Genomic DNA, 57,671 nt, shown 5'->3' with positions numbered 1-57,671 from the left:
CGGGCGACGCCGTCCGCAGCCGCCGCGCCTTCATCCACGCCATAAGGGAGCGCGCCGAGCGGGCCGAGCGCACCCGCGAGGAGGAGGCCCGCCGCCGGGTCGCCGAGGAACGCCTGCGCATCGCCCGCGACCTGCACGACGTCGTCGCCCACCACATCGCCCTGGTCAACGTCCAGGCCGGAGTCGCCGCCCATGTCATGGACAAGCGGCCCGACCAGGCCAAGGAGGCCCTGGCGCACGTACGGGAGGCAAGCCGCTCGGCGCTGAACGAACTGCGCGCCACCGTCGGGCTGCTGCGCCAGTCCGGCGACCCGGAGGCACCGACCGAACCCGCCCCCGGCCTGGCCCGGCTCGACGAACTCGTCGGAACCTTCCGCAGCGCGGGGCAGCACGTCGAGGTGGCCCGTGCGGACCACGGGACCACCCTGCCGGCCGCCGTGGATCTGGCCGCCTACCGGGTCATCCAGGAAGCCCTCACCAACGTGCAGAAGCACGCCGGGACCGCGGCAAAGGCCGAGGTCAGCGTCGTACGCGTGGGACCGAACGTCGAGATCACCGTCCTCGACGACGGCGCCGGCGAGGAACAGGACCCCGGGACCGTCGGCGGCCACGGCCTGCTCGGCATGCGCGAGCGCGTCACCGCCCTGCGCGGCACCCTCACCACCGGTCCCCGCTACGGAGGCGGCTTCCGCGTCCATGCGATCCTGCCGATCAAGACCCGCACAGCCGTCACCGGAAAACCGGGGGAATCCGTATGACCATCCGTGTCCTGCTCGCCGACGACCAGGCACTGCTGCGCAGCGCATTCCGCGTGCTCGTCGACTCCGAGTCCGACATGGAGGTCGTGGGCGAGGCGTCCGACGGCGCGGAGGCGGTGCGGCTGACCAAGGAGGAGCGGGCCGACGTCGTCCTGATGGACATCCGGATGCCGGGCACCGACGGCCTCGCGGCCACCCGCATGATCAGCGCCGACCCCTCGCTCGCCCATGTCCGGGTGGTCATCCTGACGACCTTCGAGGTCGACGACTACGTGGTGCAGTCGCTGCGCGCGGGCGCCTCCGGCTTCCTGGGCAAGGGCTCCGAGCCGGAGGAACTCCTCAGCGCGATCCGGGTCGCGGCCGGCGGCGAGGCGCTGCTGTCCCCGGCCGCCACGAAGGGCCTCATCGCCCGCTTCCTCGCCCAGGGCGACGCGGGGGACGAGGAGCGCGACCCCGCCCGCGCGGAGCGCCTCGCCGCGCTGACCGTGCGGGAGCGCGAGGTCCTGGTCCAGGTCGCGGGCGGCCACTCCAACGACGAGATCGCCGGGCGGCTCGAAGTCAGCCCGCTCACGGTGAAGACGCACGTCAACCGGGCCATGGCCAAGCTGGGCGCCCGGGACCGGGCACAGCTCGTGGTGATCGCGTACGAGTCGGGTCTGGTACGTCCAAGGGTGGAGTGACCTCAGCCCTCCCGTACTGCGGCCGGAGTATGAGCCGCATAAGGAAATGGACCTGGGGGCTACGGATCACCCCTCTCGGATGGCTCAGGGTGTAGGGGCGGTCGCTCATCTGTGCGGCCGTTCCTGAACTTCTGCCGCTCACAGAAGAGAGATTCCTGACCCATGTCCTGGCTGTCGAGATTCAGCCTCGCTCAACGGGCCCTGATAGGCCTGATGTCCATCATCGCGCTCGCGTTCGGCGCGATCGCGATCCCGCAGCTGAAGCAGCAACTCCTGCCCACCATCGAACTGCCGGTCGTGTCGGTGATCGCCCCCTACCAGGGCGCCTCCCCCGACGTCGTCGAGAAGCAGGTCGTCGAGCCCATCGAGGACAACCTCGAGGCCGTGGACGCCATCAGCGGCGTCACCTCCACGGCCAGTGAGGGCAACGCCGTGATCATGGCGTCCTTCGAGTACGGCAACGACACCGCGCAGCTCGTCGCCGACGTCCAGCAGGCCGTCAACCGCGCCCGCGTCCAGCTCCCGGACGACGTGGACCCGCAGGTCGTGGCGGGCTCCACGGACGACATCCCGACCGTCGTCCTCGCCGTCACCTCCGACCAGGACCAGCAGGCCCTGGCCGACCGGCTCGACCGGACCGTCGTACCGGACCTCAAAGACATCGACGGCGTCGGCCAGGTCACCGTCGACGGCGTACGGGACCTCCAGGTCACCGTCACCACCCCCGACGACGCGAAGCTCGCCAAGGCGGGCCTGAACACGCAGGCCCTCACCCAGGCGCTCCGGGCGGGCGGCGCGACCGTCCCGGCCGGCTCCTTCGACGAGGACGGCAGCAACCGCACCGTCCAGGTCGGCGGCGGCTTCACCTCGCTGCGGCAGATCCAGGACCTGATGCTCACCGGTGAGGGCGCCAAGAAGCCCGTACGCCTGGGTGACGTGGCCACGGTGGAGGAGCAGCAGGCCACGGCCGACTCCATCACCCGCACCGACGGCAGGCCGAGCCTCGCCGTCTCGGTCACCATGGACCACGACGGCAGCGCGGTCGCCATCTCGAACGCGGTCGACGACAAGCTGTCCGAGATGCGCAGGGACCTCGGCGCGGGCACCTCCGTCACCGTCGTCAGCGACCAGGGCCCCGCGGTCTCCAAGGCCATCGACGGCCTGACCACCGAGGGCGCCCTCGGACTGCTCTTCGCGGTCCTCGTCATCCTGGTCTTCCTGGCATCGATCCGCTCGACGCTGGTCACGGCGGTCAGCATCCCGCTCTCCGTCGTGCTCGCGCTGATCGTGCTGTGGACGCGCGACCTGTCCCTGAACATGCTCACGCTCGGCGCGCTGACCATCGCCATCGGCCGGGTCGTCGACGACTCGATCGTGGTGCTGGAGAACATCAAGCGGCACCTCGGGTACGGCGAGGAGCGCCAGGACGCCATCCTCAAGGCGGTCCGCGAGGTGTCCGGCGCGGTGACGTCCTCGACGCTCACCACGGTGGCCGTGTTCCTGCCGATCGGCCTGGTCGGCGGCATGGTCGGCGAGCTGTTCGGCTCGTTCAGCCTGACCGTGACGGCGGCCCTGCTGGCCTCGCTGCTGGTGTCGCTGACGGTCGTGCCGGTCCTGTCGTACTGGTTCCTGCGCGCCCCGAAGGGCACCCCCGCGGACGCCGAGGAAGCCCGCCGCAAGGCCGAGGAGAAGGAGGCGAAGAGCAAACTCCAGCGCCTCTACGTCCCCGTCCTGAGGTTCGCCACCCGCCGCCGTCTGACGAGCGTGGCGCTCGCGGCCGTGATCCTCGTCGGCACGTTCGGCATGGCCCCGCTGCTGAAGACGAACTTCTTCGACCAGGGCGAGCAGGAAGTCCTCACCGTCAAGCAGGAGTTGAAGCCGGGCACCAGCCTGGCGGCCACCGACGAGCAGGCCCAGAAGGTCGAGAAACTGCTCGCCGACACCAAGGGCGTCAAGGACTACCAGGTCACCATCGGCTCCTCCGGCTTCCTGGCGGCCTTCGGCGGCGGCACGGACTCCAACCAGGCGTCCTACCAGGTGATGCTGGACGACTCGGCGTCGTACGAGGACGTCCAGGACAGCATCGAAAAGGGCCTGCACCAGCTGTCCGGCATCGGCACCACCACCGTCGCCGCCGGTGACGGCTTCGGCAACCAGGACCTCAGCGTGGTCGTCAAAGCCGCCGACGGCGGCGTGCTGCGCGAGGCCGCCGAGGAGGTCCGCAAGGCCGTCGCCGGTCTGGACGACGTCACGGACGCCACCAGTGACCTGTCGCAGAGCGTGCCGCGCATCTCGGTCAAGGCCAACTCGGAGGCGGCGGCCGCCGGCTTCGACGACCAGACCCTCGGGGCGGCCGTCACCCAGGCCGTACGCGGCACCATCGCCGCCAAGGCGATCCTGGACGACACCGAGCGGGACATCGTCATCAAGTCGGCGAAGCCGGCCAGGACGCTGGCCGAGCTCAAGGCCCTTCGGCTGGGCCCGGTGAAGCTCGCCGACATCGCCACCGTGCGGCTGGTCGACGCCCCGGTGTCCATGACCCGCATCGACGGCCGGCGGGCGGCCACCATCACCGCGAAGCCGACCGGCGACAACACGGGTGCGGTGAGCGCCGACCTGACGTCGAAGCTCGACGCCCTGAAGCTCCCGGCGGGCGCCACGGCCGAGATCGGCGGGGTCTCCCAGGACCAGGACGACGCGTTCAAGAACCTGGGCCTGGCGATGCTCGCGGCGATCGCGATCGTGTTCATGCTGCTGGTCGCGACCTTCCGCTCGCTGGCCCAGCCGCTGATCCTGCTGGTCTCCGTCCCGTTCGCCGCGACCGGCGCGATCGGCCTGCTGGTGATCACGGGCACCCCGATGGGCGTCCCCGCGATGATCGGCATGCTGATGCTGATCGGCATCGTGGTGACGAACGCGATCGTGCTGATCGACCTCATCAACCAGTACAGGAACCAGGGATACGGCGTCGTCGAGGCGGTCGTCGAGGGCGGCCGCCACCGTCTCCGCCCGATCCTGATGACGGCCCTGGCGACGATCTTCGCCCTGCTCCCCATGGCCCTGGGCGTCACCGGCGAGGGCGGCTTCATCGCCCAGCCGCTCGCGGTGGTCGTGATCGGCGGCCTGGTCACGTCGACGCTGCTGACCCTGCTGCTCGTTCCCACGCTGTACGCGATGCTGGAGCTCCGCAAGGAGCGCCGGGCGAAGAAGCGCGAGGCGAAGGGGGCGAAGAAGGCCGGGCTGCCGTCCCGGCAGGCGTCCTCGGACGAGCCGGAGCCCGCGTCCGTGTGACCGTCCGGGGAGGCCGGGCAGCGGACCCCACGGTTCGCTGCCCGGCCTCCGCCGTGTCTCGGTACGTATCCTGTGCCCCGAACAGCTTTACGGGGGAAGGGAATTCGGACGGTGCCACTGCACAGGGACGACCCGAAGTCGATCGGCGGGTACAAGCTGGTCGACCGACTCGGAGCCGGCGGCATGGGAGCCGTCTACCGGGGCAGATCGAGGTCGGGCCGTGAGGTCGCCGTCAAGGTGGTGCACGCCCAGTACGCCGAGGACGCCGTCTTCCGCACCCGGTTCCGGCAGGAGATCGAGGCCGTCCGCAAGGTGAGCGGCGTCTTCACCGCACCGGTCGTGGACGCCGATCCGGAGGCGGCCCGGCCCTGGATGGCGACCCAGTACGTGCCCGGGTGGTCGCTCGCCCAGCGGATCCGCGACCGGGGCGCGCTCCGAGGTGGCGAACTCCGGCAGCTGGCGCTGGGGTTGGTGGAGGCCCTGCGGGACATCCACCGCGCCGGCGTGGTGCACCGGGACCTGAAGCCGGCGAACGTCCTGATGGCCGAGGACGGCCCCCGCGTCATCGACTTCGGCATCTCCCGCGCGGTGGAGAACCACAACACGCTGACCGAGACCGGCCAGATGATCGGCACCCCGCCGTTCATGTCCCCGGAGCAGCTCACCGACGCCCGCACGGTCGGCCCGGCCTCCGACGTCTTCTCCCTCGGGGCGCTCCTGGTCTACGCGACGACCGGGCGGGGGCCCTTCGACGCCGACAGCCCCTATCTGACGGCCTACCGGGTGGTCCACGACGACCCCGTGCTGGACGGGGTGGGGCAGCCGCTGCGCGGGATCCTGGAGCGCTGTCTGGCCAAGGAGGCGACGGACCGGCCCGGACTCGACGAGCTGGCCCGGGAGTTCGCCACCGCCCTGCCCGAACCCGACGCGGGCGACCTGGCCACCGTGTCGCTGCGCCCGGAGGGGCTGCCGGCCACGCCGGACACCCGCCCCGGGACCCTCGCCGACCCGGCCGGAACCACCCGCCCCGGCCGCCGAAGCCGCCGTCTCCGCCCGCTGCTTGCCGCGACCGGCACGGTCGGCGCCGTCGTCCTCGGACTGACGGCCTACCTGCTGCTCGACCCGGGCTGGGCGGACAGCGGCGACGGAGCGACCCCCACGCCGTCCGCGACCTCACGGTGGACGGCACTGCCCAGCGGCTGGAGGCCGTGGGTGACGACGGTCTACGAGACCGCCGCACGCGGTGTGAAGAAGGCGCCGGAGGCGGGCGGCGGCGGGATGCGGGGCGGGCCGGACTGCCAGATGTACGAGGGCGCCGCCTACTGCACCGGCGACGGCATCCTTCCCGTACGCCTGAACGGGCTGACCGGCGAGACCGTCTGGCGGGCCGCCGCGGCGCCGTCCGGCGGCGTCGAAGGGACGTACACCTTCACGCTTCTCGGCGTCCGGGACGACGCGGTGCTGGTCCAGCAGCTCTTCCAACCGGACGACGCCGACGACGACACGACCAGTGTCCTCGCCCTCGACGTCGAGACCGGTGACCGGCTGTGGCACCGCACGGTGAACGACGACTGGGTCGAAGTGATCGCCTCTGGCGACCTCGTCCTGACACCGGACGCCGACGGCCGCTCGGTGACCGCCCGCTCGCCGCGCACCGGTGCCGAGCGCTGGACGGCACCCCTGCCCGCCGAGCACGTCTGCGGCTTCACGCAGGCCGCGGAGCGTCTGTACCTGCAGTGCGTCCTCGACTCGATGGAAACGCAGGACCTCGTGGTCACGGAACTGGACCGGGCCGACGGTTCGGGCCGCCGGCTGAAGGGAACGAGCGACGCCGCTCTGCTCGGGGTCTTCGACGGCCGGCTGCTCTTCCTGGAGTCGCCCCGGGACGGGGAGGGAAACATGCAGATCGGCGAGGACGCCCCGTACGCCCGGATCCGGTTGGTGGACCCGGACACCGGCGCGGGCAGCACCACGAAGCTGGCCGAGCAGTACTCGGGGGAAGTGACACTGGCGGGCGGCACCCTCTGGTTCGCCACCTCCACCGGACAGGTGACCGCCGTGTCGGCCCGCACGGGCAAACCGCTGTGGCAGACCGCGACCAGCCTGGAACAACCGGGCCCGGCCTTGTACGACCCGCAGACCCGCACCCTCTACCTGGGCAGTGCCAGCGGCCGGGTGGGGGCGCTCGACGCGCGGAAGGGGACGGTGTTGTGGGAGACCCTGCCGCGGGCCGAACGGTTCGACTCCGGCTGGACCGTCAAGGTGCGTCTCCACGAAGGGGCCCTGGTCGTCGCCACCCCCGACGGCACCGTCTTCAGCCTCGACCCCGCCCACCCCGAGCGGAAACCCGCGTCGGAGTGAACGGGGCCGGGAGCAGGGCTACGGCAGCGCCAGCATCCGCTCCAGCGCCAGCTTCGCGAACGCCTCGGTCTCCTTGTCGACCTCGATGCGGTTGACCAGGTTGCCCTCGGCGAGGGACTCCAGGGTCCACACCAGGTGGGGGAGGTCGATGCGGTTCATCGTCGAGCAGAAGCAGACCGTCTTGTCGAGGAAGACGATCTCCTTGCCCTCGGGAGCGAAACGGTTCGCCAGGCGGCGTACGAGGTTCAGCTCGGTCCCGATGGCCCACTTGGAACCGGCCGGGGCGGCCTCCAGGGCCTTGATGATGTACTCGGTCGAACCGACGTAGTCGGCCGCCGCCACGACCTCGTTCTTGCACTCGGGGTGGACGAGCACGTTCACGCCGGGGATCCGGGCGCGGACGTCCTCGACCGACTCCAGGCTGAAGCGACCGTGCACCGAGCAGTGGCCCCGCCACAGGATCATCTTCGCGTCGCGCAGCTGCTCGGCGGTCAGGCCGCCGTTCGGCTTGTGCGGGTTGTAGAGGACGCAGTCCTCCAGCGTCATGCCCATGTCCCGCACGGCGGTGTTGCGGCCGAGGTGCTGGTCGGGCAGGAAGAGGACCTTCTCGCCCTGTTCGAAGGCCCACTCAAGGGCCCGCTGGGCGTTCGACGACGTGCAGATGGTGCCGCCGTGCTTGCCGGTGAACGCCTTGATGTCCGCGGAGGAGTTCATGTACGAGACGGGCACGACCTGCTCGGCTATGCCGGCCTCGGTCAGCACGTCCCAGCACTCCGCGACCTGCTCGGCCGTCGCCATGTCGGCCATCGAGCAGCCTGCCGCGAGGTCGGGCAGGACCACCTTCTGGTCGTCGGACGTCAGGATGTCGGCCGACTCCGCCATGAAGTGCACACCGCAGAACACGATGTACTCGGCCTCCGGGCGCGCTGCCGCGTCCCGGGCCAGCTTGAAGGAGTCGCCCGTGACGTCGGCGAACTGGATGACCTCGTCGCGCTGGTAGTGGTGGCCGAGGACGAACACCTTGTCGCCGAGCTTCTCCTTGGCCGCGCGGGCGCGCTCCACCAGGTCGGGGTCGGAGGGCGATGGCAGGTCGCCGGGGCACTCGACGCCCCGCTCGCTCTTCGGGTCGGCCTCGCGGCCGAGCAGCAACAGGGCGAGCGGAGTCGGCTGTACGTCGAGCTCCGTGGTCTGGGCGGTGGTCACGACACGCACCCTTTCTACTTTTCGTCGAACTGACCTTATCTATCATAACCCGCTTCACGTCACTTTGACGATGGTCATAACGTCGATGTGACATGAATCCCGCAGGCAGCCCGGGTGGCCGCTGTTCGCTTCAGCGCGGGTGTGCGAGCATGAATGGGTAAGAGGGAAAGACACGTCCCCGGCCCGGAATGAATCCGCGGCCCCGTCGGTTGCAACCGTCGGCAAGCAGTCTCCGTACAACCCGGGAGAGATGTAGATGTCCGTATCGGACGAGACCAGCACCGTCACCGACGGCATCATCCTGTCCGACGCCGCCGCGGCGAAGGTCAAGGCCCTGCTCGACCAGGAAGGCCGTGACGACCTGGCCCTGCGCGTCGCCGTTCAGCCCGGCGGCTGCTCCGGCCTGCGCTACCAGCTCTTCTTCGACGAGCGTTCCCTCGACGGCGACGTGGTCAAGGACTTCGGCGGTGTCAAGGTCGTCACCGACCGCATGAGCGCCCCGTACCTGGGCGGCGCGTCCATCGACTTCGTCGACACCATCGAGAAGCAGGGCTTCACGATCGACAACCCGAACGCGACGGGTTCCTGCGCCTGCGGCGACTCCTTCAGCTAAGCCCCACAGCTGGATCGCCGAGTGACAGGAAGGCGGCGGCCCCCTCCGACAGGGCCGCCGCCTTCGCGCATGTCCGAGGCCGTATCAGCGCGCCCCGGACGTCTCCGGGAGCCGCGCCCCCGCCTTCTCCAGCGGGATCTCCTTGCCGTCCGTCCCCACGACCTTGCGGTCGCCGAGCGGCTCCTCCAGCTGCACGGCCTGGTGATACACCTTGGCGATCATGATGCAGACCTTGTCCGGCCAGGGCGTCTCGGTCACCGTGACCGTCACCTCGTCCGTGCCCGCGTCGGCCGTCGCCTTGTAGTCGGCGCACACCCCGCCCGTGAAGCTCACGGTCAGTTCCGTTCCCTCGGCCGTGTAGCCCTCGACCTGGACGTCCCGGGTGGCCGGCGCGGCCGTCGGCTCATCGCCCGGCGCGCTCGGCCGTGCCGAGGGCGCGGTCGGCTGCGCGGTGGGAGTGGTCGAGGTCAGGTACGTGGGGTCGACAGCCGGATGCGTCACCTCGAACGTGTCCCGCGCGCCCGCCGCCCGCACCTCGAACAGCCAGGACGGCACCAGCGTCTGCCGTCCGTCCACCAGGTGCGACGCCAGCCCGAACACGGCCTTCTCGACCGTGATCGTCTCCTTCTTCTCCGCCTTCGGCACGCCGGTGGACTCTCCGCACGGAGCTTCCAGCCGGTCCTTCAGCGGTACGGGGCTCGCACAGCCGCCGATGCCCATGCGGTGGTCGGTCCCCGGAGCCGCGTTCATCAGGCCCAGCGTCTTCTCCGCGCTCAGCACGGGATACGTGTCCCCCTTCACCGGCGCCTTCAACTGGCCGTTGGCGCCCACCACCTCACCCTGCGCGCCGACGGTGACGCCGGTCGTCCAGCCGTAGGTGGGCAGCCCGCCGACCTCGGGGTCGGCGTTCACGACCCGCTGGGCACCCGCGACCTGGCTCGCGTCCAGCTTCGCGTCGTCCTGACCCACCGCCTTCAGGACCGGCGCGGCCGCCTTCTTCGCGACCGCCTCGCTCACCGGGTCCACGGACGGGTCGACGGGGTCGCTCGCACACACGGTCTCGCTCTGGCAGGCATCGGGACCGGGCACGTACCGATGGAAGGTCCAGCTGCCCGGCGCCTGCCTGTTCACCTGCAGGCTCGGCCCCGAACCGTCCTTCGCCCCGACCCGCCAGGCCTGCCCCTGGACCACCGGCTTCCCCTCGACGCCCAGCGCCTTCGCCAGCGCGGCCGCCTGCTCCTCGGTGACGGTGCCGCCCGACCGGTACACGGGCGCCGAGCCGGGACCGTCGGGAAGCGTGCCGTCGGCGCGGTACGTGACGCCGTACGGGTTGGGCTCGCCGGGCGCGATGCCGTTCGAACCGCCGCCCTCGGAGTAGCCCTCGAGGGAGAGCGGCGGGGGAGTGCCGTCACCGCCGGCCCCGGACGACGTACGGCCCTCGGAACCCCCGGAGGCGCTGGTGGCGAGGTACGCCCCACCACCCCCGACCAGCAGTACGGCGGCGGCGACGGAGGCGGCCACCAGAGTGGGGCGGCGGCGGGGCCGGTGGTCCCCGTCGGGGGCGTCACTCTCGGACGCGTCGGCGCCCGCAGCGGGGGACACGTCGGCGCCCGCAGAGAGAGACACGTCGGTGTCGGGAGAAGGAGACCCGTCGGCGTCAGGGGCGGAGGAAGCGTCCGGGGCGGGAGCGGGGGCTGCGTCGCCCCCGGGGGCATCCGCGCCGGTCCCGAGGGCATCCGCGTCGGCCCCGGGGGCATCCGCCGAGGCCTCCTGCTCCGAGGCCGGGTCATCGGCTTCCGGGGCTTCCTCCTGCTCCGAGGAGGCCTCATCGGCACCGGCTTCCGCGGCCTGCTCCCGCTCGGACGAACCCTCCTCCGCAGCGGGCCCGGTGGTGTCATCGGCGTCCCGCGGCGTACCGGCCTTCTCGGCGGAGCCGTCCTCCGGGCCGACGTCGTCGTGGTCGGGTCGCTCGGTGTTCACCGCATCGCTCCTTCAGCTGTGCTTACGTCCATGACCCTGACCCGACCCTGTCAAAGAGGTCGGCTCACGGGTCGTATCCCGCATCCCCTTTACGGGGGACGCCGATGGGACGCAGCGGGGGAGCGCGCGGTTCCCTGAAAGGCGCTGCCTCAGTCGCCGTACTCCGACATCGCGTCCAGCAACCGTGCCGACGCCGGGGGCACGGTCACGCCGTGGATGAGCGAAGGGGAGACCGGAAGGGCGGTGATCCGGTCGGGAACCGCCCAGTGGGGAGCCATCCGCGCACAGTCGCCGCGCAGCGACGCCAGGTCGCCGTCCAGGTCGGCCGCGAGGGGAGCATGGACATCGATGTTCGTCATAGCGGCACCGTAGGCACGGTCGACCCTGCCAAGAAAGATCTACTATCGGGTAGTTTTGGCCGCTCCAGCGTCTCCGGCGTCTCGCAGAGCCCCGCGCCGACCAGATAGCGTGAACCGTCAATCTGTCTCCCCACAGGAGAGTCAACGCCGTGCGCATCGCAGTCACCGGCTCCATCGCCACCGACCACCTCATGACCTTCCCCGGCCGCTTCGCCGACCAGCTCGTCGCGGACCAACTGCACACGGTCTCGCTCTCTTTCCTGGTCGACAACCTCGACGTCCGCCGGGGCGGCGTCGGCGCCAACATCGCCTTCGGCATGGGCCAGCTCGGCACCAAGCCGATCCTGGTCGGAGCCGCGGGCTTCGACTTCGACGAGTACCGTGCCTGGCTGGACCGGCACGGGGTCGACACCGCCTCGGTGCGCATCTCCGAGACGCTGCACACCGCCCGCTTCGTGTGCACCACGGACGCCGACCACAACCAGATCGGATCCTTCTACACGGGTGCCATGAGCGAGGCCCGCCAGATCGAGCTCAAGACGGTCGCCGACCGTGTCGATGGCCTCGACCTGGTGCTGATCGGCGCCGACGACCCGGAGGCGATGCTCCGCCACACCGAGGAGTGCCGCTCCCGGTCCATCCCCTTCGCCGCCGACTTCTCCCAGCAGATCGCCCGCATGGGGGGCGACGAGATCCGGATACTGCTGGACGGAGCGACGTACCTCTTCTCGAACGAGTACGAGAAGGGCCTCATCGAGTCCAAGACGGGCTGGACCGACGAGGAGATCCTGTCCAAGGTCGGCCACCGCGTCACCACGCTCGGCGCACAGGGCGTCCGCATCGAGCGGGTCGGCGAGAAGCCGATCGTCGTCGGCTGCGCGGAGGAGGAGCGCAAGGCCGACCCCACCGGCGTCGGCGACGCCTTCCGCGCCGGCTTCCTCTCCGGCCTGGCCTGGGGCGTTACCCTGGAGCGCGCCGCCCAGGTGGGCTGCATGCTCGCCACGCTCGTCATCGAGACGGTCGGCACCCAGGAGTACCAGCTGCGCCGGGCCCACTTCATGGACCGCTTCACCAAGGCGTACGGCCATGACGCCGCCGCCGAGGTCCAGGCGCACCTGGGCTGAGTCAGGAGAGCCGGCGGACCACGAAGGCCGAACCCCGGTCCGCCGGCTCCTCACCGACGTACTCCTGGCCCCGCATCTCGCACCAGGCCGGAATGTCCAGCCGCGCGGCCTCGTCGTCCGACAGGACCCGGACGATGCCGCCCACCGGCACCTCGCCGATGACCTTGGCCAGCTCGATGACCGGGATCGGGCAGCGCTTGCCCAGGGAGTCCACGACTAGGGCGTCGTCACGCACGACCGCCTCGGCGACCGGCGCTCCCAGCTTCTCCCGTACCGCCGCCACCGCCCCCGGCAGCACGTCCAGGAACCGCTCGACGTCCTCCTCCGGTGTCCCGAGCGGCAGCGAGATCCGCACGTTTCCCTCACTCAGCACCCCCATCGCCCGCAGCACATGGCTGGGCGTCAGCGTGCTGCTCGTGCAGGAGGATCCGGACGAGACGGAGAAACCGGCACGGTCCAGCTCGTGCAGCAGTGTCTCCCCGTCGACATAGAGACAGGAGAAGGTGACGACACCGGGCAGCCGCCGCTCCGGATCGCCGACCACCTCCACGTCCGGCACCAGCCGCGGCACCCGTGCCCGGATCCGGTCCGTCAGCTCCCGCAGCCGTACCGCCTCCCGCGCCGTCTCGGCCCGCACCGCCCGCAGCGACGCCGCCGCCGCCACGATCGCGGGAATGTTCTCGAACCCGGCCGCCCGCCCCGACTCCCGCTCGTCCACGGGCCCTTGAGGGGCGTACCGCACACCCTTCCTCACCACGAGCACCCCGACCCCCGACGGCCCGCCCCACTTGTGCGCGCTCGCCGCCAGCAGTGACCAGTCGCCCTCGACCCGCCCCCACCCCAGCGACTGCGCCGCGTCGACCAGCAACGGCACCCCGGCCGCCCGGCACACCTCGGCGACGGCAGCCACCGGCTGCTCGGTCCCCACCTCGTGGTTGGCCGACTGAAGGCAGGCCAGCGCGGTGTCGGGCCGCAGGGCCTCCTCGTACGACCCCACGGTCACCGCCCCCGACCGCAGCACCGGCACCTCGGTCACCGACCCGCCGTCCGCCTCGAACACCTCCGCCGAATGGAGTACCGAAGAGTGTTCGACCGCCGACACGATCAGGTGGCGTCCCGCCCGGCGGCGCCCCGCCAGCGCCCCGGCGACCCCGGAATGCACCGCGCGAGTACCGGAGGAGGTGAACACCAGCTCGTCCGGCCGGCACCCGACGGCTTCGGCCGCCGCCTCCCGCGCCGCGTCCAGCAACATCCGCGCCCGCCGCCCCTCCCGGTACAGACGCGCCGGATCCGCCCACCCCTCGTCGAGCGACGCCTGCAGCGCCTGACGTGCAACGGGATGAAGAGGAGCGGCGGAAGCGGCATCGAAGTAGGACACACCCCAACGCTAAGCGCCCTGAAGGGGCGCGGGGAACTGCGCGGGAAACCACGCACACCCGCAGCCGCCAACTGACAGAACCTCCCGCGCTACTGGGCGCCCCGCACAACCCGCGGCGCGTTGCGCCCCCCTCCCCGCGCACCCCCAAATCGCGTCGGCTAGGGTTTGGTCCGCATAAACATCCAAACCCCTGCCCGACGCAGGGCGGCGACCGACCAGCGAGAAGGCCGCAGCTCAACCGCGCGGGCGAGACTCTCGGGAAGGCGCTACGTGAGTCCCAACGGCTCCGACCGCTCGCCGCGGCGCCCGATGCGGCGGAAGCTGCTGCAGGCAATGACCGCCGGCCTGGTCCTGGCGACCGCGACCGGTTGCACATACAAGGACTTTCCCCGCCTTGGTATGCCCACCCCGACCACGGAAGAGGCTCCGCGGATCCTCTCCCTGTGGCAGGGGTCCTGGGCTGCCGCGCTCGCCGTCGGCGTGCTGGTGTGGGCCCTGATCCTCTGGAGTGCGATATTCCACCGGCGCACCCGCACCAAGGTCGAGGTCCCTCCGCAGACCCGGTACAACATGCCCATCGAGGCGCTGTACACCGTGGTCCCGCTCATCATCGTCTCGGTCCTCTTCTACTTCACGGCCCGCGACGAGTCGAAGCTCCTCAGCCTCAAGAAGGAGCCCGACGTCACGATCAACGTCGTCGGCTTCCAGTGGAGCTGGGGCTTCAACTACGTCGAGCCCGTCGAGGGTTCCACGGGTGACGCGAAGACCGACAAGAACCTGGACGCGATTCCGGACCGGTTCAAGACGGACTTCCCGGCGAACGCCGGCGGCGTCTACGACGTCGGCACGCCCAAGACGCGGAACCCCCAGACCGGCAACCCCGGCCCGACCCTCTGGCTGCCCAAGGGCAAGACGGTCCGCTTCGTCCTCACTTCGCGTGACGTCATCCACTCCTTCTGGGTGGTGCCGTTCCTCATGAAGCAGGACGTCATCCCGGGCCACACCAACGCCTTCGAGGTGACCCCCAACAAGGAGGGCACCTTCATGGGCAAGTGCGCCGAACTGTGCGGCGTCGACCACTCCCGGATGCTGTTCAACGTGAAGGTCGTCTCCCCCGAGCGCTACGAGCAGCACCTCAAGGACCTCGCCAAGAAGGGGCAGACCGGTTACATTCCCGCCGGCATCGCGCAGACGAGCCACGAGAAGAACCGGGAGACGAACAACCTGTGAGCATCCTCAACGAACCTCAGGGTGCCGCGGCAGCAGGCTCCCACTACGAGGACGAGCTGCCGGTCCGGCGCCAGCGGCGTGGCGAAGTCGTCATCAAGTGGCTCACCACCACTGACCACAAGACGATCGGCACGCTGTACCTGGTCACGTCGTTCGCGTTCTTCATGATCGGCGGCGTGATGGCGCTGTTCATGCGCGCCGAGCTGGCCCGTCCGGGCCTGCAGATCATGTCGAACGAGCAGTTCAACCAGGCGTTCACGATGCACGGCACGATCATGCTGCTGATGTTCGCGACGCCACTGTTCGCCGGTTTCACGAACTGGATCATGCCGCTGCAGATCGGCGCGCCCGACGTGGCGTTCCCGCGGCTGAACATGTTCGCCTACTGGCTGTACCTGTTCGGCTCGACGATCGCGGTCGGCGGCTTCCTCACCCCGCAGGGCGCGGCCGACTTCGGCTGGTTCGCCTACAGCCCGCTCTCCGACGCGGTCCGCTCGCCGGGTATCGGCGCCGACCTGTGGATCATGGGTCTGGCCTTCTCCGGCTTCGGCACCATCCTCGGCGCGGTCAACTTCATCACCACCATCATCTGCATGCGCGCCCCGGGCATGACCATGTTCCGCATGCCGATCTTCGTGTGGAACGTGCTGCTGACCGCGGTCCTGGTCCTGCTGGCCTTCCCGGTTCTGGCCGCCGCGCTGTTCGCGCTGGAGGCGGACCGCAAGTTCGGCGCCCACATCTTCGACTCCGCCAACGGCGGCGCGTTGCTGTGGCAACACCTCTTCTGGTTCTTCGGCCATCCAGAGGTGTACATCATCGCCTTGCCGTTCTTCGGGATCATCTCGGAAGTGATCCCGGTGTTCTCCCGCAAGCCGATGTTCGGCTACATGGGCCTGATCGCGGCGACCATCTCCATCGCGGGCCTGTCCGTGACGGTGTGGGCGCACCACATGTACGTCACCGGCGGTGTACTGCTGCCGTTCTTCTCCTTCATGACGTTCCTCATCGCCGTGCCGACGGGCGTGAAGTTCTTCAACTGGATCGGAACGATGTGGAAGGGGTCCTTGAGTTTCGAGACCCCGATGCTCTGGGCCACCGGCTTCCTGATCACCTTCACCTTCGGTGGTCTGACCGGTGTCATCCTGGCCTCGCCGCCGATGGACTTCCACGTCTCCGACTCGTACTTCGTGGTGGCGCACTTCCACTACGTCGTCTTCGGCACCGTCGTCTTCGCGATGTTCTCCGGCTTCCACTTCTGGTGGCCGAAGTTCACCGGCAAGATGCTCGACGAGCGCCTCGGCAAGATCACGTTCTGGACGCTGTTCATCGGCTTCCACGGCACCTTCCTGGTCCAGCACTGGCTGGGTGCCGAGGGCATGCCCCGTCGTTACGCGGACTACCTCGCGGCCGACGGCTTCACCGCCCTGAACACGATCTCGACGATCAGCTCCTTCCTGCTCGGCCTGTCGATCCTGCCGTTCCTCTACAACGTGTGGAAGACGGCCAAGTACGGCAAGCCGGTCGGCGTCGACGACCCGTGGGGCTACGGCCGCTCGCTGGAGTGGGCGACCTCCTGCCCGCCCCCGCGGCACAACTTCCTCACCCTGCCGCGGATCCGCAGCGAATCCCCGGCGTTCGACCTGCACCACCCCGAGATCGCCGCTCTCGACCAGCTCGAGAACGCGCCTCACGGTGACAAGGCGCTGGCCGGCAACGGCGGCAAGGAGGCCGGCAAGTGAAGATCCAGGGCAGGATGTTCATCTGGCTGAGCGTCTTCATCCTCATCATGGCGATCGTCTATGGCGTGTGGTCGAAGGAGCCGGCCGGCACCACGGCCCTCTTCCTGGCCTTCGGCCTGTCCATCATGATCGGCTTCTACCTGGGCTTCACGGCCCGGCGGATCGACGCGGGCGCGCAGGACAACAAGGAAGCGGACGTCGCGGACGACGCCGGCGAGGTCGGGTTCTTCAGCCCGCACAGCTGGCAGCCGCTCTCCCTCGCGGTCGGAGGCGCCCTCGGCTTCCTGTCGGTCGCGATCGGCTGGTGGCTGCTGTACTTCTCGGCGCCGCTGCTCATGATCGGTCTGTGGGGCTGGGTCTTCGAGTACTACCGCGGTGAGAACCGCACCCAGTAGCACGAGCTGAGCTCTCAGGAGCCCGGACACTCCGCCAGGAGTGTCCGGGCTCCTGCTTTTGCCGCAATGCGTGTCACTCGTACGAGTCATCCGGCGCGCCGCCCTTGACGACTCTCCCTAGCGTGAGGCCATGAGCCACGCACCCCGCACCCGTACCGTCGTCAGCTGCACGCTGCTGGTGATCGCCCTCGGAGCGGGCGTCACCGCCTGCGGCAGCGACGGCGACCCGCTATCCGCCACGCCGTACGACGCGACGGACCAGATCTCCTTCAGCGGCCTCACCGGCGACGGGAAGAAGGCCGACCCGGACAAGCCCCTGGAAGTCATCGCCGAGGACGACGACGGCCGCATCACGGACGTCACCGCGATAGACGCGGCGGGGCGGTACCTGGCCGGCGAACTCTCCGCCGACGGCGGCCGCTGGCACAGCACCACCCCGCTGGCCGCCAACGCCCACTACACGGTCCGGGTGAGCACCGAGGACGAGGACGGGGCACCCGGCCGCCGGGTCCTCAGCTTCGACACCGGCAAGCCCCACAGCAAGAAGCGGCTGAAGGTGACCTTCGGGCCCAAGGCCGCCAAGTACGGCGTCGGCCAGCCCATCACGGCCGAACTGAGCATGCCCGTCAAGGACAAGGCCCAGCGGGCCGTCATCGAGAGCGCCCTCAGGGTCGACTCCATGCCCGCCGCGGACGGCGCCTGGCACTGGGTGGACGACAAGGAGCTCCACTACCGTCCCAAGGAGTACTGGCCCTCCGACGCCACCATCCAGGTCCGCAGCAACCTGGACGGCATCAAGATCAGCGACCGGCTGTGGGGCGGCAAGGTCAAGCCGCTGAAGATCACCACGGGTGACCGCGTCATCGCGGTGACCGACGCCGCCTCGCACTCGATGGCGGTCTACAAGAACGGCGAGGTCATCAAGGAGATCCCGGTCACCACCGGCAAGCCCGGCTTCGAGACCCGCAACGGCGTCAAGGTCGTACTGGGCAAGGAGTACTTCGTACGCATGCGCGGCACCAGCATCGGCATAGCCGAGGGCTCCGCGGAGTCCTACGACCTCCCGGTCTACTACGCCACCCGCGTCACCTGGAGCGGCGAGTACGTCCACGCCGCCCCCTGGTCCGTCGGCTCCCAGGGCTCCGCCAACGTCAGCCACGGCTGCACCGGCATGAGCACCGCCAACGCGGCCTGGTTCTTCAACACCGTCCGCGAGGGCGACGTGGTCCAGGTCATCAACTCGTTCGGCCACACGATGGAGAGCTTCGGCAACGGCTTCGGCGACTGGAACCTCGGCTGGGACAAGTGGCGCAACGGCAGCGCCCTGGCCGCAGGCACCCCCAACGGCACCAGTCCGCAGGACCGGGCGAGGCTGCGGCCCCAGTCGGTCTGAGAAGCCCGGTCAGGCGCTCAGGGCGCTCTTGTGCCGCAGCAGCGAGGCAAGCGCCGCCGCGAACTCCACCGGGTCCACCGGCAGCGTCACAGCCGCCTCCGCGCGGCTCCAGGTGGCGAGCCACGCATCCTGCGGCCGGCCGATCAGCAGCAGCACCGGCGGACAGTTGAAGATCTCGTCCTTGATCTGACGGCACAGACCCATGCCCCCCATGGGCACGGCCTCGCCGTCCAGGACGCAGACGTCGATGCCGCCCCTGTCCAGTTCCTTGAGTACGGCCGCCGGAGTCGCGCACTCGACGAACTCCACCACCGGGACATCAGGAGCGGGCCGGCGCCCGGTGGCCAACCGCACCTGCTCGCGGGTGTTGGAGTCGTCGCTGTAGACCAGCACCGTGGCAGTCGGCTGCATGCTTCCTCCGGGACGTCAGCGTCGTACGGACAGGACCGATGCGGCGGATGCTACTCCCTTGGCCACCCGGTCAACACCTGTGGGAACACCCCTTGCCTGGGCCATACGGGCAGTACACACGCTACGAACACTCCGAACGGCACCCCCGGGAGTGAGGGCGGGATAAGCGACCGACATAATGTCGGTCGTGGCGACAGCAACGACAGTAGAAACCGGGCACGCGCACCCGTCGGTCAACCGGCCGAACCTCACCAGCGTCGGAACCATCATCTGGCTGAGTTCCGAGCTGATGTTCTTCGCGGCCCTCTTCGCGATGTACTTCACCCTGCGATCGGTGACGGGTCCTGATCACTGGAAGGAGATGGCGCACAGTCTGAACTTCCCGTTCTCTGCGACCAACACCACGATCCTGGTGCTCTCCTCCCTCACCTGTCAGCTCGGCGTGTTCGCCGCCGAGCGCGGTGACGTGAAGAAGCTCCGGATGTGGTTCATCGTCACCTTCACCATGGGTGCGATCTTCATCGGCGGTCAGGTGTACGAGTACACCGAGCTGGTCAAGAAGGACGGGCTCTCGCTCTCCTCCGACCCGTACGGCTCGGTGTTCTACCTGACCACCGGCTTCCACGGCATGCACGTGACGGGCGGCCTCATCGCCTTCCTGTTCGTCCTCGGCCGCACGTACGCGGCGAAGAGGTTCACGCACGAGCAGGCGACCGCGGCCATTGTCGTGTCCTACTACTGGCACTTCGTCGATGTCGTCTGGATCGGCCTCTTCGCCACGATCTACATGATCAAGTAGTCGGGCCCGTTCCCGCACATTCCAGAAGCATCGACGCAGAAGATCCTGACACCGGAGTAATCCGTGAAAAAGCTCTCCGCACGACGACGCCATCCCTTGGCGGCGGTCGTCGTCCTACTCCTCGCGCTGGCATGCACCGGGGGGCTGTACGTCCTGTTCGCACCCACGAGCAAGGCGCAGGCAGACGAAACCGCCCAGTCCCTCGCCATCGACGAGGGCAAGAAGCTCTTCGCCGTGGGCTGCGCCAGTTGCCACGGCACCGGTGGTCAGGGCACCACTGACGGTCCGAGCCTCGTGGGCGTGGGCGCCGCGGCCGTCGACTTCCAGGTCGGCACCGGCCGTATGCCGGCCCAGCAGCCGGGCGCACAGGTCCCGAAGAAGAAGGTCGTCTACACGCAGGCCGAGATCGACCAGCTCGCGGCATACATCTCCTCGCTGGGTGCCGGCCCGAACGTCCCGACCGAGGCGCAGTACGGCCCCGAGGGCGCCGACATCGCCAAGGGTGGCGAGCTGTTCCGCACCAACTGCGCGCAGTGCCACAACTTCACCGGCAAGGGCGGCGCGCTGACGCACGGCAAGTTCGCGCCCGACCTCGAGGGCGTCAGCCCGAAGCACATCTACGAGGCCATGCAGACCGGCCCGCAGAACATGCCCTCCTTCCCCGACACCACGCTGTCGGAGCAGAACAAGCAGGACATCATCGCGTACCTCGACGCGGTCAACGGCGAGGACACCGAGAGCCCCGGCGGCCTTGAACTGGGCGGACTCGGTCCGGTCAGCGAGGGCCTGTTCGGCTGGATCTTCGGACTCGGCTCGCTGATCGCGGTCGCCGTCTGGGTCGCCGCTCGGACCGCAAAGGCCAAGAAGTCATGAGTAGCCAAGACATTCCAGAAGAGAACCTGCCGGCTGAGCAGTCCGCAGGACACAATGACCACGCGCACGGCGCGGTAGGCGTCGCGGACGAGAAGAACCCGTTCGCCGACCCCGGACTGCCGCCGCACGAGCACCGCATCCAGGACATCGACGAGCGGGCCGCCAGGCGGTCCGAGCGCGCGGTCGCCATGCTGTTCGTGCTGTCCATGCTGGCCACCGTCGGCTTCATCGTCTCGTACGTGGCGATCCCGCACGACAGGTCGATCTACGTCTTCCCGATCGGGCACATCAACGCGCTGAACTTCGCGCTGGGCCTGACCCTGGGTGCGGCGCTGTTCCTGATCGGCGCGGGCGCGGTCCACTGGGCCCGCACCCTGATGTCCGACGAGGAGATCGCCGACGAGCGGCACCCGATCGAGGCGGCGCCCGAGGTCAAGGCCAAGGTCATGGCCGACTTCAAGCAGGGTGCCAAGGAGTCCGCGCTCGGCCGTCGCAAGCTGATCCGCAACACGATGTTCGGCGCGCTGGCCCTGTTCCCGCTCTCCGGCGTGATGCTGCTGCGCGACCTCGGTCCGCTGCCCGGCACCAAGCTGCGCCACACCCTGTGGTCCAAGGGCAAGCTGCTCGTCAACATGAACACCAACGAGCCGCTGCGTCCCTCGGACGTCGCGGTGGGTTCGCTGACCTTCGCCAAGCCCGAGGGCCTGGAGGAGCACGACCACGAGTTCCAGACCGAGATCGCCAAGGCCGCCCTGATGATCGTCCGGATCCAGCCGGACAACATCAAGGACAAGCGCGAGCTCGAGTGGTCGCACGAGGGCATCGTGGCGTACTCGAAGATCTGCACCCACGTCGGTTGCCCGATCTCCCTGTACGAGCAGCAGACGCACCACGTGCTGTGCCCCTGCCACCAGTCCACCTTCGACCTCTCCGACGGTGCCCGGGTGATCTTCGGCCCCGCCGGTCACGCCCTGCCGCAGCTGCGCATCGGTGTGAACGACGAGGGCTACCTCGAGGCGCTCGGCGACTTCGATGAGCCCGTCGGTCCTGCTTTCTGGGAGCGCGGATGAGCACTGAGACCACCACCAAGGACTCGCGCTCGCGCGAGAAGGCGCCGGCCGGTGAGCGGGTCGCCGACTGGGCCGACGGCCGCCTGGGGATCTACTCCCTGGCCAAGGCCAACATGCGCAAGATCTTCCCCGACCACTGGTCGTTCATGTTGGGTGAGGTCTGCCTCTACAGCTTCATCATCATCATCCTCACGGGTGTGTACCTGACGCTGTTCTTCCACCCGTCGATGAACGAGGTGGAGTACCACGGCAGCTACGTCCCGCTGCAGGGCCAGCTGATGTCCGAGGCGTTCAACTCGACCATGCACATCTCCTTCGATGTGCGCGGTGGTCTGCTGATCCGGCAGATCCACCACTGGGCGGCGCTGATCTTCCTCGCCGGCATGTTCGTGCACATGATGCGCGTGTTCTTCACGGGTGCGTTCCGCAAGCCGCGTGAGGTCAACTGGCTGTTCGGCTTCCTGCTGTTCGTCCTGGGCATGTTCACCGGTTTCACCGGCTACTCGCTCCCGGACGACCTGCTGTCCGGCACCGGTGTCCGCTTCATGGAGGGCGCGGTCCTGTCCGTGCCGATCGTCGGCACGTACCTGTCGTTCTTCCTCTTCGGCGGCGAGTTCCCGGGCGGCGACTTCGTGGCCCGCTTCTACTCGATCCACGTCCTGCTGCTGCCGGGCATCATGCTCGGCCTGGTCGTCGGCCACCTGATCCTGGTCTTCTACCACAAGCACACGCAGTTCGCGGGCCCCGGAAAGAGCAACAGGAACGTCGTCGGCATGCCGCTGCTCCCGGTCTACATGGCCAAGGCCGGAGGCTTCTTCTTCCTGGTCTTCGGTGTCATCGCGGCCATCGCGGCGATCGCCTCGATCAACCCGATCTGGGCCATGGGCCCCTACCGTCCGGACCAGGTGTCCACGGGCGCCCAGCCCGACTGGTACATGGGCTTCTCCGAGGGCCTGATCCGTGTGATGCCGGGCTGGGAGATCAACTTCTGGGGCCACACGCTCGTCCTGGGCGTGTTCATCCCGCTAGTCATCTTCCCGCTGGTCCTGGTCGCGATCGCGGTCTACCCGTTCATCGAGTCCTGGGTCACCGGCGACAAGCGCGAGCACCACATCCTGGACCGCCCGCGCAACGTGCCGACGCGCACGGCGTTCGGCGTCGCGTGGATCACCTGGTACATGGTGCTGCTGATCGGTGGTGGAAACGACCTCTGGGCCACCCACTTCCACCTGTCGATCAACGCCATCACCTGGTTCGTCCGGATCGCGTTCTTCGTGGGGCCGGTCATCGCGTTCGTCATCACCAAGCGGATCTGCCTCGGCCTCCAGCGCCGCGACAAGGACAAGGTGCTGCACGGCCGCGAGTCGGGCATCATCAAGCGCCTGCCGCACGGTGAGTTCATCGAGGTGCACGAGCCGCTCAGCCAGGAGCAGCTGCACACGCTCACGGCGCACGAGCAGTACGTGCCGGCGCAGATCGGCCCGACGGTCGACGAGAACGGCGTCGAGCGCAAGGTGAAGGGCTCCGAGAAGCTGCGCGCCAAGCTGAGCGAGGCGTACTACGGCGAAGAGGCCCAGATCCCCAAGCCGACCGTCGAGGAGTACAAGGAGATCACGAGCGGCCACGGCCACCACTGATCGCTGCGCTCGCCACGCGCGGCAAGGGCCCCGTCCGAAGACCGGACGGGGCCCTTTGCCGTGCCCTCCGGCTGGATAGGGTGGGACCCGTTGAGACTCGCGTCCCGCTGCACGGGACTGATCCAGGAGCGGCTGATGAGCGCTGTGACCCCCGCTGGAGGCGACACCGCGGCGGACCGTTCCTGGCCCGAGGTACTGAGCACACTGCTCGGCGGGCGGGACCTGAGCGCCGCCGACACGGCGTGGGCGATGGACCGCTTCATGAGCGGCGAGGCCTCGGACGCCCAGATCGCGGGCTTCATGGTGGCGCTGCGGGCCAAGGGAGAGACGGTCGAGGAGATCAACGGTCTCGTCGAGGCGATGTACGCGCACGCGCAGCCGCTGCAGATCCCGGGCCCGGCCGTCGACATCGTCGGCACGGGCGGCGACCGGGCCAAGACGGTCAACATCTCGACCATGTCCGCCATCGTGATCGCGGGCACCGGCGCGAAGGTCGTCAAGCACGGCAACCGGGCGTCGTCCTCGGCGAGCGGGTCGTCCGACGTGCTGGAGAAGCTCGGCATCAACCTGGACCTGTCACCCGAGGGGGTGGCGCGCGTGGTGGAGGAGGCCGGGATCACCTTCTGCTTCGCGGCCAAGTTCCATCCGTCGATGCGGTTCGTCGGCGGGGTCCGGCGGGACCTGGGCATTCCGACCTCGTTCAACCTGCTCGGTCCGCTGACCAACCCCGCCCGGGTCACCGCCTCGGCGGTCGGCTGCTTCGACACCCGGATGGCGGGGCTCATCGCCGGCGTGCTGGCCGAGCGGGGCTCGTCCGCGCTGGTGTTCCGCGGCGACGACGGCCTCGACGAACTGACGACCACGGCCACCTCCCGGGTGTGGATCGTCGGCGACGGCAAGGTCACCGAGGAGGCCTTCGACCCGCGGGACGTCGGCCTCGAACTGGTGCCGGTGGAGGCGCTGCGGGGCGCCGACTCCTCGTACAACGCGGAGGTCGCCCGACGCCTGCTGGACGGTGAGCCGGGCCCGGTGCGGGACGCCGTGCTGCTGAACTCGGCGGCGGCGCTGGTGGCTTTGGCGCCGACCGGAGCGCCGCTGGCCGTGCAGCTCCGTGCCGGGATGGACAAGGCGGCGGAGGCGATCGACTCCGGCGCCGCCAAGCGGACGCTCGAGCGCTGGGTGGCGGCCAGCAACGCGTAGCGCCCCACGCGTGATGTCCCGCAATCCGGACCCGGGTTGCGGGACCACGATCACTTCGCGTACGTTTCTGTACCAGGTCATGAGTGACAGTCATGAGGCCCCGGCCGACTGTCCGGCAACCCTCCGTCCGTGGCGGGGTGCCCCGGGTGAAGACCAGGTCGTAGGCAGAAAGGCCTGCGGCAAGCGCGGACCCCTCGCACACCAGGGGCCCTGGTCGTCGAGGAGTCTTCCGTGAGCAAGCGAATGCGATAGGGCGTAGAGCCCCGCCTCCGCACACCCCTTTTCGCCTTTTCCCGCGCTGAGCCACGTTCGCTCGCGCGGTGATGTCACCTGCCTCTCACGGGAGTTCGCCATGTCTGTCTCCACCGTTGCCGCCGCCCAGTCCGTTTGCAGTGACATTTCGGGGGCGCTGCCCGTTCTGGGCCGGGATGTCACCGTCCCGCTCGTCACCGGCGGCGAGGTCACCTACGCCGCGCTCGACTACGCGGCCAGCGCGCCGGCCCTGCAGCGGGTCTGGGACGACGTGGCGGCGTACGCGCCCTACTACGGCAGCGTCCACCGCGGCGCCGGCTACCTCTCCCAGCTGTCCACCGACCTCTTCGAGAACGCCCGCAGGACGGTCGCCGAATTCCTCGACTGCCGCGCCGAGGACCAGGTGGTCTTCACCCGGTCCACCACCGACTCCCTGAACCTCCTGGCCGCCGCGCTCCCGGCCGACTGCCAGGTCTTCGTCTTCGAGACCGAGCACCACGCCGCGCTGCTGCCCTGGCAGAACGCCCGCGTCAGCTACCTCGACGCCCCGCGCACCCCGCGGCAGGCGGTGGCGACCCTGGAGCGCGCCCTCGCCGACCGGGACCCGCAGGGCCCGGCGCTGGTCTGCGTGACCGGCGCCTCCAATGTCACCGGCGAGCTGTGGCCCGTACGGGAGCTGGCCGCCGCCGCGCACGCGCACGGTGCCCGGATCGTCCTGGACGCCGCCCAGTTGGCCCCGCACCACCCGGTGTCGCTGCGGGACCTCGACGTCGACTGGGTCGCCTTCTCCGGGCACAAGCTGTACGCGCCCTTCGGGTCCGGCGTGCTGGCCGGCCGGGCCGACTGGCTGCGCGCGGCCGAGCCGTACCTCGCGGGCGGCGGCGCCAGCCGCAAGGTCACGCGGCGCTCGGACGGGGGAGTGGACGTGGAGTGGCACGAGAGCGCCGCCCGTCACGAGGCCGGTTCCCCGAACGTCATCGGTGCCTACTCCATCGCCTCCGCCTGCAAGGCCCTCACCGAGGCCGGCTTCGACACGCTGGTCGCCCGGGAGCAGTACCTGATCGACACGGTCCGCGCGGGCCTCGCGGAGGTGCCCGAGGTCCGGGTCCTCTCCCTCTTCGGCGACGACGCCCCGCGGGTCGGCGTGATCTCCTTCGTCGTCGAGGGCTGGAACAGCTCCCACTTCGCCGCCGCGCTCTCCGCCGAGTACGGCATCGGCGTCCGCGACGGCCTCTTCTGCGCCCACCCGCTGGTCCGCACCCTGCTCGGCAGCGACCCCCGGACGCAGGGCGAGTGCGGGGCCCCCGAGGCCGCACCCGGCGAGAAGTCCCTCAACGCGATCCGGGTGAGCTTCGGCGCCGGCACGCCCGACGAGCACGTGGAGCGGTTCGTCAGCGCGGTGAAGGACCTGGTCCGGCACGGCGCGAAGTGGAACTACCGCACGGAGGACGGGCGCTGCGTGCCGGCGGTCTGAGGGCCTGACGTCCGCCACACGTATACGCTCCCTCTCGGCAGCCGTACGACGTAGGGGGAGCACGGGGTGCAGGAGCTGCGCGAGACGGATCCTCGGGTCATCGGCCCCTATGAGGTTCTGGGCAGGCTCGGGTCCGGCGGCATGGGCGAGGTGTATCTCGCCGAGGCGCGGCGCGGGCCGCGGCTGGCCGTGAAGGTGGTGCGGGCCGAGCAAGCGGAGGACCGCACCTTCCGGGCGCGGTTCCGGCACGAGGTGCGGGCCGCGCAGACCGTCGGCGGGGCGGGGACGTACACCGCGCGGGTCGTGGACGCGGACACCGAGGCTCCACGGCCGTGGATGGCCACCGAGTTCGTCGACGGGCCGAACCTGCGGGACGCGGTGCTCGACGGCGGCCCCCTGACGGGAGACGCGGTACGGCTGCTGGCGGCCGCGCTCGCCGAGGCGCTCGCCGCGATCCACGGCAAGGGGCTGGTGCACCGGGACCTCAAGCCGTCCAACATCCTGCTGGCGCAGGACGGTCCCCGGGTGATCGACTTCGGGATCGTCCGGGCACTGGAAGGGACGGCGCTGACCCGGACCGGGGTGGTCGTCGGGTCGGTCGGCTATGTCTCGCCCGAGCAGATCCGCAACGGTGGCCAGGTGGGGCCGGCCAGTGACGTCTTCTCGCTGGGCGCGGTGCTCGCGTACGCGTCCGGCGGTGAGGAACCGTTCGGCGAGGGACAGGATTCGGTCGTCCTGCTGCGGATCCTGACCGGGGACGTCGACCTGTCCGCCGTACCGAAGGACCATCTGCCGCTGGTGGAGGCGTGTCTGCGGGACGATCCGGGCGCCCGGCCGACGCCCGCGGACGTGGTCGCGGCCACGGGACACACCGCGCGTTCGCTGCGCGAGGGCCTGCGGTCGGGGTGGTACGCGACCGGTGCCCCCGGAGGGGCCGAGTCCGTCGGGGGCGGTGAGCGCTGGATCCCCGAGCACGGACCGGGGGAGCGGGAGAGCCGGGTCGAGTACGTGGCGCCCGTGACGGTCAGGGACTTACCGGCGGTCGCGGAGGCCCCGCCGCAGCCGCCCTCGCGGCGACGGCTGCTGGGGGCGCTGACCGGTGGCGCGGGGGTGGTGGCGGCCGGGGGCCTCGGCGGCTGGCTGCTGCTGCGGGACTCGTCGCACGGCAAGGCAGGGGCCGCGGGCGGGTCCTCCGCGACGGGAACGCCTCGGGTGGGCTGGCAGTACAAGGTCGAGGGACTGGGCGGAAGACACGGGCCGTGCGCCTCGCTGTCGCCCGACGGCAGGCGGGTGTACGTCGGCGGCGCGGACAGCTCACTGCACGCCGTGGACCTGAACGGCCTGAGTGTCTGGCGTACCGCACTCGGCGGCGAGGTCATGTCCCCGCTCGCCACCACCGACGGCGTGTACGCCCTGCTGTTCGACGGGCAGGAGGGCGCCTCCGAGCTCTGCGCCCTCGGCCGGGGCGGCAAGGTGCGATGGACCAGGCCGGTCGCCTCGAACAGCCAGGTCCCGGTGGCCGCGGGCGGACTGGTTCTGGTTTCCTACGCCCCTTCGTCGGACGAGGGCGGGGTGCGGGCGTACGCGCCCGACGGCAGCGTGCGCTGGAGCACGCCGACAGGGGCGGCGCCCACCAGCGAGCCCTTGGTGGCGGACTCAGTGGTGTACGTCGGCACCTTCGGAGACGAAGTGCAGGCCCTGGACGCGAAGACCGGGAAGCGGCTCTGGGCGACGAGGGTGGGAGCGGACACCGGGCGACCCACGCTGGTCGGGGACACGCTGCTGGTCGGGTCGGGCGGGGAGCAGTCGCTGCACGGCGTCAGCCGGTCCGGAAAGGTTTTGTGGCACAAGGCCGACGAGACGTTGTACGGCAGCCGCTACCTCAGCTGTGTCGCCTTCGGCGGTCTCGGGGTCACCGCGACCGACTACGAACTCGTCGCGCTGGACCCGGCTGACGGATCCAGGGCGTGGACCTTCCGGTTCACCGACGAGGGGATCCAGTACAGCGATCCGACGGTCGCGGGTGACACGCTCTACGTGCGCCAGGGCTCGACGCTCCACGGCTTCGACCGCCAGGGCCGGCGGACCTGGCGGAAGCGGGTGGAGGGGGGAGCGTCCGTCGGCACCCAGAGCCCGGTCGTCCGCGACGGACGCGTCTATGCCGCGACCGCCGACGGAATCACCGTCCTCGCGCTGAAGAAGTCCTAGCTGTCCAGGCCGATCGCGAACGCCGCCTCCAGGTCGTGCTGGGAGTACGTCCGGAACGCCACATGCGTGTCCGTTCCCTCCACGCCGGGGATCTTGCTGATCCGGCCGGGGATGACCTCCGCCAGGTCCTCGTGCTGCTTCACCCGGACCATGGCGATCAGGTCGTACGTGCCGGTCACGGAGAAGACCTCGCTGACGTTCTCCAGCGCCGCGATCGACTCCGCGATCTCGGGGATCCGGTCCACGCTGGTCTTGATCAGGACGATCGCGGTGATCACGGCTGGTTCTCTCCCTCGGGGGCCGGAGCTGGGGCGGGCTTCACTCTAGTCCCACGCCCGAATCGCACCCACGCGAACGCCAGCCCCAGGCCGAAGCCCACCAGGTGGGCCAGGTAGGCCACGCCGGGGCCCTGGCCGGCCCGGCCCGCGGCCAGCCACTGGAGGGCCGCCCAGAAGGGGAGGACGACCCAGGCGGGGAAGCGCAGGGGGAGGAAGAAGAGGAACGGCAGGAGACTGGTGACGCGGGCCTTGGGGAACAGGTACAGGAACGCGCCGAGGACCGCCGAGATCGCCCCGGACGCGCCGACCAGGGACTGCTCGGAGTCCGCGTTCGCGGCCGCGTAGCCCAGCAGGGCGAGGTAGCCGCAGCCCAGGTAGAAGAGGGTGAACTGGACGCGGCCCATCCGTTCCTCGGTCAGTACGCCGAAGACGTAGAGGAAGAGCATGTTGCCCAGCAGGTGGACCCAGCTGCCGTGCACGAAGAGGGCCGTGGCGGGGGTGAGCGCGGCCCGTCCCGACCCCTCGAACAGTTCGACGGGGACCACGCCCCAGCGGTGGAAATAACTGCTCTGCGCGGCGAGCAGCGCGTCGCCCGAGCCGTACTTCGGGTTGAGCCCCGATGCGGGGCCGACCAGGAAGAGCAGACCGCACCCGGCGATCAGCCCGTACGTCACCGGTGCCGACGGCCACCGGACCGCCCCGACCGCTCTGCCGACCGTCCCGCTCCAGTTGCTGATCATGACCACAGAGCATGACGTAAGGGGACCGAACGACACAGACCGCCTCGCCGCCGTGGACGGCGGAGCGGTGAGTACCCGCCAGGCCGTAGGGTAACGAGCCATACGCACCGGGGTGACCGGAGCGTCACGGACACTAGAAGGAACAAGAAGGAAGGCGAACAGCCACGATGACGGTTCCCCTGCCGACTGCCTCGACGCGGTGGCGCTGCACCCTGTGCGGCAACCTCACACGCTTCGACGTGACCCGCTCGTCGAAGGTGGTCGAGTACGTCCACCTCGACCTGGCCGGTGAGCCGAAGGTCGAGGAGCGCGACGTGGTCAGTGAATCCATCGAGTCGGTGCGCTGCCGCTGGTGCAACGCCGTGGATCAGGTGGAACTCGTGGACAGGCCGGGCGCCGGCTCCTGAGGGAGCGGGCCCCGCACAGGCGATGGGGTGAGGATGGTGGAGACCGCAGGCGGGGGGCCGGGCGACGGCGCCGCTGAGGTGCTCGACCGTCCGCTGCCCGACGGCGTGCGCCGCAGGGTCGTACAGATCGTCTCGGACGGTTTCGGCGGGCTGACCGTGGGCGAACTGCCCCCGCAGCTACGACAGTACGCCCGGTTCGCGCCGAACCGGCGGGCCAAGTTCGCCGGCAACGCCATGGCGGCCGCCCTGGAGACCGATCCGCTCTTCCGGCAGCGCATCGGGGAGAAGTTCAGAGAGACGCAGCCGGAGCTGTCCGGCGCCCTCGACTCCGGCTCCCCGCCCCCGGCCGCGGACCCGCTCGACGTGGCGGCCGCGGCCTACGTTCTGCGGCCCACCGACTGGGTGAAGCTCGTGACCGCGGCCGGCGAGGAGGCCCAGCGGGCCGACGCCGAGCGCGCCGGCGAGGAGAGCCGGGCCGAACTGGAGCGGCTGCGCGAGGAGCTGGACCGGGCCCGTGAGCACACCCGGACCGAGACCGAGCGGCTGCGCACCGAGCTGGATTCGGCCAGGAAGGAAGCGGATTCTCTTCACCGCAAGCTGCGCGCCGCCCTCAGCGACGTCAAGCGCGGTGAGGCGGCCCTGCGCAAGTTGAACGCCGAGATGGAGACCGTACGCACGGAGGGGCACGCCCAGCTGTCCGCCACCGAGAGCGAGTCCCGGCGGCTCAAGGCACGGCTGAGCGAGGCGGAGGCGGCCCTGGAGGCCACCCGCAAGGCGGCCCGCGAGGGCCGCAGCGTCGAGGACATGCGGGTACGGCTGCTGCTCGACACCCTGCTCGACGCGACCCAGGGACTGCGGCGGGAGCTCGCGCTGCCGCCGGTTTCGGTACGGCCGGCCGAGACCGTGGATGCGGTCGAACCGGGGCGAATGACCCCGAAGGACATCGCGGCGCGGGCGTTGTCCGAGAACGACCCCGCGATCCTCGACCAGCTCCTCGCCCTGCCGCAGGCCCATCTGGTGGTCGACGGCTACAACGTCACCAAGACCGGCTATCCCCAAATGCCCCTGGAGAAGCAGCGGTTGAGGCTCCTCGGCCAGCTCTCGCAGCTCGCCGCGCAGACCGGCGCCGAGGTGACGTGTGTCTTCGACGGGGCCGAACTGGCCGCGCCGGTGCTGCTGGCGCCGCCGCGCGGGGTGCGGGTGCTGTTCTCCAAACCGGGCATCACGGCCGACGAGTTGATCCGCCAGCTGGTGCGCGCCGAGCCGCCGGGGCGTCCGCTCATCGTCGCCTCGACCGACCGCGAGGTCGCCGACGGGGTGGCCCGGGCGGGGGCGCGTCCGATCGCTTCGGCGATGCTTCTGAAGCGATTGTCCTGAAGGTCAACCTACGGGCTCAATGCCCGAATTGACGGGACCGTCACGCAACGTAGCGTCAAGCGAACATCACTGCATGTGAGTTGAGTGTAAAGAATGCAGGGTGTGACGAGATTTTTCTCGTGAGGATTTGAACTGATCACAGGAAGGTCACTAGGGTCTGGGCTCGAACCTCCGAGCGGGTGATCACTCAAAAGAAGGAGTTCACCTCCGTGGCGTCCCACCGTCGACCCAAGCAGCCGAGCCGTGCACGCGTGACCGTGCTGACCACCGCAGCCGCCGCTGCCGTCGCCCTCAGCTCGCAGGCGGCGAATGCCGCGCCGAGCGAGAAGCCCAGCAAGGACGAGGTCAAGGCCAAGGTCGACAAGCTCTACGAAGAGGCCGAGCAGGCCACCGAGAAGCTCAACGGGGCCACGGAGAAGCAGGAGAAGCTCCAGAAGGAGATCTCCACCATCCAGGACAACGTCGCCCGCGGCCAGGAAGAGCTCAACGGGCTGCGCGACTCCATAGGCCTGGCGGCCGCCGCCCAGTACCGCACGGGCTCGATCGACTCCTCGCTCCAGCTGTTCCTCTCCTCGAACCCGGACGACTACCTGGACAAGGCGTCGACCATGGACCAGCTGAGCGGTCAGCAGGTCGAGGCGCTGAAGAAGATCCAGGAGAAGCAGCGCGAGCTCGCCCAGGACCGCTCCGAGGCCTCGGAGAAGCTCAAGGACCTCGCGAGCACCCGCACCGAACTGGGCAAGAAGAAGAAGGAAGTCCAGAGCAAGCTCGCCGCGGCGCAGAAGCTCCTCAACACCCTGACGGCCGCCGAGAAGGCCGCCCTCGCCGCCGAGGACGCCCGCGCCAGCCGCGACGCCGGCGAGCGCGTGGACCTCGGTGACGCCCCCGCCGGCTCCGGCCGGGCGATGGCCGCCTTCCAGGCCGCGCAGAGCCAGATCGGCAAGCCGTACGTCTACGGCGCCACCGGCACCGCCTCCTACGACTGCTCGGGCCTGACCTCCTGGGCCTACGCCCAGGCCGGCGTCGGCATCCCGCGCACCTCACAGGCCCAGGCCAACGCCGGCACGCGCATCTACTCGCAGAGCCAGCTCAAGGTCGGCGACCTCGTCATCTTCTACGGCGACCTGCACCACGTCGGCCTCTACGCGGGCAACGGCCAGGTGCTGCACGCCCCGCGCACCGGCGCGGTCGTCCGCTACGAGTCGATCAACAACATGCCGTTCCAGTTCGGCGTCCGGATCTGAGCACCGGCTGACGGACCTGATCGCCTTCGCGACGGGTCCGGTCACCATCAAGATCGGGACACCGCACCGCCCGTTCGGGCGAATCACGGCAACGTGAACTGACCCCACGCCCCGCCCATGACCTGCGTCTGAGGCGGGGCGTCACTTTGTGTGCCCACGAAGGTCGTTGGTGGGGCACCCTCCCCGGGGCTACTGTCTGCCGCGTTTCCCTGTCCGCCAGCGGAAGGAGTGCGGCTTCCCGTGGGGTCCCATCGCCGCCATGCACCGTCCGGGTTCGACCGGGGCGCCGGCGCAGCGCTCTGTGTCATGTCAGCCGTCGCCGCGGCCATCGGCGTCCTGCCGGCCACGTCGGCCGTCGCCGCTCCGCACGACGACACTCGTGCGGAGGTGGACCGTCTTTACGAGGAGGCGGAGCAGGCGACCGAGGCCTACAACAAGGCCGACGAGCGCGCCGACGACCTCCGTGAGGAGGTCAGCACCGCGCAGGACGGGATCGCCCGGCAGCAGGAGCGCATCAACCGCATGCGGGAGGAGCTGGGTTCGCTCGCCGGCGCCCAGTACCGCTCCGGCGGCCTCGATCCGTCCCTCGCGCTGCTGTTCTCCGACGACCCGGACGACTACCTCGACAAGGCCTCCGTCCTCGACCGGATCACCACGCACCAGGCGGGCGAGCTCAAGGACCTCCAGGAGGCCATGCGCGTACTCGGCCAGGAGCGCTCCGAGGCGGCGAGCAAGCTCGTTGAACTGGAGAAGAGCCGCAAGGCCGTCGCCTCCCACAAGCGGACCATCGAGAAGAAGCTCGCCAAGGCGCGCGCACTCGTCAACGCCCTGCCGTCCGACGAACGCGACGCCTACGACCGGTCCTCCCGCTCCGGCCGCTCCGACCTGCCCGACCTCGGTGGCGTCGTCCCGCCGTCCACCCGCGCGGCCGCCGCGATCGCCGCGGCCCGCTCCGCGCTCGGCAAGCCGTACGTGTGGGGCGCCAACGGCCCCTCGGGCTTCGACTGTTCGGGTCTGATGCAGTGGTCGTACGCGCAGGCCGGTGTCTCTCTGCCGCGCACCTCGCAGGGCCAGCGCTACGCGGGCCGTCAGGTCCCGCTCTCCCAGGCACAGCCCGGCGACCTGGTCACCTACCGGTCGGATGCCAGCCACGTGGCGATGTACATGGGCAACGGCCAGGTGATCCACGCGCCCTATCCCGGCGCGCCCGTGCGCTACGACCCGGTGGGCATGATTCCGGGAGCGACCGTCACCAGGGTCTGACCACGCGCCCGCGCGTCACCGTACGATCGGGAACGTGGCTGGTCGAGGGCGGGCGTCGGGACGCGGAGTCGTGGCGCTTCTGCTGTTGCTCGTCGGCCTCGTGGGGTGCGGGGGGAAACCCGCCACCGACAGCGCGCGGGCCGACGTGCAGCGGGTCCTGGACCGGCGGGCGAGGGCGGTTCTGGACCGCGACAGGGCGGCGTTCGTGAGGACGGGCGCGCTGAGCTGGTTCACGAACCTCACCGCGGTCCCCCTCGCGGACTGGTCCTACCGCGTCACCGCCCTGCACCGCACCGGCGGTTCCGCCACCGCCGACGCCGAGCTGCGCTACCGCGTCCAGGGCTACGACCCGGCCCCCGTCACCGTCGGGCGCACCCTCACCCTGAGCCTGAACGCGGGCGGGCAGTGGTACGTGGACGCCGAGCAGCCCGCGAAGAAGTCCGCCCAGCAGCTGTGGGACCAGGGCGAGGTGCTGGCCGTACGGGGCGAGCGCAGCCTGGTCCTCGGGGTCGGGCAGTCCGGCGAGCAGCTGCACTCCTACGCGGATCTGGCGGACCGCGCGGTGCCGGCCGTGTCGGACGCCTGGGGCACCGGCTGGTCCCGGCACGTCGTCGTGCTCGTGCCGAGGTCGCTTCAGGGCATGGCGGGGCTGCTCGGCTCACCCGCCTCCTCCTACCGGGGAATCGCGGCGGTCACCACCGGCGAGACGGGCGCTCCGGCGCAGGCACCCGCGGACCGGATCATCGTGAACCCCGACGCGTACGGCGTCCTCGGCGCCGTCGGCAAGCAGGTCGTGCTCACCCACGAGACGACCCATGTCGCCACCCGCGCCGACACCACGCCCGCTACGCCCCTGTGGCTGTCCGAGGGGTACGCCGACTGGGTCGGCTACCGCGGCAGCGGGCGTACGCCGGTGCAGGCCGCCCCCGAGCTGTGGGACGCCGTGACCGAGGGCAGGCTGCCGGCCGTGCTGCCGACCGACCGGGACTTCGGCTTCAGCGGCGACGCGGCCGGGCTCGCGCGGGCCTACGAGGGCGGCTGGATGGCCTGCCGGATGATCGCCGACCGCTGGGGCGAGGCGCGGCTGAAGGAGTTCTACAAGGCCGTGGGCGGGCACGAGAAGCGGGCGGGGGCGGTCGAGGACGCGATGAAGGAAGTCCTCGACACGACACCGGACGAGTTCACCGGGCAGTGGCGGCAGTATCTGAGGGATCAACTGGGCTGATCGAGCCGTGCGACGGCCTCCTTGAGCCAGGCACGCTCGGCACGGCCGGTCGCCCGCGCCACCCGCAGCATGCCCTCCCGGAACAGGTCGCCGGTGTCCTCCGCCCGAACCGGCTCCCCGTCCGCGTAGAAGAAGCTCGCGGGCGTCTCAAGGAACTCCAGACGGCGCCGCAGCACCGCTGCCTGCTCCCGGCGGTCGGGCAGGTGCCGCAGGAACGCCAGGAGCGTGTTGAAGCGCACCTGGTCCGTGATCTCGGCCTGCTTGGGGTGCCGCAGCCGCTCCAGCAGATCCTCACGGCCGGTCTCGGTCAGGGACAGCATCCGGCGCGGGGCCGCGCTGGTGCCCGGCTCGATGTGCTGGTCGAGCCTGCCCGCGGTGACCAGGCGGGTGATCGCCGGGTAGAGGGCGCCGTCGCTGACCGGGCGGACATGACCGCTGAGGGCCTTGATGCGCTCCTTCAACTCGTAACCGTGCAGCGGTTGTTCGGCCAGGAATCCCAGGATCGACAGCTCCAGCACTGCTTCCTCCTTGCGGGTGTCGTACCGGCATGCTACCTCTTATCGAGCTACCTCGATTAGAGGTAGCTCGAATCGATGGAGGTCACGGTGAACGCCCACCGCAGGCAGCTCATAGCGCTCGCCCACCCCGTCTACTTCGCGCTCCTGGCCTCCGTCGCCGCCGGAATCATCAACACCGTCTGGGTCTCGCGGCTCGGCGGCCCGGCCGTCGCCGCCGTCGCCGTGGCGACCAACACCGAGAACGTGCTGCTCGGCGTCGCCCTGGTCTTCGGCTCCGGTACGACCGTGCTGGTCGCGCACGCCAGGGGCGCGCGGGATCCGGGCGCGGTGCGGGCGGCGGTGCGCGGCGGCTGGGCGCTGTGCGCGCTGGTCACGCCGGTGGTCGTGGCGGGCGGGCTGCTGGTGCGGGAGCCGCTCGCCCGGCTGGTGCTGGGCGAGGGCGCCGCCGTGTCGCTCGCGGTGTCCTACTTCGCGGTCTCGATGCCGGGCATCGCCGTCTTCTTCGCCCAGAACCTCGTCGACGGCATCCTCAAGGGCACCGGCGACACCCGGACCCCGATGCGGCTCGCCCTCTTGGTCAACGGGCTGATCCTGGTCGGCGACCCGTTCCTCATCCACCTCCACGGCGTCCAGGGCGCCGCCGCCTGCACCGTGCTGTGCCGGTGCGTGACCCTCGGGGTGGGCCTGCTCGTCCTGCGCCGGAACAAGCTGCTTGGGCAGTGTGCGGGGGTGCGGCCCGCGGAGGGCACGCGGGCCGCGCTGCGGCGGACGCTGCGGACCGGGCTGCCGATGTCCGCCGACTTCACCGTGCGGCAGGCCGGGGCGCTCGCGCTGGTCGCGATCGTGGCGCGGATCGGGGTGACGGCGGTCGCCGCCTACTCGATCGCGTACAAGGTCATGTACGTCGCCACCATGGCCTTCTACGCCGTCCGCCAGGCCGCCTCCATCCACACCGCGCACACCCGGGGCGCCGGGCAGGACGCGCGGCGCGAGATCGGTCGGCAGACGGTGCTCGTGTCCGGGGCGCTGGGACTCGCGGCGGCCCTCCTGCTGTTCGTCACGGCCCCCTGGATCATGACCGCCTTCGGCGCCGGGCCCGCGGTCGCCGACCACGGCACGCTGTTCCTGCGCTGCGTCGGGCCCTACCTGCTGCTCATGGCCTGCTTCATCGCGGTCGGCGGAGTCTTCGAGGGGAGCGGGCACGCACCGGCGCTGCTACGGGTGACCGTGCTCGGCACGGCGGTCCAGCTGCCGCTGGCGTACGGGCTGACGGGCCTCGGTCTGCCGGGGGTGTGCCTGGCGCTGGCGCTGGCCATGGCGGTGCAGTGCGGGGTGGTGCTGGTGCTGTTCCGGAGAGGCCCACGTCAGGAGGAGGCCGACGTCTCCTTGGTGCGGGCGGTCTGATCGGGCACCTCGGCGGGGGCGGGCTTCGGTACCGTCGCGCGCCACAGTCGGCGGGCGGCGACGACGGCGGCCAGCACCAGCAGGCCGTTGCGGACGGCCAGGAGGGTGATGCCGAGCGAGGTGCTCGTCACCACGTCCCCGAACCAGAGCGGGAACTCCAGGACCGTCACGAAGCACGCCACCAAGACCAGGCCGGCCGGCACGCCCATCCGGCTGGCGCGGAAGCACAGGCAGACGGCCGCGACGCCGACCAGCCACACCATGTACTGCGGGCTGATGACCCGGCTGGTCACGGTGAACATCAGCACCGCCACGAACGCCGCGTCGGCCGCGGTGTGCGCCTCGAACCGGGTCGCCACCAGCCGCCACAGCAGCAGCCAGCCGAAGGTCATGCCGGTCAGGGCCAGCGCGGCCGTGCTCACCACGTTCACCCACGGGCCGAGGAACTCGACCGAGCCGTAGTTGAGCAGCACCTGGCCGTCCCAGCCGTAGTGCCGGGCCACGTGGAAGACCAGGGCGCCCAGCGACTCCACCTCGGTGCCCCGGTCGCGCTGGAAGGTCAGGAAGGCGAAGGCGCCGGGCATCGTGAGGGCGAACAGCGCGGCCAATAGGGCGACGGCCGCCACCGCCGACGCCCAGGCGCCGCGCCCCCGGACGCCCAGGAGCAGCAGCGCCGGCCACACCTTCAGCATCGCCCCGAAGCCCGCGAGGGCGCCCATCAGCCGGGGGTGCCGGGCGCCCGCGAGCAGGGCGGCGACAGCGACCGCGGTGACCATCACGTCGTAGCGGGCGTAGACGGTGGGGCCGAGCAGCGGTACGCCGATCACCCACACCCAAGCGCCACGCAGCCGCCGGCCGGGGCGCAGCCCCGCGTACAGCAGAAGGGACAGGGCGGCCAGGTCGGCGAGGAAGGCGAGGACGAAGAAGGCCGACGCGTAGTCGAGGAAGGGCAGCAGGCCGGGGGAGAGGATCGCGAGGGCCGCGGCGGGCGGGTACTGCCAGGTGACGTCGTCCAGCGGGAACGTTCCGGTGCGCAGCACCTCGAACCAGCTCTGGTAGATGACGGAGACGTCACTGGTGACGTCCGGGCCCGGGAAGACGTACACCTTGAAGACGAAGAGCAGCAGCAAGAGCCTGGTCAGACCCCAGGTCGCCAGCAGCCACGTCAGAGACCGCCTCGTGCCCGTCGTCTCCACGTGATCCCCTGCTCGTTCGATTTACCGCCCTGAGGGGAACATGATGTCGTCCCCTCCTGTGAGCGTGCCACAAAGGTGGCCGCGGACGGCTGTGAGCAGCCGGTTCGGTAGGGTCTGCGGCGATGCACAAGACCCTGATCGTCACGAACGACTTCCCGCCGCGGCCGGGCGGCATCCAGGCGTTCCTGCACAACATGGCGCTCCGGCTCGACCCCGAGCGGCTCGTCGTCTACGCCTCCACCTGGAAGCGCGGGCGGGAGGGCGCGGAGGCGAGTGCAGCCTTCGACGCCGAGCAGCCCTTCACCGTCGTACGGGACTCCACGACGATGCTGGTGCCGACGCCCGCGGCGACCCGGCGGGCCGTCGGGCTGCTGCGCGAGCACGGGTGCACCTCGGTGTGGTTCGGGGCGGCGGCGCCGCTCGGGCTGATGGCACCGGCGCTCAGGAAGGCGGGCGCCGAGCGGCTGGTGGCCACGACCCACGGGCACGAGGCCGGGTGGGCCCAGCTGCCCGCCGCGCGGCAGCTCCTGCGCCGGATCGGGGAGTCCACGGACACCATCACCTACCTGGGCGAGTACACGCGCTCGCGGATCGCCGCCGCGCTGACGCCGGACGCGGCCGGGCGGATGGTGCAGCTGCCGCCCGGGGTCGACGAGAAGACCTTCCACCCCGCCTCTGGCGGTGCCGAGGTCCGGGCACGGCTCGGGCTGACCGAGCGGCCGGTGATCGTGTGCGTCTCGCGGCTCGTGCCGCGCAAGGGGCAGGACACGCTGATCCTCGCCATGCCCCGGATCCTGGCCGCCGAGCCGGACGCCGTGCTGCTGATCGTGGGCGGCGGGCCGTACGAGAAGGAGTTGCGCAGGCTCGCGCACGAGACCCGGGTCGCCGGCGCCGTCCGCTTCACCGGCGCGGTGCCCTGGGCGGAGCTGCCCGCGCACTACGGCGCCGGTGACGTGTTCGCGATGCCGTGCCGGACCCGGCGGGGCGGACTCGACGTCGAAGGGCTCGGGATCGTCTACCTGGAGGCCTCCGCGACCGGGCTGCCCGTCGTCGCCGGCGACTCCGGCGGCGCCCCGGACGCCGTCCTCGACGGAGAGACCGGCTGGGTCGTCCGCGGCGGCTCGGCCGAGGAGGCCGCCGAACGGATCCTCGTCCTCCTCCAGGACGCCGAGCTGCGCCGCCGGATGGGGGAGCGGGGGCGGGCGTGGGTCGAGGAGAAGTGGCGCTGGGACCTGCTTGCGGAGAAGTTGAGGACGTTGCTGTAGCGAGACTCCTAGGCGGAGGGAAATAATCCGCCGATGCTGCGAGCATGACAGCAAAACTGATGCAGCGTCAGCTGACGAGACGTCATATCTTGGGCATGGTGGCCCTGCAGACGGCCGCCGCGTCCGGTCTCACCCGCATCGGTCTCCAGACGGCCTCGGGCGCCGAACCCGCGGCCGTCGACAACGCCCCCGCCATCGTGGTCGGTTCGGGCTACGGCGGTGCCGTGGCCGCCCTCCGCCTCGGCCAGGCAGGCATCCGCACCCTCGTCCTCGAGATGGGCCGGGCCTGGAACACCCCCGGCGCCGACGGCAAGGTCTTCTGCTCCACCAGCGCCCCGGACGAACGGTCCATGTGGTTCCGCACCCGCACCGAGGCACCACTGGCCACCTTCCTGTGGCTGGACGTCGTCAACAGGGACATCGGCGCCTACCCGGGGGTCCTGGACCGGGTGCACTTCGACGCCATGTCCGTGTACGTCGGCCGGGGCGTCGGCGGCGGCTCCCTGGTCAACGGCGGGATGGCGGTCACGCCCCTGAAGGCGTACTTCGCCGAGCAGTTCCCCACCGTCGACCCCGACGAGATGTACGGCACCTACTTCCCGCGCGCCCGCTCCATGCTCGGCGTCAACGCCGTCGACCCCGACTGGTTCGAGTCGACGGAGTGGTACCGGTTCAGCCGGATCTCCCGCGCCCACGCCCAGAAGGCCGGCCTGAAGACCACCTTCGTGCCGAACGTCTACGACTTCGGGTACATGCAGCGCGAGGCGGCCGGCACGGCCACGAAGTCCGCGCTCGCCGGCGAGGTCATCTACGGCAACAACCACGGCAAGCGCAGCCTCGACAAGACGTACCTCGCCGCGGCACTCGGCACCGGCAACGTCACCATCCACACCATGGAGAAGGTCAGGACCGTCACCCGGGCGGCCGACGGCTCCTGGCTGCTCACCGCTGACCACGTCGACACCACCGGCAAGGTCGTCGAGACCAAGCAGTACGCCTGTACGTACCTCTTCCTCGGCGGCGGCAGTGTCGGTACCACCGAACTCCTCGTCCGCGCCCGGGAGACGGGCGCGCTGCCCGCCCTGGACGCGAGCGTCGGCGGCGGCTGGGGCACCAACGGCAACGTGATGCTCGGCCGCGCCAACCACCTGTGGGACACCGTCGGGGCGAATCAGTCGACCATGCCGGTCATGGGCATCGACGACTGGGCCAACACCGCGAACCCGGTCTTCGCGGAGATCGCCCCGCTGCCGACGGGACTCGAGCACTGGGTCAGCCTGTACCTGGCGATCACCAAGAACCCGTCGCGGGCGTCGTTCTCGTACGACAGCGGGACGGACGGGGTGAAGCTGGGCTGGACCGCCGCCCACAGCGCGGTCTCCGTCGCCATGGCCAGGAAGCTGTTCGACCGGATCAACTCGGCGAACTCGACGATCTACCGGTACGACCTGTTCGGCTCGTCCAACAAGGTCTTCGCCGACGACTTCACCTACCACCCGCTCGGTGGCTGCGTGTTGGGGAAGGCGACCGACGACTACGGCCGGGTGAAGGGATATCCGAGGCTGTACGTCACCGACGGCTCACTCGTGCCCGGGTCGATCGGAGTGAACCCGTTCGTGACGATCACCGCGCTCGCCGAACGGACGATGGCGCGGGTCCTCGCCGAGGACGCCGCGCCATGACGTTCCGTCAAAGGCCTTGCTACTTCTGGTAGATGGCCTCGATCTCGGACGCGTAGTCCTTCGCCACCACATTGCGCTTGAGCTTCAGGGACGGCGTGAGGTGGCCCGACTCCTCCGTGAACTGGGAGGACAGAATGCGGAACTTCCGCACCGATTCCGCCTTCGACACCGCGGCGTTGCCGTCGTCGACCGCCGACTGGATCGCGGCCAGCAGGTCGGGGTCCTCGCGCAGCGACGCCGCGGTGGAACCCGCCGGTTTGCCGTGCTCGGCGGCCCAGCGGCCCAGGAACTCGTCGTCGACGGTGACCAGCGCGCCCACGAACGGCCGTCCGTCGCCGACCACCATGCACTCCGCGACCAGCGCGTGCGCACGGATACGGTCCTCGATCACGGCCGGCGCGACGTTCTTGCCGCCCGCCGTGACGATGATCTCCTTCTTGCGGCCGGTGATGCGGAGGTAGCCGTCCTCGTCGAGGGTGCCGATGTCACCGGTGTGGAACCAGCCGTCGGCCAGCGCCTCGGCGGTCGCCGCCTCGTTGTTCCAGTAGCCCTTGAACAGGTGCTCGCCGTGCAGCAGCACCTCGCCGTCGTCCGCGATCCTGACGACCGAGCCGGGCAGCGGCTGGCCGACCGTGCCGATCTTCTGGCGGTCCCAGGGGTTGAACGCGGTGGCGGCACAGGACTCGGTCAGGCCGTAGCCCTCCAGGACCGTGAAGCCGATGCCGCGGAAGAAGTGCCCCAGGCGCTCGCCCAGCGGGGCGCCGCCGGAGATCGCGAACTCGCCCTTGCCGCCGAGCACCGCGCGCAGCTTGCTGTAGACGAGCTTGTCGAAGGTCCGGTGTTTGATCTTCAGACCGAGGGACGGGCCCGACGGGGTGTCCAGCGCCTTGCTGTACGCGATCGCGGTGTCCGCGGCCTTGTCGAAGATCTTGCCCTTGCCGTCCGCCTGCGCCTTGGCCCGGGCGGAGTTGTAGACCTTCTCGAAGACGCGCGGGACACCGAGGATCAGGGTCGGCCGGAAGGACGCCAGCTCGTCGGTGAGGTTCTTGATGTCCGGCACGAGGCCCAGCTTGATCGGCGCCATCATCGGCGCGACCTGCACGAGCCGTCCGAAGACGTGCGCCAGCGGCAGGAACAGCAGGACGCTGCACTCACCGGTGCGGAAGAGGGGGCGCAGGCGCTCCACGATGTTCCCGCACTCGGCGAAGAAGCTGCGGTGCGTGAGCACACAGCCCTTGGGCCGGCCGGTGGTGCCGGACGTGTAGACGATGGTCGCCGGGTCGTCCGCCTTGGCCTGCGAACTGCGCTCCTCGACCGTCTCGTCGGTGACGTCCTGGCCCAGGCGCCCCAGCTCCTCCAGGGCACCGGCCTCGAGCTGCCAGACGTGCTTGAGGGCGGGCAGGCCGTCGCGCACCGACTCGACCGCGGCCGTGTGGTTGTCGAGCTCGACGATGCAGGCGGTGGCGCCCGAGTCGCTGAGGATCCACTGGACCTGCTCGGCCGAGCTGGTCTCGTACACCGGCACGGTGACCGCGCCCGCGCACCAGATCGCGAAGTCGAGGAGGGTCCACTCGTACCGGGTGCGGGACATCAGGCCGACACGGTCGCCGGGCTGGATGCCGGAGGCGATGAGCCCCTTGGCGGCGGCGTGCACCTCGGTGAGGAAGGCGGTGGCCGTCACGTCCTGCCAGACACCGCCGACCTTGCGGGCGATCACGGCGACATCCGGATGCTGCGAGGCGTTTCTCCGGACGATGTCGGTGAGATTGCCGTCCGCAGGGACCTCGTACAAAGCCGGAAGGCTGAACTCGCGCAAGACTGCTGCTCCTCATAGGGCGCCGGCGCCACGACGTTGTGTGATGCGACGATGCGGTCCAAGGCTCGGGCAGGTGCTCAGAGGGCCGTTCCGGGCCTTGGGGCTCGGTGGTTGAAATCCTGAGCACGACTGGACTGCCCGGACGTTACCCGCCGGTATGGCTTCTTCGACAGGGGGTTCCGGCGAGATGTTCGCTGCGTCACACAGATTGGTTATCCTTCGCGCACAGTAGTCCACGCACTAACTGACTGGCCAGTAACCCCTTGCCCGGCCGCCACTGTTCACGTATGCCCCACACCCTTACGCTTGATCGCCATGGCACCCACACCAGCCGGTAACCGGAGGACACGCGTTCATGTGGTCAGTGACGTGCACGGCAACGCCCGTGACCTGGCCCGTGCCGGCGAGGGCGCCGACGCCCTGATCTGCCTGGGCGACCTCGTCCTCTTCCTCGACTACGCCGACCACTCGCGCGGGATCTTCCCCGACCTCTTCGGCGTCGAGAACGCCGACCGCATCGTCGAGCTGCGCACCGCCCGCCGCTACGAGGAGGCGCGCGAGCTCGGGGCCCGGCTGTGGGCGGGGATCGGCGAGAGCCGCGCAGAGGTGATCGAGCAGGCGGTGCGCAAGCAGTACGCCGAGATGTTCGCGGCGTTCCCGACGCCGACGTACGCGACGTACGGCAATGTCGACATGCCGACCCTGTGGCCGGAGTACGCCGGACCCGGCACCACCGTGCTGGACGGGGAGCGCGTGGAGATCGGGGGCCGGGTCTTCGGCTTCGTCGGCGGAGGACTCCGGACCCCCATGCGCACCCCCTACGAGATCAGCGACGAGGAGTACGCGGCGAAGATCGAGGCGGTGGGCGAGGTCGACGTGCTGTGCACCCACATCCCGCCCGAGGTGCCCGAGCTGGTCTACGACACGGTCGCGCGCCGCTTCGAGAGGGGCAGCCGGGCGCTCCTCGACGCGATCCGCCGGACCCGGCCCCGGTACGCGCTCTTCGGTCACATCCACCAGCCGTTGGTGCGACGGATGCGGATCGGGGCGACCGAGTGCGTCAACGTCGGGCACTTCGCGGGGTCCGGGAAGCCCTGGGCCCTCGAATGGTGAGAGACCGCAGGTGGGGGTGAAGTCGGCCGGTCGACCGCGCGGTAGCCTTCACGCTGCACACACGTGCGCAGGCTTGCGCACGGTGGACTTGCCTACCGGCCCGCATCTGGAGGAGCCACATCGATGGCGGAACACACCAGCTCGAGCATCACGATCGAGGCGGCACCGGCCGATGTCATGGGGGTGATCGCGGACTTCGCCCGCTACCCGGACTGGACCGGAGAGGTGAAGGAGGCGGAGGTCCTGGCCACGGACGCCCAGGGGCGCGCCGAACAGGTCCGCCTGGTCATGGACGCCGGAGCGATCAAGGACGACCAGGTCCTCGGCTACACCTGGACCGGCGACCACGAGGTCTCCTGGACCCTGGTGAAGTCCCAGATGCTGCGCTCGCTGGACGGCACCTACCTCCTGAAGCCGGCGGGGGCCGGGGCGACGGAGGTGACGTACCGGCTCACGGTCGACGTCAAGATCCCGATGCTCGGCATGATCAAGCGCAAGGCGGAGAAGGTCATCATCGACCGGGCGCTGGCCGGGCTGAAGAAGAGGGTGGAGTCGGGCGCGAAGTAGCCGTCCCCGCCGGGGCGGTACGCGAAGGTACCGTTCACCCCCATGCGCACCATCCTGATCACGGGCCCGGGCGGCAGCGGTCGTACGACGATCGCCGCCGCCACCGCACTCGCCGCCGCCGGTGAGGGCACCCGCACCCTCGTCCTCAGTGCCGACCGCACCGACACCCTCGGCGCGGTACTCGGCACCCCGACGGGCCCCGCGCCGGTGCGGGCCGCCGCGAACCTCACCGCGTGGCGGCCCGACGCGACCGCGGGTTTCCGTGACGACCTGGCCGCCTTCCAGGACCGCGCGTCCTCCGTGCTCGACCTCCTCGGCGCCTCCCGCCTGGACACGGAGGAGGTCACCCCCCTCCCCGGCGCCGAAGAGCTCACCCTGCTGCGCGCCCTGCGGGACGCGGCCCTCGCCGAGGCGCACGACCTGCTCGTGGTCGACCTGCCGCCCACCCCGCAGGCCCTCGCCCTGCTCGCCCTCCCCGAGGAGCTGCGCCGTTACCTGCGCCGCCTGCTCCCGTCCGAGCGGCAGGCGGCCCGCGCCCTGCGTCCCATGCTCGGCCGGCTGGCCGGCGTGCCGATGCCCGCGGAGTGGCTGTACGAGACCGCCGCCCGCTGGGACGTCGAACTGGCCGCCGTCGAGGCGGTCGTCGCCGACCGGAACACCGTCGTACGGCTGGTCGCCGAGCCCTCCCCGGCCGGCGCCGACGCCGTCCGCTCCGCCGGCCTCGGACTGGCCCTGCGCGGGCTGCGCCCCGACCTGCTGGTGGCGAACCGGGTCCTGCCGGAGGCGGCGGGGGACAGCTGGCTGGCCGGTCCCGTCGCCCAGCAGCGCAAGGTCCTGGCGGAGTGGCAGGAGTCGTACGACCTTCGGGCGGTGGCCCATCTGGGCCGTGACCCGCGCGGCGCCGACGACCTGGCCGAGCTCGTCGTCCCCGGCGTCAATGCGGAGCCCTCCACTGTCGAGTGGCCCGTCACCGACCACCTCGCCGAGGACGGCGTCCTCGTCTGGCACCTCCCGCTGCCCGGCGCGATGAAGGACGACCTGGACCTGATCCGGCGCGGCGACGAACTCGTCGTCAGCGCGGGGCCGTTCCGCCGGATCGTCCCGCTGCCCTCGGCCCTGCGCCGCTGCACCGTCGGCGGCGCCGCCCTGCGGGAGGGCGAGCTGCGGATCCGGTTCGCGCCCGACCCGGACCTGTGGCCCGGGACACGGTGAACCGCATACGGCCGTTCGGGTAACGTCGTAGAGACGAACCGTAGTCAGGAGTCCGTCATGAGCGAAGAGCTCCCCCCGTCCGACTCCGCCGAGCGCGAGGCCGTCGACGAGGTGCGGGCGAGCGACGCCGACGCGTGGGCGACGGCGTGTGCCGAGGACCTCGCGTCGGAGAAGGCCCGCCGGCGCGCCGAGTCCGGCCCGCCCCAGGGCTCGGCCGCCGAGGAGCTGCGCAAGCTCGTCGACACCGTTGCGGACAAGCTGTCCGGCCTCCAGTCCCCCCTGCTCGGCGCGGTCGCGGGGCCCGCCGCGCAGCAGGTGGTCAAGCAGGTCGTGCAGCAGGCCAAGGCGGCCGTCGAACCCGTCATCGAACGCAACCCGGACGTCTTCGACCATCTGGCCGCCGCGGGCAACGAACTGCTGGCCGCCTACCGCTCGGCCGTCCAGGCACAGGAACAGCGCTGGACGACCGGTCGCCCCGACCCGCGCGACCTGGACGAACGCCGGGGAGACGACGGCGACGAGCCCGGCCCGGGGGAACGCATCGACTTGGACTGATGGCCCCCTCGGGTACGGTTGGCCGTAGCGGGGCTCGACCGAAACTGAGGGATTCATGGGACTCACCATCGGCGTCGATATCGGCGGCACGAAGATCGCGGCCGGCGTGGTCGATGAGGAAGGCAACATCCTCTCGACCTTCAAGGTGCCGACCCCGGGAACGGCCGAAGGCATCGTGGATGCCATCGCCTCCGCGGTGGAGGGTGCGCGCGCCGGGCACGAGATCGTCGGCGTGGGCATCGGTGCCGCCGGATACGTCAACCGTCAGCGCTCCACGGTCTACTTCGCCCCGAACATCGACTGGCGCCAGGAGCCGTTGAAGGAGAAGGTCGAGGCGCGCGTCGACCTGCCGGTCGTCGTGGAGAACGACGCCAACGCGGCCGCGTGGGGCGAGTACAAGTTCGGCGGCGGCAAGGGCCACCGCAACGTCATCTGCATCACCCTCGGCACCGGCCTCGGTGGCGGCATCATCATCGGCAACAAGCTGCGCCGCGGGCACTTCGGCGTGGCCGCCGAGTTCGGCCACATCCGCATGGTGCCGGACGGCCTGTTGTGCGGTTGCGGCTCGCAGGGCTGCTGGGAGCAGTACGCCTCGGGCCGCGCGCTCGTCCGGTACGCCAAGCAGCGCGCCAACGCGACCCCCGAGAACGCGGACATCCTGCTCGGCCTCGGCGACGGCACCCCCGACGGTATCGAGGGCAAGCACATCTCCATGGCCGCCCGCCAGGGCGATCCGGTCGCCGTCGACTCCTACCGCGAGCTCGCCCGCTGGGCCGGCGCCGGCCTCGCCGACCTGGCCTCCCTCTTCGACCCCTCCGCCTTCATCGTCGGCGGCGGACTCTCGGACGAGGGCGAGCTGGTCCTCGACCCGATCCGCAAGTCGTACAAGCGCTGGCTGGTCGGCGGCAACTGGCGTCCGGTCGCCGACGTGATCGCCGCACAGCTGGGCAACAAGGCCGGCCTGGTGGGCGCGGCGGACCTGGCCCGCGAGCCCGACCCGATCATGTAACGGTCACTTTTCGAGACAGGCGGGTTCCTCGCGCCCGAAGGGGCGCGGGGAACCGCGTGAGCGACCAAGAAGGACCCGCAGCCGAAGAACGTCTGCGAGGCACGCTCACCACGTATCGTGACGGCATGGTGACGCCCCCACTGCTCCCCAACTCCCGCATCGAGTCCGACGGTTCCGCCGTCGTCCGCGTCCTCGGCTACAACATCCGCTCGATGCGCGACGACCCGGCCGCCCTCGCCCGCGTGATCACCGCCTGCGCCCCCGACCTGGTTCTCCTCCAGGAAGCCCCGCGGTTCTTCCGCTGGCGCAAGAAACTGGCCCGCCTCGCCGCGGCATCCGGGCAGGTCGTCCTCTCCGGAGGCGGCACGGCCGCGGGCCCGGCGATCCTCTGCTCGCTCCGGGCGACCGTCGAGCGCACGGAGGACGTCCTGCTCCCGCTCACCCCGGGCCGGCACCGTCGCGGCTTCGCCACCGCGGTCGTACGGTTCGCAGGCGTCCGCGTCGGCGTTCTGAGCTGTCACCTCTCACTTCACCAGGACGAGCGGTACGAGCAGGCCGGCATGCTCCTCGACCGGCTCGCCGGCATGGGCGTGGAGCACGCCATCGCGGGCGGCGACCTGAACGAGCGCCCCGGCGGCCGCACCTTCGCCCGGCTCACCGAGGGTCTCCAGGACTGCTGGGCCACCGCCCCCTGGGGCAGTGAACACACCTGGACGCGCACCGAGCCCCGCAGACGCATCGACGCGATCTTCGCGACCAAGGGCATCGAGGTCCTCGGCTGCGGTGTGCCGCTGGGTCTTCCCGGTGTGGCCGAGGCCGATCTCAGGACGGCGACGGATCACCTGCCCGTACTGGCCGCACTTCGCGTGCCCGCGGCCTGAGTCACATCCGCCGGCCTGAGTACATCCGTCGGCCTGAGCCACATCCGCCGGACGGAGCCCGGCGCAGCCACTCGAGGCCTGTGATGCCTTCCGGGGCCGAGCAGCGCGAGGGTGGGTCCAGCAGTCTCGTTCCGCGGGAGCCCGACGGGCTGCCAGGCGGCCGACGCCATGCCCTGAGGGCGGCCACGGACCACCTTCCGGTGCCGGCCGCCCTCAGAATTCCGCAAGCTAGACGACGGCTCCCCGGCCGGGGTCGTCGTTGTCCTCGTCGTCCGGCTGCATCCGCATCACCAGGGTGGCGAAGCCGCCCAGGAAGCCGCCGATGCCGAGGGTGGCGAGCCACCAGGTCATGTCCCAGCCGAGCAGCACGGCCAGCAGGAGCAGGACCGGCCCGCCGAGCAGCCCCAGCCAGGCGAACTTCGCGGTGACGTCGGCGGCGGGCAGCGGCGGCGGCTCCGGCGGTACGAAGTGGCCCTCGTCGTCCTCGCCCGCGTCCTCCTCGTCGGCGGCCGGCTCCGGCATGCTGTAGTCCCGGGGGCCCACACCGGGGGCGAAGGCGACGGAGCCGCCCAGCGGCTTGGCGGGCTTGTCCTCCTTGGGCGGCTCGGCCTCCTTGGTGTCCGTGGCCCCCTTGGCCTCTTTGGCCTCCTTGGGGCCCGCGCCGTCGGTCTCGTTCGTCTCGGACTCGAGCAGCGCCAGGTCCTCGACCGACTTGAAGGGCTTGGAGCCCGGCGGGTCCGGCGGCTCGTCGCCGTACCCGGCGACGATGGCCGCCCAGGCGGCCTCCTCGTCGAACGGGACGTGCTGCTCTTCCGGCTCGCGGTCCTCGCGCTCCTCACGGTCCTCGCGATCGGAGTCGTGCTCAGCCACGTGCGGCCGTCCCTTCCTTGCCGATGCTGGATGACAGGCGGCCGATGAACGCGTAGCTCTCCTCGAAGATCCGGTCCGCCTCGTAATCCAACGTCGCGACGTGGTAGCTCTGTTCCAGCACGATCTCAGTTACGTCCGTGGACGAGATCCGGCTCAGGACGCGCGCGGAGTCGGCGGCCGGCACCACGTGGTCCTGGGCGCTGCGCAGCAGCAACAGCGGCTGGGTGACCTGCGGCAGCTCGCCGTCGACCAGTTGGAAGAAGGTCCGCAGGGAGTGCGCGGCGCGCAGCGGAACCCGGTGGTACCCGAGCTCGACGCTGTTCTCCTTGGCGATGTCACTGGCGATCCCCTTGGACGTGGGGACGAAGTGGCGGATCACCGGAAGGGCGTGCGCGGCCAGGCCGTGCACCTTGTTGGCCGGGTTGACGGCCACCACACCGCTGACCGCGTCCCCGTGCTTCGCCGCCAGCCGCAGCGCGAGCGCGGCGCCCATGGAGAGGCCGCCGACGAACACCTGCCCGCACCGCTCACGCAGGGCGCGCAGCTCTCGGTCCACCTCGGCGTACCAGTCCTGCCAGCCCGTGAGCTGCATGTCCTCCCAGCGCGTGCCGTGGCCGGGCAGCAGCGGCAGGGAGACGGTCAGGCCGCGCTCGGCGAGATACTCCGCCCAGGGGCGCAGCGACTGGGGCGAACCGGTGAAGCCGTGACAGAGGAGGACCCCCGCTTCCCCGCCCTCGTGGCGGAACGGCTCGGCTCCAGGGAGGACCGGCACCTTCGGTCTCCTGTTCATGAGAAGGGCGTGAACGAGTCCAGGTGAGGTTCACCGTACGCGACCGCACTGACACCGACCAGGGCCGTCGGGCTCATTGACAGTGCTCCGGGTTAAGGTCTGACCGACGGACTCAGGAGGCACTCGGTTGTTGTACGGCACGATGAAGGTCGCCATCGGCGGGCCGCTGAAGGTCGCCTTCAGGCCCTGGGTGGAAGGCCTGGAGAACATTCCGGCCGAGGGTCCCGCCATCCTGGCGAGCAACCACCTGTCCTTCTCCGACTCGTTCTTCCTGCCCGCGGTCCTCGACCGCAAGGTCACCTTCATCGCGAAGGCCGAGTACTTCACCACGCCCGGGGTGAAGGGCCGGCTGACGGCCGCCTTCTTCAAGGGCGTCGGCCAGCTCCCCGTGGACCGCTCCGGCGGGCGCGGCGCCGGCGAGGCCGCCGTCAAGAGCGGCATCGACGTCCTGGAGCGCGGTGAGCTGTTCGGGATCTACCCGGAGGGCACCAGGTCGCCCGACGGCCGCCTCTACCGGGGCAAGCCCGGCGGCCTCGCGCGCGTGGCGCTCGCCACCGGCGCGCCCGTCATCCCGGTCGCCATGATCGACACGGAGAAGATCCAGCCGCCCGGCAAGGTCATGCCCAAGCTGATGCGGCCGGGCATCCGCATCGGCGCGCCGCTGGACTTCAGCCGCTACCAGGGCATGGAGCACGACCGTTTCGTGCTCCGCGCGCTGACCGACGAGGTCATGTACGAGATCATGAAGCTCTCCGGCCAGGAGTACGTGGACATGTACGCGACCGCCGCCAAGCGGCAGATCGCGGACGCGGCGAAGGCCGGGAAGGAAGCGGAGAAGGCGGCCAGGGCCGCACTCGCGCAGGCGGTGAAGGAACAGGCGGAGAAGGAGAAGGCCGCGAAGGACAAGGCCGCGCAGGACGACACGGACCAGGAGAGGCCCGACTCCTAGACGGCGGTCTGGGGGCGGACGGGGGTGGGGGAATGGCCAGGCGCGAGAGAGTCATGCGGATGTCGGTCGAGCAGCCGCTGTGGCGTGCGCTCGCCGGCTATCGGGTGCTCACCATGCTGTACGCGGTCGGGTTCTTCGCCACCGCCTACGACGGGTTCGACCGCCCCTGGGTCGCCGTCGCGTACTACTGCGTCCTGTTCGTGTGGACCGTGGCCACCCTGCCCAAGGTCGCGAACGCGGCCAGCTGCACCAAGCGCTTCCTCGCCGCCGACCTCACCGTCGCGCTCACCGGCATCCTGCTCACCCTCGTCGCCGACGGAGACGAGCGGATCCAGTCGGGCGGCCCGACCCTGCCGTCGATATGGACCGCGGGCTCCGTACTGGCCTTCGCGATCAAGGGCGGCTGGCGCTGGGCGGCAGCCGCCTCCTCCGCGGTCGCCGTCGCCAACCTGATCGAGCGCGGCAGCCCGGCCCGCGACACCGTGCACAACGTGATCCTCGTCTGGGTCGCCTCCATCGCCATCGGCTACGTCGTCGAGGTCGCCCGCGCCTCCGAGCGCACCCTCGCCCGGGCCCTGGAGATCGAGGCCGCGACGAGGGAACGGGAGCGGCTCGCCCGGGACATCCACGACAGCGTGCTCCAGGTGCTGGCGATGGTGCAGCGGCGTGGCGCCGTCCTCGGCGGCGAGGCGGCCGCGCTGGGCCGGATGGCGGGCGAGCAGGAGGTCGCGCTGCGCACGCTGGTCTCCGGAGGACTGGTGCCCGTCTCCCGCGTGTCGGAGGACGCGGCCCAGGGGGCGGTCGTACGGGCGGTCGAGGAGCCGGACGACTCCACCGGTCCGGTCGACCTGCGCGCACTCCTCGCCCCGTTCGCCTCCGCGAGCGTCAACCTCGCCGAGCCCGGCGCCGCCGTGCCGCTGCCTCCGGCGGCGGCGCGGGAGCTGGCGGCGGCCGTCGGCGCCGCCCTCGACAATGTCCGCGAGCACGCGGGCGAGGACGCGCGCGCGTGGATCCTCGTCGAGGACGAGCCGGACGAGGTGATCGTGACCGTACGGGACGACGGCCCCGGCATCCCCGAGGGCCGGCTGGCGCAGGCCGAGGGGGAGGGGCGGCTCGGCGTGGCCCTGTCGATCCGGGGCCGGCTGCGCGACCTCGGCGGCAGCGCCGAACTGATCTCGGTGCCCGGCCAGGGCACGGAGGTCGAACTGAAGGTACCGAAGGAGACCAAGTCCTCACGGGGGAAGGCGGACAGACGATGACGGACAGCAGCGAGGTTCGGCAGGACCCGATCAGGGTCATGGTGGTCGACGACCACCCGATGTGGCGCGACGCGGTCGCCCGCGACCTGGGCGAGTCGGGCTTCGACGTGGTCGCCACCGCGGGCGACGGCGAGCAGGCCGTGCGCCGCGCGAAGGCCGCCGCCCCCGACGTCCTGGTGCTGGACCTGAACCTGCCCGCCAAGCCCGGCGTTCAGGTCTGCAAGGAACTCGTGGGCGCCGACCCGGCGCTGCGGGTCCTGGTGCTGTCCGCGAGCGGTGAGCACGCCGACGTCCTGGAGGCGGTGAAGTCCGGCGCCACCGGCTATCTGCTGAAGTCGGCCTCGACGGAGGAACTGCTGGACGCGGTCCGCCGTACGGCCGTCGGCGACCCGGTGTTCACCCCCGGCCTGGCCGGGCTGGTGCTCGGCGAGTACCGGCGCCTGGCCGCCGAGCCCGAGCCCGCCCCGGACACCGGGCGGCCGGGGGCACCGCAGCTCACCGACCGCGAGACAGAGGTGCTGCGCCTCGTCGCCAAGGGCCTGAGCTACAAGCAGATCGCCGAACGCCTCGTCATCTCGCACCGCACGGTCCAGAACCACGTCCAGAACACCCTCGGCAAGCTCCAACTGCACAACAGGGTCGAACTGGTGAGGTACGCGATAGAACGCGGACTCGACGACGAGTAGATCGACCGGCCCGACCGGATCAACCACCCCACGTTTCAACGGAATTGTCGTTCCCGCCCATCCCTGTGTGACCTGGATCACTACTAGCGTGATCCCCATCAGGCAACCGCGGCGAAGGGAACACTTCCATGCGCGTCGGAGTACTGACCGGAGGCGGCGACTGCCCCGGGCTCAACGCCGTCATCCGGGGCATCGTCCGCAAGGGCGTGCAGGAGTACGGCTATGACTTCGTCGGCTTCCGGGACGGCTGGCGAGGACCCCTCGAGAACCGCACCATGCGTCTGGACATCCCCGCGGTGCGCGGCATCCTGCCCCGCGGCGGCACCATCCTCGGCTCCTCGCGCACCAACCCCCTGAAGCAGGAGGACGGCATCCGCCGTATCAAGGAGAACCTCGCCGAGCAGGAGGTCGCCGCCCTCGTCGTGATCGGCGGCGAGGACACCCTCGGCGTCGCCGCCCGGCTGTCCGACGAGTACGGCGTGCCGTGCGTGGGCGTGCCGAAGACGATCGACAACGACCTGTCCGCAACCGACTACACCTTCGGCTTCGACACCGCGGTCGGCATCGCCACGGAGGCGATCGACCGGCTGCACACCACCGCCGAGTCGCACATGCGCGTCCTGGTCTGCGAGGTGATGGGCCGGCACGCGGGCTGGATCGCCCTCCACTCGGGCCTGGCCGGCGGTGCGAACGTGATCCTCATCCCCGAGCAGCGCTTCGACGTCGAGCAGGTGTGCGCCTGGGTGACCTCCCGCTTCAAGGCGTCGTACGCGCCCATCGTGGTCGTCGCCGAAGGCGCGATGCCCAAGGACGGCGACATGGTCCTCAAGGACGGATCGCTGGACTCCTTCGGGCACGTCCGGCTGTCCGGTGTCGGCGAGTGGCTGGCCAAGGAGATCGAGCGGCGCACCGGCAAGGAGGCCCGCACCACGGTCCTCGGGCACGTCCAGCGCGGTGGCACGCCCAGCGCCTTCGACCGCTGGCTCGCCACCCGCTTCGGTCTGCACGCCATCGAGGCGGTCCGCGACGGCGACTTCGGCAAGATGGTCGCCCTGCGCGGCACGGACATCGTGCGCGTCCCGATCGCGGAGGCGACGGCCCGGCTGAAGACGGTGGATCCGAAGCTGTACGAGGAGGTCGGGGTGTTCTTCGGCTGAACCCGTCCGGCACCCGTCGGCCTGTGGGCCGTGTATGCGGCCCACAGGCCTTCAGGACGGGAGAAGCCGGTCGTGGAGATTCTCGCCTCGGCGTTCAAGCAGACGAGAAGCCGACAACAACGACCTTCAGGTGGCCGAACGGCTCGGCATGACGGTCGCCGCCCGACGCTGCGGGAACGTGCTGGTGCCGCGCAGCCGACCCACCAGCTCCCGTACGACCGCCGCCCCGTTCAGCGTGAGCACCGACTCCGGGTGGAACTGCACGCCGGCGAACCCCGGCCCGCGCAGGGCGTGGACCTCGCCGGTGTCGCTGCGGCTCACCTCGACGTCGTGCGCGGACAGTTCGGCGAGGGCCTCGTCGTCGCAGCGTGCCACGAAGCTGTTGTAGAAGCCGACGGTCTCGCGCCGCCCGAAGAGGTCGATCTCCGTCTGCGCCCCCTGGTGCGGCACTTCCTTGCGTACGATCTCCAGCCCCAGCTCGGCCGCGAGCAGCTCGTGCCCGAGGCAGACGCCGAGCACGCCGTGCCGGTTCTCCCGGATCACCTCGGCGGTCAGCGCGCGCAGGAACCGCATCTTGGGGTCGGCGGTGTCGGAGGGGTCGCCCGGGCCGGGGCCGAGGATCACCGGCCCCTCGTGCGCGCGGACCGCCTCCGAAAGGCCGGGCTCGTCGTAGCGCCGGACGGTGATGGTCAGGCCCGACGAGCGCAGCACGTGCGCGAGCATCGCCGTGAAGGTGTCCTCGCCGTCGACGACGAGGGCGTGCCCGGCCAGGTCCTCCGCCTGCTCCTGCATCCGCAGCCAGAACGGCGCCAGCGAGGCCCGGCGCCCGTCCAGCGCGGCCCGCACGCGGGGGTCGTCGGCCAGCCGGGGTCGCGTGTGCTCCGACCGCGGTCTCCCCGGTCGTACGCCGAGCGCCGTCAGCACCCCCGCCGCCTTCGCGTGCGTCTCCGCGACCTCGCCCGCCGGATCCGAGCCGCGCACCAGCGTGGCGCCGACCGGCACCCGCAGCCGCCCGGCCGCGTCGATGTCGGCGGTGCGGATGAGGATGGGGGAGTCGAGGGTCTGGGCGCCCCCGGAGTCCCGCCGGATCAGCGCCAGCGCGCCCGCGTAGTAGCCCCGTCCGCCGACCTCGTGCCGCTCGATGACCCGGCAGGCGTTCTGCACCGGCGAGCCGGTGACGGTCGCCGCGAACATGGTCTCCTTCAGCACCTCCCGCACGTCCAGCGAGGACTTCCCGCGCAACTCGTACTCGGTGTGCGCCAGGTGCGCCATCTCCTTCAGCCGGGGCCCGATCACGACCCCGCCCATGTCGCCGACGGTGCACATCATCTTGAGCTCCTCGTCGACGACCATCGACAGCTCCTCGATCTCCTTGCCGTCGGCGAGGAAGTCGAGCAGGTGCTCGGGGGTGGGGCCTTCGGCCGGGTAGCGGTACGTCCCGCTGATCGGGTTCATGACGACGGTCCCGCCGGACATCCGCACGTGGACCTCAGGACTGGCGCCGACGAGCGTACGTTCCCCGGTGTGCACGACGAACGTCCAGTACGCGCCCCGCTCACCCACGAGCAGCCGCCGGAACAGGGCGAGGGCGTCGGCCCTGGAGAACCCGTGGATCTTCCCCTGGTACGTCCGTCGGATCACGAAGTTGGCGCCCTCGCCCGCCCCGATCTCCTCGCGCAGCACCCGCCCGACGATCTCCGCGTACTCCTCGTCGGCCACGTCGAAGCCGCCGTCCTCGACCCGCACCTCGTGCGCCGGGAGCTGTGCGAGGGCTTCGGCGAGCGGGATCTCGTACGTCTCCTCGGGTGTCAGCACCGACAGGGGCGTCCCGTCGTCGCGGACGTCGAAGCCGCGCTCGCGGATCTGACGGAAGGGGACGAGTGCCAGGCCCTCGTCGGGAAGGTCGGCGAGGCGGTCGTGCGTGGTGACCGGGCCGATGAGGATCTCGACCGTGTCGTGGTCGTGGCCCGGCGTGCGGCGGCGCAGCAGGGCGAAGGGACGGGGATCGTCCAGGAGGTCGGGCAGGTTCATCGGTCGTGTTCCTTCTCGGAAGGAGAGACGACCTCAGCGCCGGAAACACCGAAGGCCGCCCCTCGGGCGGCCTTCGCGAAGTCTTGCGTACGCGCAGTCAGTGGGCCGCCGGATGAGCGGTCCACCACCAGGTCTGGGTCGAATGCGCGAACATGCGAGGCACCCTACCTCACGCGCACCTGAGCGGGAGCGTGTCTCACCTGTCGAGCCGCACGAAAATCACTCGACACGACCCCGTAATGTTGAGGGCGTGACCGTGAACGCTAAGACCAGCGCCAGCGCTGGCAACACCTGGCGAGACCTGCCCGCGGCGCAGCAGCCCGAGTACCCCGACACCGAGGCTCTGCGCGCAGTGATCGCGGACCTCGAGTCGTATCCGCCGCTCGTCTTCGCGGGCGAGTGCGACCAGCTGCGCGCCCGGTTGGCGGCCGTTGCCAAGGGAGAGGCGTTCCTCCTCCAGGGTGGCGACTGCGCCGAGGCCTTCGACGCGGTGTCCGCCGACCACATCCGCAACAAGCTCAAGACGCTGCTCCAGATGGGCGCCGTGCTGACGTACGCCGCGTCCGTGCCCGTGGTGAAGGTCGGCCGGATCGCCGGCCAGTACTCCAAGCCGCGCTCCAAGAACACCGAGACCCGCGACGGCGTGACCCTGCCGACGTACCGCGGTGACTCGGTCAACGGCTTCGACTTCAACGAGGCCGCCCGCATCCCGGACCCCGAGCGCCTGAAGCGGATGTACAACGCCTCCGCCTCGACGCTCAACCTGGTGCGCGCCTTCACCACCGGCGGCTACGCCGACCTGCGCCAGGTGCACGCCTGGAACCAGGACTTCGTGAAGTCGTCCCCCTCCGGCCAGCGCTACGAGCAGCTCGCCCGCGAGATCGACCAGGCACTCAACTTCATGCACGCCTGCGGGGCCGACCCGGAGGAGTTCAAGACCGTCGAGTTCTACTCCTCGCACGAGGCGCTGCTCCTCGACTACGAGTCGGCGCTCACCCGCGTCGACTCGCGCACCGGCCAGCTGTACGACGTCTCGGCGCACATGGTGTGGGTCGGTGAGCGCACCCGGCAGCTGGACCACGCGCACATCGAGTTCGCCTCGCAGATCCGCAACCCGATCGGCATCAAGCTCGGCCCGACGACCACGGCCGAGGAGGCGCTGCAGTACATCGAGCGCCTGGACCCGGACCGCGAGCCGGGCCGGCTGACCTTCATCGTCCGCATGGGCGCCGACAAGGTCCGCGACAAGCTGCCCGAGCTGGTCGAGAAGGTCACCGCCTCCGGCGCGACGGTGGCCTGGATCACCGACCCGATGCACGGCAACACCTACGAGGCGGCCTCCGGTCACAAGACCCGCCGCTTCGACGACGTGCTCGACGAGGTGAAGGGCTTCTTCGAGGTCCACAAGGGCCTGGGCACCCACCCGGGCGGCATCCATGTCGAGCTCACCGGTGACGACGTCACCGAGTGCGTGGGCGGCGGCGACGAGATCTTCGTCGACGACCTGCACCAGCGCTACGAGACGGCCTGCGACCCGCGTCTGAACCGCAGCCAGTCGCTTGACCTGGCGTTCCTGGTCGCGGAGATGTACCGGGACCAGTAGCAGATCACCAGCGGAAGCGCCTGTTACAGGAGCGTGGGGGGGGGGGGGGTGGTCAGAAGAAAGGCCGCCCCCCCCCCAATTTTATGTGCCGCCGGGAGGGGATTGTTGTTGTTTTGGGTTTTTTAGTGCTGTGTGGGGGATACCCC

50 protein-coding genes and 1 riboswitch (1 of these 51 cut by a window edge) are annotated in these 57,671 nt (G+C 70.5%); of the genes, 36 read left to right on the top strand and 14 right to left on the bottom strand.

All coding sequences use genetic code 11. The features are described 5' to 3' along the window. The 4 genes from ACFWWR_RS29070 to ACFWWR_RS29055 all read left to right on the top strand — a co-directional run. Positions 1 to 758: the 3' portion of a sensor histidine kinase gene (locus tag ACFWWR_RS29070; protein ID WP_383867253.1), read on the top strand. The gene continues 472 nt to the left of window position 1, outside the view; only the last 758 of its 1,230 coding nucleotides appear in the window; its start codon lies off the left edge, out of view; its stop codon occupies positions 756 to 758. Beyond that, positions 755 to 1,438, top strand: coding sequence for a response regulator (locus tag ACFWWR_RS29065; protein ID WP_383867255.1), 684 nt, complete (start codon positions 755 to 757; stop codon positions 1,436 to 1,438). Before ACFWWR_RS29070 ends, ACFWWR_RS29065 begins: the two co-directional genes overlap by 4 nt. A gap of 162 nt (positions 1,439 to 1,600) precedes the next feature. Next, entirely contained in the window at positions 1,601 to 4,729 is a 3,129-nt protein-coding gene (locus ACFWWR_RS29060) for an efflux RND transporter permease subunit (protein WP_384306154.1), read from the top strand. A 111-nt stretch (positions 4,730 to 4,840) separates the two neighbouring features. Further along, positions 4,841 to 7,090 (top strand): protein kinase, encoded by a 2,250-nt coding sequence (locus tag ACFWWR_RS29055; RefSeq protein WP_384306152.1) that lies wholly within the window; start codon positions 4,841 to 4,843, stop codon positions 7,088 to 7,090. An 18-nt stretch (positions 7,091 to 7,108) separates the two neighbouring features. Here ACFWWR_RS29055 and nadA read toward each other — a convergent pair whose 3' ends face one another. Further along, the gene (gene nadA, locus ACFWWR_RS29050; protein ID WP_383867261.1) at positions 7,109 to 8,293 is read right to left on the bottom strand and encodes a quinolinate synthase NadA; all 1,185 of its coding nucleotides are present in this window, start codon (positions 8,291 to 8,293) and stop codon (positions 7,109 to 7,111) included. Positions 8,294 to 8,549: 256 nt separating this feature from the next. Here nadA and ACFWWR_RS29045 point away from each other — a divergent pair, with 256 nt between their 5' ends. Next, a complete protein-coding gene (locus ACFWWR_RS29045; RefSeq protein WP_030582488.1) occupies positions 8,550 to 8,906 on the top strand; it encodes an iron-sulfur cluster assembly accessory protein in 357 nt (118 codons plus the stop codon). A gap of 84 nt (positions 8,907 to 8,990) precedes the next feature. Here ACFWWR_RS29045 and ACFWWR_RS29040 read toward each other — a convergent pair whose 3' ends face one another. Together ACFWWR_RS29040 and ACFWWR_RS29035 are read right to left on the bottom strand one after the other, a co-directional pair. Further along, on the bottom strand, positions 8,991 to 10,886 hold the full coding sequence (locus ACFWWR_RS29040) for a hypothetical protein (RefSeq protein ID WP_384306150.1): 1,896 nt from the start codon (positions 10,884 to 10,886) through the stop codon (positions 8,991 to 8,993). A 149-nt stretch (positions 10,887 to 11,035) separates the two neighbouring features. Then, the gene (locus ACFWWR_RS29035) at positions 11,036 to 11,245 is read right to left on the bottom strand and encodes a hypothetical protein (RefSeq protein ID WP_383867265.1); all 210 of its coding nucleotides are present in this window, start codon (positions 11,243 to 11,245) and stop codon (positions 11,036 to 11,038) included. 149 nt (positions 11,246 to 11,394) lie between these two features. Here ACFWWR_RS29035 and ACFWWR_RS29030 point away from each other — a divergent pair, with 149 nt between their 5' ends. Next, a complete protein-coding gene (locus tag ACFWWR_RS29030; protein ID WP_383867267.1) occupies positions 11,395 to 12,369 on the top strand; it encodes a carbohydrate kinase family protein in 975 nt (324 codons plus the stop codon). A gap of 1 nt (position 12,370) precedes the next feature. Here the strand turns inward: ACFWWR_RS29030 and ACFWWR_RS29025 are convergent, their stop codons facing one another. Further along, positions 12,371 to 13,747: a cysteine desulfurase/sulfurtransferase TusA family protein gene (locus ACFWWR_RS29025; protein WP_384306147.1), complete on the bottom strand. Its 1,377-nt coding sequence runs from the start codon at positions 13,745 to 13,747 to the stop codon at positions 12,371 to 12,373. Positions 13,748 to 14,017: 270 nt separating this feature from the next. Between ACFWWR_RS29025 and coxB the strand changes: the two genes are divergently transcribed. The 4 genes from coxB (at position 14,018) to ACFWWR_RS29005 (ending at position 18,504) form a co-directional block, all read left to right on the top strand. Continuing rightward, positions 14,018 to 14,977: a cytochrome c oxidase subunit II gene (coxB, locus tag ACFWWR_RS29020; protein WP_383867271.1), complete on the top strand. Its 960-nt coding sequence runs from the start codon at positions 14,018 to 14,020 to the stop codon at positions 14,975 to 14,977. After that, positions 14,974 to 16,716, top strand: a complete 1,743-nt coding sequence (ctaD, locus tag ACFWWR_RS29015) for a cytochrome c oxidase subunit I (RefSeq protein ID WP_383867273.1) — start codon at positions 14,974 to 14,976, stop codon at positions 16,714 to 16,716. The genes coxB and ctaD overlap by 4 nt, the downstream gene beginning before the upstream one ends. Further along, positions 16,713 to 17,111 (top strand): cytochrome c oxidase subunit 4, encoded by a 399-nt coding sequence (locus tag ACFWWR_RS29010; protein WP_383867275.1) that lies wholly within the window; start codon positions 16,713 to 16,715, stop codon positions 17,109 to 17,111. The genes ctaD and ACFWWR_RS29010 overlap by 4 nt, the downstream gene beginning before the upstream one ends. Before the next feature lie 130 nt (positions 17,112 to 17,241). Beyond that, entirely contained in the window at positions 17,242 to 18,504 is a 1,263-nt protein-coding gene (locus ACFWWR_RS29005) for an Ig-like domain-containing protein (RefSeq protein ID WP_383867277.1), read from the top strand. 9 nt (positions 18,505 to 18,513) lie between these two features. On the opposite strand, the gene ACFWWR_RS29000 is transcribed toward ACFWWR_RS29005, so the two are convergent. Continuing rightward, complete coding sequence (locus ACFWWR_RS29000; protein WP_383867279.1) at positions 18,514 to 18,915, bottom strand: hypothetical protein; 402 nt, start codon at positions 18,913 to 18,915, stop codon at positions 18,514 to 18,516. A gap of 178 nt (positions 18,916 to 19,093) precedes the next feature. Between ACFWWR_RS29000 and ACFWWR_RS28995 the strand changes: the two genes are divergently transcribed. The 7 genes from ACFWWR_RS28995 (at position 19,094) to ACFWWR_RS28965 (ending at position 28,428) form a co-directional block, all read left to right on the top strand. Beyond that, positions 19,094 to 19,714, top strand: a complete 621-nt coding sequence (locus ACFWWR_RS28995) for a heme-copper oxidase subunit III (RefSeq protein WP_383867281.1) — start codon at positions 19,094 to 19,096, stop codon at positions 19,712 to 19,714. A 63-nt stretch (positions 19,715 to 19,777) separates the two neighbouring features. Then, a complete protein-coding gene (locus ACFWWR_RS28990) occupies positions 19,778 to 20,587 on the top strand; it encodes a c-type cytochrome (protein WP_383867283.1) in 810 nt (269 codons plus the stop codon). Then, complete coding sequence (locus ACFWWR_RS28985) at positions 20,584 to 21,657, top strand: Rieske 2Fe-2S domain-containing protein (protein WP_383867285.1); 1,074 nt, start codon at positions 20,584 to 20,586, stop codon at positions 21,655 to 21,657. Before ACFWWR_RS28990 ends, ACFWWR_RS28985 begins: the two co-directional genes overlap by 4 nt. Beyond that, positions 21,654 to 23,294: a cytochrome bc complex cytochrome b subunit gene (locus tag ACFWWR_RS28980; protein WP_384306144.1), complete on the top strand. Its 1,641-nt coding sequence runs from the start codon at positions 21,654 to 21,656 to the stop codon at positions 23,292 to 23,294. Before ACFWWR_RS28985 ends, ACFWWR_RS28980 begins: the two co-directional genes overlap by 4 nt. A 135-nt stretch (positions 23,295 to 23,429) precedes the next feature. Then, positions 23,430 to 24,494, top strand: a complete 1,065-nt coding sequence (gene trpD, locus ACFWWR_RS28975; protein ID WP_383867289.1) for an anthranilate phosphoribosyltransferase — start codon at positions 23,430 to 23,432, stop codon at positions 24,492 to 24,494. 75 nt (positions 24,495 to 24,569) lie between these two features. Beyond that, positions 24,570 to 24,686, top strand: a riboswitch (SAM riboswitch). Positions 24,687 to 24,846: 160 nt separating this feature from the next. Further along, positions 24,847 to 26,220, top strand: coding sequence for an aminotransferase class V-fold PLP-dependent enzyme (locus tag ACFWWR_RS28970; protein ID WP_383867291.1), 1,374 nt, complete (start codon positions 24,847 to 24,849; stop codon positions 26,218 to 26,220). 66 nt (positions 26,221 to 26,286) lie between these two features. Continuing rightward, positions 26,287 to 28,428, top strand: a complete 2,142-nt coding sequence (locus tag ACFWWR_RS28965; RefSeq protein ID WP_383867293.1) for a PQQ-binding-like beta-propeller repeat protein — start codon at positions 26,287 to 26,289, stop codon at positions 28,426 to 28,428. Here ACFWWR_RS28965 and ACFWWR_RS28960 read toward each other — a convergent pair. Beyond that, on the bottom strand, positions 28,425 to 28,706 hold the full coding sequence (locus ACFWWR_RS28960; protein WP_019758354.1) for an Lrp/AsnC family transcriptional regulator: 282 nt from the start codon (positions 28,704 to 28,706) through the stop codon (positions 28,425 to 28,427). The genes ACFWWR_RS28965 and ACFWWR_RS28960 overlap by 4 nt on opposite strands. After that, entirely contained in the window at positions 28,703 to 29,446 is a 744-nt protein-coding gene (locus tag ACFWWR_RS28955; RefSeq protein ID WP_384306141.1) for a rhomboid family intramembrane serine protease, read from the bottom strand. Before ACFWWR_RS28955 ends, ACFWWR_RS28960 begins: the two co-directional genes overlap by 4 nt. Positions 29,447 to 29,613: 167 nt before the next feature. Between ACFWWR_RS28955 and ACFWWR_RS28950 the strand changes: the two genes are divergently transcribed. The 5 genes from ACFWWR_RS28950 (at position 29,614) to ACFWWR_RS28930 (ending at position 34,962) form a co-directional block, all read left to right on the top strand. Further along, a complete protein-coding gene (locus ACFWWR_RS28950) occupies positions 29,614 to 29,853 on the top strand; it encodes a hypothetical protein (protein ID WP_053754037.1) in 240 nt (79 codons plus the stop codon). A 33-nt stretch (positions 29,854 to 29,886) separates the two neighbouring features. Next, complete coding sequence (locus ACFWWR_RS28945; protein ID WP_383867297.1) at positions 29,887 to 31,230, top strand: NYN domain-containing protein; 1,344 nt, start codon at positions 29,887 to 29,889, stop codon at positions 31,228 to 31,230. Positions 31,231 to 31,439: 209 nt separating this feature from the next. Then, the gene (locus ACFWWR_RS28940) at positions 31,440 to 32,474 is read left to right on the top strand and encodes an NlpC/P60 family protein (RefSeq protein WP_383867378.1); all 1,035 of its coding nucleotides are present in this window, start codon (positions 31,440 to 31,442) and stop codon (positions 32,472 to 32,474) included. A 240-nt stretch (positions 32,475 to 32,714) separates the two neighbouring features. After that, the gene (locus tag ACFWWR_RS28935) at positions 32,715 to 33,737 is read left to right on the top strand and encodes an NlpC/P60 family protein (protein WP_383867299.1); all 1,023 of its coding nucleotides are present in this window, start codon (positions 32,715 to 32,717) and stop codon (positions 33,735 to 33,737) included. A 34-nt stretch (positions 33,738 to 33,771) separates the two neighbouring features. Beyond that, the gene (locus ACFWWR_RS28930) at positions 33,772 to 34,962 is read left to right on the top strand and encodes a hypothetical protein (protein ID WP_383867301.1); all 1,191 of its coding nucleotides are present in this window, start codon (positions 33,772 to 33,774) and stop codon (positions 34,960 to 34,962) included. Here the strand turns inward: ACFWWR_RS28930 and ACFWWR_RS28925 are convergent. After that, complete coding sequence (locus tag ACFWWR_RS28925; RefSeq protein ID WP_383867303.1) at positions 34,950 to 35,480, bottom strand: PadR family transcriptional regulator; 531 nt, start codon at positions 35,478 to 35,480, stop codon at positions 34,950 to 34,952. The genes ACFWWR_RS28930 and ACFWWR_RS28925 overlap by 13 nt on opposite strands. A gap of 87 nt (positions 35,481 to 35,567) precedes the next feature. Here ACFWWR_RS28925 and ACFWWR_RS28920 point away from each other — a divergent pair, with 87 nt between their 5' ends. Further along, positions 35,568 to 36,884 carry an MATE family efflux transporter gene (locus ACFWWR_RS28920; protein ID WP_384306186.1) on the top strand — a complete coding sequence of 439 codons (1,317 nt, stop codon included), beginning with the start codon at positions 35,568 to 35,570 and terminating at the stop codon, positions 36,882 to 36,884. Here ACFWWR_RS28920 and ACFWWR_RS28915 read toward each other — a convergent pair. Further along, positions 36,845 to 38,080 (bottom strand): glycosyltransferase 87 family protein, encoded by a 1,236-nt coding sequence (locus ACFWWR_RS28915; RefSeq protein ID WP_383867305.1) that lies wholly within the window; start codon positions 38,078 to 38,080, stop codon positions 36,845 to 36,847. The two genes, ACFWWR_RS28920 and ACFWWR_RS28915, sit on opposite strands and share 40 nt — an antisense overlap. Positions 38,081 to 38,202: 122 nt before the next feature. Between ACFWWR_RS28915 and ACFWWR_RS28910 the strand changes: the two genes are divergently transcribed. Continuing rightward, the gene (locus tag ACFWWR_RS28910; RefSeq protein WP_384306138.1) at positions 38,203 to 39,345 is read left to right on the top strand and encodes a glycosyltransferase family 4 protein; all 1,143 of its coding nucleotides are present in this window, start codon (positions 38,203 to 38,205) and stop codon (positions 39,343 to 39,345) included. 95 nt (positions 39,346 to 39,440) lie between these two features. After that, positions 39,441 to 41,027 (top strand): GMC oxidoreductase, encoded by a 1,587-nt coding sequence (locus ACFWWR_RS28905; protein WP_383867382.1) that lies wholly within the window; start codon positions 39,441 to 39,443, stop codon positions 41,025 to 41,027. Between the two features lie 19 nt (positions 41,028 to 41,046). Here ACFWWR_RS28905 and ACFWWR_RS28900 read toward each other — a convergent pair whose 3' ends face one another. Then, positions 41,047 to 42,843, bottom strand: a complete 1,797-nt coding sequence (locus tag ACFWWR_RS28900) for an AMP-dependent synthetase/ligase (RefSeq protein ID WP_383867309.1) — start codon at positions 42,841 to 42,843, stop codon at positions 41,047 to 41,049. A 357-nt stretch (positions 42,844 to 43,200) separates the two neighbouring features. On the opposite strand from ACFWWR_RS28900, the gene ACFWWR_RS28895 reads away from it, so the two are divergent. From ACFWWR_RS28895 to ACFWWR_RS28870, 6 genes are all read left to right on the top strand, one after another. Beyond that, positions 43,201 to 43,956, top strand: coding sequence for a metallophosphoesterase (locus ACFWWR_RS28895; protein WP_383867384.1), 756 nt, complete (start codon positions 43,201 to 43,203; stop codon positions 43,954 to 43,956). A gap of 123 nt (positions 43,957 to 44,079) precedes the next feature. Continuing rightward, complete coding sequence (locus tag ACFWWR_RS28890) at positions 44,080 to 44,523, top strand: SRPBCC family protein (protein ID WP_383867311.1); 444 nt, start codon at positions 44,080 to 44,082, stop codon at positions 44,521 to 44,523. A 42-nt stretch (positions 44,524 to 44,565) separates the two neighbouring features. Beyond that, positions 44,566 to 45,735 carry an ArsA family ATPase gene (locus ACFWWR_RS28885; RefSeq protein ID WP_383867313.1) on the top strand — a complete coding sequence of 390 codons (1,170 nt, stop codon included), beginning with the start codon at positions 44,566 to 44,568 and terminating at the stop codon, positions 45,733 to 45,735. Positions 45,736 to 45,792: 57 nt separating this feature from the next. Then, positions 45,793 to 46,290 carry a DUF5304 domain-containing protein gene (locus ACFWWR_RS28880; protein ID WP_383867315.1) on the top strand — a complete coding sequence of 166 codons (498 nt, stop codon included), beginning with the start codon at positions 45,793 to 45,795 and terminating at the stop codon, positions 46,288 to 46,290. 55 nt (positions 46,291 to 46,345) lie between these two features. Next, positions 46,346 to 47,299, top strand: coding sequence for an ROK family glucokinase (locus ACFWWR_RS28875; RefSeq protein ID WP_383867317.1), 954 nt, complete (start codon positions 46,346 to 46,348; stop codon positions 47,297 to 47,299). Between the two features lie 125 nt (positions 47,300 to 47,424). Beyond that, the gene (locus tag ACFWWR_RS28870; RefSeq protein ID WP_383867319.1) at positions 47,425 to 48,180 is read left to right on the top strand and encodes an endonuclease/exonuclease/phosphatase family protein; all 756 of its coding nucleotides are present in this window, start codon (positions 47,425 to 47,427) and stop codon (positions 48,178 to 48,180) included. Between the two features lie 228 nt (positions 48,181 to 48,408). On the opposite strand, the gene ACFWWR_RS28865 is transcribed toward ACFWWR_RS28870, so the two are convergent. Together ACFWWR_RS28865 and ACFWWR_RS28860 are read right to left on the bottom strand one after the other, a co-directional pair. Beyond that, positions 48,409 to 49,050 carry a hypothetical protein gene (locus tag ACFWWR_RS28865; RefSeq protein ID WP_383867321.1) on the bottom strand — a complete coding sequence of 214 codons (642 nt, stop codon included), beginning with the start codon at positions 49,048 to 49,050 and terminating at the stop codon, positions 48,409 to 48,411. After that, on the bottom strand, positions 49,043 to 49,822 hold the full coding sequence (locus tag ACFWWR_RS28860; RefSeq protein WP_383867386.1) for an alpha/beta hydrolase: 780 nt from the start codon (positions 49,820 to 49,822) through the stop codon (positions 49,043 to 49,045). Before ACFWWR_RS28860 ends, ACFWWR_RS28865 begins: the two co-directional genes overlap by 8 nt. A gap of 160 nt (positions 49,823 to 49,982) precedes the next feature. Between ACFWWR_RS28860 and ACFWWR_RS28855 the strand changes: the two genes are divergently transcribed. From ACFWWR_RS28855 to ACFWWR_RS28840, 4 genes are all read left to right on the top strand, one after another. Next, positions 49,983 to 50,789, top strand: coding sequence for a lysophospholipid acyltransferase family protein (locus tag ACFWWR_RS28855; RefSeq protein WP_383867388.1), 807 nt, complete (start codon positions 49,983 to 49,985; stop codon positions 50,787 to 50,789). 32 nt (positions 50,790 to 50,821) lie between these two features. Continuing rightward, positions 50,822 to 52,048, top strand: a complete 1,227-nt coding sequence (gene macS / locus ACFWWR_RS28850) for a MacS family sensor histidine kinase (protein WP_383867323.1) — start codon at positions 50,822 to 50,824, stop codon at positions 52,046 to 52,048. Beyond that, entirely contained in the window at positions 52,045 to 52,734 is a 690-nt protein-coding gene (locus tag ACFWWR_RS28845; RefSeq protein WP_384306135.1) for a response regulator, read from the top strand. The genes macS and ACFWWR_RS28845 overlap by 4 nt, the downstream gene beginning before the upstream one ends. A gap of 128 nt (positions 52,735 to 52,862) precedes the next feature. Continuing rightward, positions 52,863 to 53,891: a 6-phosphofructokinase gene (locus ACFWWR_RS28840; RefSeq protein ID WP_383867327.1), complete on the top strand. Its 1,029-nt coding sequence runs from the start codon at positions 52,863 to 52,865 to the stop codon at positions 53,889 to 53,891. 126 nt (positions 53,892 to 54,017) lie between these two features. Here the strand turns inward: ACFWWR_RS28840 and ACFWWR_RS28835 are convergent, their stop codons facing one another. Together ACFWWR_RS28835 and ACFWWR_RS28830 are read right to left on the bottom strand one after the other, a co-directional pair. Beyond that, positions 54,018 to 55,922 (bottom strand): anthranilate synthase family protein, encoded by a 1,905-nt coding sequence (locus ACFWWR_RS28835; protein ID WP_384306132.1) that lies wholly within the window; start codon positions 55,920 to 55,922, stop codon positions 54,018 to 54,020. A gap of 97 nt (positions 55,923 to 56,019) precedes the next feature. Beyond that, positions 56,020 to 56,076: a trp operon leader peptide gene (locus ACFWWR_RS28830; protein ID WP_073723848.1), complete on the bottom strand. Its 57-nt coding sequence runs from the start codon at positions 56,074 to 56,076 to the stop codon at positions 56,020 to 56,022. A 96-nt stretch (positions 56,077 to 56,172) separates the two neighbouring features. On the opposite strand from ACFWWR_RS28830, the gene ACFWWR_RS28825 reads away from it, so the two are divergent. Beyond that, positions 56,173 to 57,525, top strand: coding sequence for a class II 3-deoxy-7-phosphoheptulonate synthase (locus ACFWWR_RS28825; RefSeq protein ID WP_383867331.1), 1,353 nt, complete (start codon positions 56,173 to 56,175; stop codon positions 57,523 to 57,525). Positions 57,526 to 57,671: the final 146 nt, after the last annotated feature.

This window comes from Streptomyces sp. NPDC058678, from assembly GCF_042714835.1.
Lineage (GTDB): Bacteria > Actinomycetota > Actinomycetes > Streptomycetales > Streptomycetaceae > Streptomyces.
Note: the sequence above shows the minus strand (reverse complement) of the source record. Positions and strands in the feature narration are given on the sequence as shown.

Bases quoted from the DNA above. Each gene is read 5' to 3' on its own strand.
- ACFWWR_RS28950 (WP_053754037.1), top strand. From the start codon at position 29,614: ATGACGGTTCCCCTGCCGACTGCCTCGACGCGGTGGCGCTGCACCCTG.
- ACFWWR_RS29035 (WP_383867265.1), bottom strand. From the start codon at position 11,245: ATGACGAACATCGATGTCCATGCTCCCCTCGCGGCCGACCTGGACGGC.
- trpD (WP_383867289.1), top strand. From the start codon at position 23,430: ATGAGCGCTGTGACCCCCGCTGGAGGCGACACCGCGGCGGACCGTTCC.
- macS (WP_383867323.1), top strand. From the start codon at position 50,822: ATGGCCAGGCGCGAGAGAGTCATGCGGATGTCGGTCGAGCAGCCGCTG.
- ACFWWR_RS28910 (WP_384306138.1), top strand. From the start codon at position 38,203: ATGCACAAGACCCTGATCGTCACGAACGACTTCCCGCCGCGGCCGGGC.
- ACFWWR_RS29000 (WP_383867279.1), bottom strand. From the start codon at position 18,915: ATGCAGCCGACTGCCACGGTGCTGGTCTACAGCGACGACTCCAACACC.
- ACFWWR_RS28980 (WP_384306144.1), top strand. From the start codon at position 21,654: ATGAGCACTGAGACCACCACCAAGGACTCGCGCTCGCGCGAGAAGGCG.
- ACFWWR_RS28945 (WP_383867297.1), top strand. From the start codon at position 29,887: ATGGTGGAGACCGCAGGCGGGGGGCCGGGCGACGGCGCCGCTGAGGTG.
- ACFWWR_RS28905 (WP_383867382.1), top strand. From the start codon at position 39,441: ATGGTGGCCCTGCAGACGGCCGCCGCGTCCGGTCTCACCCGCATCGGT.
- ACFWWR_RS28985 (WP_383867285.1), top strand. From the start codon at position 20,584: ATGAGTAGCCAAGACATTCCAGAAGAGAACCTGCCGGCTGAGCAGTCC.
- ACFWWR_RS28955 (WP_384306141.1), bottom strand. From the start codon at position 29,446: ATGATCAGCAACTGGAGCGGGACGGTCGGCAGAGCGGTCGGGGCGGTC.
- ACFWWR_RS29060 (WP_384306154.1), top strand. From the start codon at position 1,601: ATGTCCTGGCTGTCGAGATTCAGCCTCGCTCAACGGGCCCTGATAGGC.
- ACFWWR_RS29065 (WP_383867255.1), top strand. From the start codon at position 755: ATGACCATCCGTGTCCTGCTCGCCGACGACCAGGCACTGCTGCGCAGC.
- ACFWWR_RS28995 (WP_383867281.1), top strand. From the start codon at position 19,094: ATGTCGGTCGTGGCGACAGCAACGACAGTAGAAACCGGGCACGCGCAC.
- ACFWWR_RS28835 (WP_384306132.1), bottom strand. From the start codon at position 55,922: ATGAACCTGCCCGACCTCCTGGACGATCCCCGTCCCTTCGCCCTGCTG.
- ACFWWR_RS29045 (WP_030582488.1), top strand. From the start codon at position 8,550: ATGTCCGTATCGGACGAGACCAGCACCGTCACCGACGGCATCATCCTG.
- ACFWWR_RS28875 (WP_383867317.1), top strand. From the start codon at position 46,346: ATGGGACTCACCATCGGCGTCGATATCGGCGGCACGAAGATCGCGGCC.
- ACFWWR_RS28890 (WP_383867311.1), top strand. From the start codon at position 44,080: ATGGCGGAACACACCAGCTCGAGCATCACGATCGAGGCGGCACCGGCC.
- ACFWWR_RS28840 (WP_383867327.1), top strand. From the start codon at position 52,863: ATGCGCGTCGGAGTACTGACCGGAGGCGGCGACTGCCCCGGGCTCAAC.
- ACFWWR_RS28885 (WP_383867313.1), top strand. From the start codon at position 44,566: ATGCGCACCATCCTGATCACGGGCCCGGGCGGCAGCGGTCGTACGACG.
- ACFWWR_RS29005 (WP_383867277.1), top strand. From the start codon at position 17,242: ATGAGCCACGCACCCCGCACCCGTACCGTCGTCAGCTGCACGCTGCTG.
- ACFWWR_RS28855 (WP_383867388.1), top strand. From the start codon at position 49,983: ATGAAGGTCGCCATCGGCGGGCCGCTGAAGGTCGCCTTCAGGCCCTGG.
- ACFWWR_RS28870 (WP_383867319.1), top strand. From the start codon at position 47,425: ATGGTGACGCCCCCACTGCTCCCCAACTCCCGCATCGAGTCCGACGGT.
- ACFWWR_RS28845 (WP_384306135.1), top strand. From the start codon at position 52,045: ATGACGGACAGCAGCGAGGTTCGGCAGGACCCGATCAGGGTCATGGTG.
- ACFWWR_RS28970 (WP_383867291.1), top strand. From the start codon at position 24,847: ATGTCTGTCTCCACCGTTGCCGCCGCCCAGTCCGTTTGCAGTGACATT.
- ACFWWR_RS28880 (WP_383867315.1), top strand. From the start codon at position 45,793: ATGAGCGAAGAGCTCCCCCCGTCCGACTCCGCCGAGCGCGAGGCCGTC.